Below are 52595 nucleotides of genomic sequence, written 5' to 3'. Positions count from 1 at the left end.
CCTGACCCGCTCGGCGACCGTCACGCGGGTGCGGACGCTGCCCGCCACCGGGAGCGACCACCTGCCGGTCACCGCCCGGGTCCGCTTCTGACCCAGGGCCCGGTCAGCAGGTGCGGACCGCCGCGGCCCGTTCCCGGAGGAGGCCGGCGAAGCGCCGCAGCCCGCTTCCGTCGCGGTCCGCTCAGGCCGGGCGGCCGGCCGCTGCGGGCGGGACCAGGCCGTCGGCGACCAGGCCGGCGAGGACCGCCACGCCCAGGGCCTGGACGGCCGACTGCGGCCGGACCATGACGGTGAACTCCTTGATGAGCCCCTTCTCGTCGAAGTGCAGCAGGTCGATGCCGTGGATCTGCTTCCCCTCCACGGTCGCCCGGAACAGCAGCACCTCCGAGGGCGCATCGGAGCCGTCGGTGCTCGTCTCGGCGGTGCCGGAGTACCGGCCGACATAGCGGAAGTCCTCGAAGGTGCGCAGCAGGACCCCGAAGAGTCCCAGCACCTGGTCCCTTCCCTCGAACGGGGTGAACTTCACCGGGCTGTAGAGGCGCACGTCCTCGGTGAACAGGGCGGCCAGGCCGGTGAGGTCGCGCTCGTCGACGGCGGCGCGGAAACGGTCTGCGGTGGTCACGGATGCTCCTTCATGGGGCCGGCTGCGGCCGGGGCCTGCTGCCCGCCGCTTAGTCATCGATGTGACTAGTCAGATTCATGAGTATGCTGTGGGGGCGGTCCCGGGACAAGGGGCGGGAAGGAGTCGGCCATGGCTTTGCGCCACGCCGTACTGGCGGCGCTGCTGGGCGAGGAACTGAGCGGCTATCAGCTGGCCAAGGCGTTCGACCTGGGTGTGGCCAACTTCTGGCACGCCCTGCCCCAGCAGGTCTACGCCGAACTGACCCGGCTGGAGAAGGACGGTCTGATCACCGGCCGGGAAGTCGTCCAGGACACCCGCCCCAACAAGCGCCTGTTCACCGTCACCGACTCCGGTCTGGCCGAACTGGAACGGTTCACGGCCGCCGAGGCCAAGCCCTCCTCGCTCCGCGACGACCTGGTCGTCATGGTCCAGGCGGCCGACCACGTCGACACCGCCGCACTGATCGCGCAGCTCACGGAGCGCGCGGCCTTCGCCCGGGCCAAGGTCCGGCTGTTCCGCAAGCTGTTGCGCGCCATGCGGGGGGAGCGCACCGAGGAGGAATTCCTGCGCGAGGGCGGGCCGGTCGGCCCTTACCTCACCTGCCTGCGCGGACTCGCCTTCGAGCAGGGCAACCAGGACTGGTGCGAGCGCGTAGCCGCCGTCCTGAGGGAGAGGGGAGAAGCCCGTGACCGACCGTGACCTGCGCTACGTCGCCCTGGGCGACAGCCAGACCGAGGGGCTCGGCGACGGGGACGACACCGCGGGCCTGCGCGGCTGGGCCGACCGGCTCGCCGAGCACCTCGCCCGGCACCACCCCGGGACCACGTACGCCAACCTGGCCGTACGGGGGCGCCTGGCCGGCCAGGTGCGGGCCGAACAGCTCGCCCCCGCCCTGGCCCTGCGCCCGGACCTCGCCACCGTGGTCGCGGGCGTCAACGACATGCTGCGGCCCCGGTTCGACGCCGACGAGGTGGCCGGCCACCTGGAGGCGGTGTTCGCCGCCCTCACCGCCCAGGGCGCCCGCGTCGCCACCCTCACCTTTCCCGACCTCTCACGGATCACCCCGCTCGCCCGCCCGCTCGCCCCTCGGGTCACCGCCCTCAACGAGGGCATCCGCCGGGCGGCCGCCCGCCACGGCGTCCTCGTCGCCGAGACGGCACACCACCCGGTGGTCACCGACCCGCGCCTGTGGAGCCCGGACCGGCTGCACGCCGGCCCGATCGGCCACCAGCGGATCGCCGAGGCCGTCGCCGAAGCCCTCGGCCTGCCCGGCAGCGACGACTCCTGGACCCGGCCCCTGCCGGCCGCGCCCGCACAGCGCCGTCCCGGCCTGCACACGGCCGCCGCCGAACTGCGCTGGGCCGCCGCCTTCCTCGGCCCGTGGCTGGCCCGGCGCCTGCGCGGCCGCTCCTCGGGAGACCGGCGCACGGCCAAACGCCCGCACCTGCTCCCCGTACGGCCATCCGCCGAGCGCTTCACGCCGTAGGGCCGCCCCGAGGGGATCCGCCGCCCGCGCCCGCGGCCGCGGCGGTGCGGCGGCGGAGGACCTTGCGGGCGTAGAGCAGGTGGACGACGGCCTCGGCGGCCAGGAGCAGGACGACCAGCCACGGGGCCAGGTACCCGGCGAACAGGACGACGAGCAGGGGGACGCCGATACCGGGCACCGCCCAGACGGCAACGGAGGCCGGGCTGCGGCGGTAGCGCAGGGCGATGCATGCGTGCGCCGCGTGGTAGAGCGCCAGACCGCCCGCCAGCGCCCACACGGCCCCGGAGGGCAGGTGGGCGTGGCCGGCGTCCTCGACGGCGGTGGCCAGGCCCGCCGCCATGCACAGCACGGCCGCGGTCACGAAGAAGTGCAGGAAGCCGCCCACGTCCCGGGCGAGGAGGTACGCCTCGCGACCCCGGAGGGCGGCGAACATCAGCTCGGCCGATGCCGCGCCGAAGTCGAAGTACGACCACCACAGCGCGGCGAGCAGGAGGAAGCCGAGGACACCGACGACTCCCGCCCGCACGGTCCAGGCGAGGTCGGCGGAGGTCACCAGAGCGATCACGGACTCCCCGAGCACGATGATCACGAACAGTCCGACCCGCTCGACGAAGTGCCCCGTGTCCAGGCGCCCCGGGATGCCGCGGCCGCGCGCGGTGAGCAGCAGCGCCATCTCGGCGGCGATCAGCACCGCCCAGACGACGTACTGCCACGGCGCGGGCACGGCCGCGGAGGCGGCCCACAGCAGGCCCGAGGCCAGGCAGTAGGACAGCGGCCGCCAGCGCGGGACGCGCAGCGGTTCGGGGAAGCGGGTGGACGGCCACCACAGCCCGAGGAGGACGAGCCTGGTTCCCGCGTAGCCGAGGGCGTAGACGGACCCCCGGCCGGCGTCGGCGCCGGGCACCGCGGCGGCCATGGCGGCCAGGCAGAGCATGGCGAACAGCATCAGCAGCCGGCGGCGGGGGCGGTGGTCGACGAACAGGTTCGCCGACACCGTGAGGTTGATCCACATCCACCAGGGCGGGAAGTAGAGCCCCAGGAACACGGCGAAGTCCCGCAGGCCCGGGTCGCCGTGCAGCCGGTGGGAGAGCTGGGCGGCGAGCGCGACGAAGACGAGGTCGAGGAAGAGTTCGAGCCAGTCGGCGTGGCGGCTCTCCTGCTGCACGCTTTCCCGGTGCTGTGCGCCCGGCCCCGCCTGAGGTGTGCCCATGCGTCCCGCCCGGTCCGTACCGCCGCGCCCCGCGGCCTGCTGCGAATGACACAGGTATGACACCACGCGGTCCGCGTCCCCGCCTCCGGGCCGCGGGCGGGCTGCGGGGCCCGGCCTCAGTGCCTCCGCGAGGACGCGAGGAACCTGCCCCGGCCCTCCAGGTCGGCGGCCGCGGCCTCCAGGAGAGCCCGGCGCCGGGCCGTGCAGGACAGCAGTACGACGGTGGAGGCGAGACAGACGGCGAGAGCGGACAGCGAGAGGGACAGGAACACCTCCACCTGGTTGGCCGGGGCGGCGGAGGTCGCGAGCAGGGCCGCGAGCACGCTCACCGCGTAGATCACGTTGAGCCGGCGGTTCGCATAAGCGTGGATCTCCTCGTGCTGGCCGGAGGCGTGCGGGCGGCGGCTCTGGATCAACGGCTCCACCAGGACGAACGCGGTGGCCAGCCCGGGGATCAGGCTGGACCACACGTCGTGGTCGACGAGGAACGGCAGGCCCACCGCGAGCAGGCAGATGCCCAGGCAGAGCAGGTTCGCCCGGAAGACCCGGCGGATGTCCTTGCGGCGGGGCACGTAGAGCAGCTGCATCGTCGTCCGGGCGAGCCGGTGGGAGGGCGGCGCCGAGGGCCCGTCGTCCTCGCCCTCCGGGTCGCGGAAGCGGACGAGGAACTGGTCCGGCAGCCCCTCCTGAGCCTCCTCGTGCCGATCGGAGCGGGTGGTGACCGGCTCCAGCATCCAGTTCCCGTCGCTGAATCCGATACCGGCGAGTTCGACGCCCTCGGGCGCCGGCACGGTCAGGTGGTTGGGGGCTTCCGTCGGCAGGACGAGGTCCAGGTCGGCCGAGACGCCGATCAGCCCGTGGCGCTGCAGGGTGCTGCCCCCGTCGTAGCCGTACCGCAGCCGCTGGGAGGTGCCGTAGCCGGTGTCCAGCTGCGCGACCAGCGGCAGGTAGCGGGTGGCCGCCCGGATCCGGTGGCCGAGGTCGCCCTCGGTGGCCTCGGTCGCCGTCCGCAGCAGCGCCTCGACGGTCTCGTGCTGGCGGCTGCGCAGGGCCGCACTGAGGGAGTGGGAGATCTCCGTGCTCGCGCTCTCGTCCGAGAGCCAGTAGGAGACGGCGTTGGCGATGTACGCCTGGACCTCGATCCGCTTGAGCGAGGGCACCACCCCGCCGTTCGCGTCCCGGACGTCGAGCCGGTCGAGGTCGTCCCCCGCGTCCCAGGGGAAGATGTCCACCACGGCGTGGCTGGTCGGCTCGCCGGTGGCCTGCATGTAGAGGGTCGAGGTGATCGCGTGGTGCGCCTTGTGCCGGCCGACCAGCTCCACCACGTGGTCGCGGCGCATGACGGTGTGCGGGAAGTGGGCGAACTCCTCCGCGATGGAGAGGCTGGTGGAGATCTCCGGCGTGCCCCGCCGCTCGACACCCCGCACGGCGCCCGGGACCAGCGCCGCGCTCAGCGTCGGGGCGGGCGCCAGGCGCTCGCTGTAGTACGTGACCAGGTCTCGGGCGAGCCGGTGGATCCGGGCGGCGGCCAGGTCCCGGGGAGGCCGGGTCCCGGCCAGCAGACCGTCCAGGTCGACGATCGTGCGGTCCTCCACCCCCGAGGCGGCCAGGATCAGCGCGACCGCCCGTACGACCTGCGCCAGGGAGGACAGTTCGCGCCACCCTGCGTCCATAGCGCCACGGCCTTGCGGCGCGGCCTTGAGGGCTTCGGTCGCCGCCCGACTCGCGGCCTCCGGATGTCCCGCGAGCAGGGCCGTGTGGGAGAAGGCGGCCAGCCGGTTCAGGGCGCTGCCCGGGCCGGCCCAGGCCATGTGCCGGATCTGGGCCACGTACCAGCCGACCCTGTCGCTGTGGAAGGGGTCCAGGGGCTGGTGGTAGTACGCGGCGGCCAGCCGGTGCGCGCGTCTGAGCGTCGGGGTCCCCTCCTCGCCGAGCCGGTCGACCAGGTCCTTGCGCAGCAGGGGCCGGACCCGGAACTCCTCGGTGGCTGCTAGCGGTCGGGCTTCGACCATCGCCAGCCCGAGCAGGACGGCGGTGTCGTCCGGGAGCCCCAGCGCCTCCGCCGTGTAGGCCACGATGGCCGGATCGAACCAGTCGTACACGCAGAGGTGTTCGAGCAGGGACCGCCGGGACGACGGGAGGGCGGCATAGGTCTCACGGATGCGGCGCAGCACGAGGTCCGGGTCCATGGGTCAGTTCTCCCGCTTGAAGTGCAACAGGAACTCCGCGATGGCGGACGGCAGTCCGCCCGAGCGGGCGTGCAGTTCCCCGGCCGCGTCCTTGAGCTCGTCGACACCGGCCAGCTCGATCCACTCGCGGACCGTCGCGGTGTCGAACGGAGGCAGGATCACGTTCTGCACGACCCCGGAGTACGGGTGGGAGAGGCCGGGGACGCTCCGCCCGGCGAGGAGCACGGTGATGCGGCGGGTCGCCAGCAGGTCCGGTACGAATCCGCCGCTGAGCCAGCCCTGCATCGGGGGCTCGCAGCGGTCGAAGGCGTCGAGCACCACGACGGGGCCGGAACCGCCGCCGGATGCCGACTCGGCCAGGCGTGCGACGATCTCGTCGCTCAGTGCGGAGGTCTGGGTCTCCCGGTCCGCGTTCACGCTGAGGGCGAGGTCGAGGTGCGACCGGTTCATCGACAGGTTCTGGAAGTTGAGGGGCGGCAGGTCCCCGTAGCGCTGTTTGAGCGCCCGGAAGGCGTCCATGGGTATGCCCTGCTCGTCCGCCTGGCGGGCGATGGAGTTGAGCACGTCCAGCATGGTCCAGGTGGTGCCCAGGTCGACGTAGCAGACGGTGCTGTCGGAGTGGCGGCGGTGCACCTCGATGAGCAGGGCGGTCTTGCCGATGCCCTCCTCGCCCTCGAAGAAGAGGGCGCGGTGGGCTGCGTCGGCGGTGATCAGGCGGTTCGCATGGGCCAGTTGCTCGGCCCGGTCCACGTGCACGTGCTCTTCCCCCCGAGGTCGGCTTCCCCTGCGTGCTGCTGAAGACCGCTCAGCCGGTGCCGGGCTCGGGGTCGTCGTCCTTGCGGACGACGATCGCGCTCTTCTTGACCTTCGAGTCGACGAGGCCGATCTTGCCGTCCTTCACGGTGCTGATCAGGGACTTCACGATCCTGGAGCGCCGGGAGTGCACGACCTGTTCGCTCGGGTTCGGCTCGTCCGCCGCCTCCACGGCGACGCTCCACAGCCGCACCCTGATCTTCTTGATCCGGTGGCGGAGGGCCCACAGGACGAAGGCCGCCGCCAGGACGACGATTCCGGCCACGGCGGCCTGCTGCCAGTTCTCGATGACCATGGTTACCCCCTGTGCCCATGTGAATGCGCCGAATGATGGCACGCCGGGGGACGGGCCGATTCCGGGCACCGGCTGTTTCAGGCCATGGAGGGCAGGGCTGCAGCCACGGCGGCTTCCGCGTGGATGCGGGCCGTGGGGAAGACGGGGACCGGGCTGTCGTCGGCCCCGATGAGCAGCTCGATCTCGGTGCAGCCGAGGATGACGCCCTCGGCCCCGTCGGCCACCAGCTGTCCGATCACCTCCCGGTAGGCGGCGCGGGACGCCTCGCGGACGAGGCCCCGGCACAACTCCTCGTAGATCACGCGGTGTACGAGCGAGCGCCCGGCCGCGCCCGGGACGCGTACGTCGAGCCCGCCCGCCGCGAGGCGCCCGCGGTAGAAGTCCTGCTCCATGGTGAAGGCGGTGCCGAGCAGGCCGACCCGGCGCAGACCCGCCGCCCGTACGGCGTCCGCGGTGGCATCGGCCAGGTGCAGCAGCGGCACCGCGATGCCGTCCTGGATGCGGTCGGCGACCTTGTGCATGGTGTTGGTGCACAACAGCACCAGTTCGGCCCCCGCCGCCTCCAGGCGCCGGCCGGCCTCCGTCAGGAGGTCACCGGCTTCCGCCCACCGGCCCTCGGCCTGGAGGTGCTCGATCTCGGCGAAGTCGACGGAATAGACCACGCAGCGGGCCGAGTGCAGGCCGCCGAGCCGTTCCCGGGTGAATTCGTTCAACAGTCGGTAGTACGCGGCGGTCGATTCCCAACTCATCCCGCCGAGCAGTCCGATGGTCTTCATGGCGTCTCCCACCCTGTCTCAGAGTCGACCCTCAGATAAGCCGTTACTTTAGCAGGATGGGTTTTTATAAGGATCTCTTTGAGGGGCTGGAGGCGGCGTGCACGGCGTCCCGGTGGGTAGGCGCCCGCCTGGAAGCACACCCACCGCCGAGCTGCAGAAGGAGAGAGCGCGCATGGACGGCATAGTGCTGCTGAAAGAGGACCACAAGACGGTGGAGAAGCTGTTCAAGCGCTTCGAGAAGGCCGACGAAGACGCGCTGGAGGAGCGGAAGGAGATCGCCGACGAGGTGATCGGCGAACTCACCACGCACGCCTGGATCGAGGAACGCATCTTCTACCCGGCAGCACGGGAGGCGGTCCCGGAGACCAAGGACCACGTCCTGGAGAGCGTCGAGGAGCACCACGTGGTGATGTGGATGCTCTCCGAGCTGAAGGGCATGGATCCGTCGGACGAGCGGCACGAAGCCAAGATGTCGGTCCTCATGGAGAACGTCCGCCACCACGTGGAGGAAGAGGAGCAGGATTGGTTCCCCCAGGTGCGCAAGGCCATGGGGCGCAACCGGCTCAAGGAGCTGGGCGAGCAGATGGAGGAAGCCAAGAAGACGGCGCCGCGGGACCCGCTGCAGGTGCCGAGCGCCGAGGAGTAGCGAAGGGGCGGAGGCGGGGAAGCCGGGGGACAGGGGGACCGGTGGACGGAAGGCGGGACGACGTGACCGGCAGCGCACTCATCGTCATCGACATGCTCAACACCTACGAGCACAAGGACGCCGAGCTGCTCCTGCCGTCCGTACGCGAGGCCCTGCCCGGCGTCGTGGCGGTCCTGGAGACGGCCCGCGAGCGCAAGATCCCCGTCATCTTCGTGAACGACAACTTCGGCCAATGGCGCTCCCACCACGGGGAGATCCTCGAAGCCGCCCTCTCGGGGTCCCACGGCGACCTGGTCAAGCCGGTCCAGCCGGACGAGGATTCCCTCTTCGTCGTCAAGGCCCGGCATTCGATCTTCTACGAGACCCCGCTGGGCTACCTCCTCGGCCAGTTGGAGGTCGGTCACCTGGTGTTGTGCGGCCAGGTGACCGAGCAGTGCGTGCTGTACTCGGCCCTGGACGCCCACATCCGGCACCTGAAGGTGACCGTCGTCGAGGACGCGGTCGCGCACATCCACGACGAGCTGGCGCAAGCCGCCCTGCGGATGATGGAAGTCAACATGGACGTGGAGATCCGCACCGCGCGCGACGCCTTCGCACCCCGGCAGGGTCAGGCGGGGTGACCGGGCTCCATATGCCTGACGTCGCGGAACCGGAGCAACTCCGGCCGGTCCGGGAGGGGCTCTGACTCCTCGATGGGCACCAGCAGGAAGCCCACGTGGTCGCCGCCTTCCAGACAGGACTCCACGCGGCCCGTGAACCAGACGCAGGCCTCGGTCAGCACCGGGCTGCCGTCCGTTCCCGGTCGCCAGGCGACCCGCTCGAACTTGTCCACGCGGTCGCCGGTCTCCCCGCCGAACAGCTCCGCCAGCGGCAGCTGGTCGCGGCGCAGCAGATGCACCGTGAGGTACGAGGCCCTGCGGGCGACGCCGAAGGTGTGGTTGGCCTTGGAGAGCCACACCATGAAACGCGGAGGATGGATCGAGCACTGCGAGGCGAAGCCCACCAGACAGCCCGACTGCTCACCGCCCGCCGCGGCCGTGACCACGTACATCGGGCCGTCGAGCACATCGGTGAAGGCATCCAGATCATGTTCCGTCACGTCAGGGCGGCTACCCCGGCCCGACGGTGTCGAACCCCGGCCGGTTGAGCCGGGCCGGCCCGGGCAGATGCGGGGCGTACGTGAGAAGCGAGGAGTCGAGGTGAGCCGTATGGAACGCACCGCCGTGAGGGCGCGCAGCACCGAGCCGGAACCGGAGGGCCCCGGACCCACCCCCGCGTCACCCGATCCGGTTCCCCGGGACCCGCAGCCTGCCGACCCCGCGCGGCGCCCGGCCGAGCCTGCGCCCGAGGCGCCCGAGCCCGAGCCGGGAACGGCGCCGGAGCCCCCGGACTGAAGCGCGGGCGGCGCCTGCGCGGTTCAGTCCTCGGAGGTGTGGCGGCTGCGGACCCACAGCGGGAGGGCGAACCAGCACAGCAGGTACCAGAGCAGCACCCCGCCCACCAGCCACGGCGCCAGGGCGTCGTGGGTGGTCACCCGCAGGATGAGGAAGAGGGCGGCGGTCAGGGTTGCCAGCAGCAGGACGATGCCGGCGAAGGTGAGCCGTGAGGCCCATACGACCGCCTGGGGCTTGATGCGGCGGCCCGAGACGATGCGGTGGAAGGCCACCGGTCCGATCAGCGCCCCGGTGGCCAGGGACCCGAGGACCACGGTGATCAGGTAGATCGTCTTGTCGGTCTCCGCGAGGCTCTGGAACTGCGTGGTGAAGGCCACGGTCAAGAGGAAGCCGAAGAGGATCTGCACCCCGGTCTGGGCCACGCGGATCTCCTGCACCAGCTCCTGCCACTGCCGGTCCGCACGCTGCTCCGCGGACTCGTTCCTGCCGTCGTCCGTCCGGACCTCGGCCCTGCCCCGCATGACGGCTCCCTTCCGCCGTGAACCAGAGGTATGCGATGCCGGTCCGGGGCGGCCCCGATGCGGGCCGCCCCGGACGGCAGTGTGCGCGTGCGCGCGTGCGCGAAGAGCGTGTGGGACCGACGTCAGTCCTTGAGCGTGTCCTTGATCTTCTCCTTGGCCTGACGGGCGTCTCCCTTGGCCTGGTCCGCTCGTCCCTCGGCGGTCATTTCCTCGTCCTTCATGGTGCGGCCGGCAGCTTCCTTCAGCTTGCCCTTGGCCTGCTCGGCCTTGGCCTTGGCCTTCTGGTCTCCAGACATCATCACTCCGCAGATGGGGAACTTCGGACGTGCAGCGTCTGACCCGTGAGCGCGGAGGTAAACGCCCCGAGCCCCGAATTCGTGCGCCACCGCGTAGCGCCGGGCGGAGCGGGTAGCCGCCCCAGCGGTGGGACCGACCCCGAGGAGGCGCGATGACGGACGAGGCGGACGAGGCCCGCGTGCACCCACCGTGCCGCGTGAGGATGGACCGGGGCGGCGAGCCGGGTCCCGTACTGGTCGACGGGCCCGTCGAGGTGGTGCTCGGCGACGGTTCGACGGCCCGCTCCGACCGCTGTGTGGTCGCGCTGTGCATGTGTGGCCGCAGCCGGATCTATCCGTGGTGCGACACCAGCCACCGCTCCCGCGGGCCGGCGAACCGGCAACAGAAGCAGCAGGTCCAGGTCACGGAGTGAGCAGCGTCTTGATCATGCCGTCTTCCTTCTGCTGGAACATCGCATAGGCCTTGGGGGCGTCCTCCAGCGGCATGGTGTGCGTGGCGAAACCGTGCACACCCAGCGGATCGGAATCACCCAGCAGCGGCAGGATGTCGTCCACCCACGCCCGTACGTTGGCCTGGCCCATCCTCAGCTGGATCTGCTTGTCGAACATCGTCAGCATCGGCATCGGGTCCGCGGCTCCGCCGTAGACGCCCGACACGGACACGGTGCCACCGCGCCGCACGACCTCGATCGCGGTGTGCAGGGCCTCCAACCGGTCGATCCCGGCCCGTTCCATCAGAGGACGGGCGAGGGCGTCCGGCAGCAGAGTGGTGAAACGCTGCGCCGCCGACGCCAACGGAGCGCCGTGCGCCTCCATCCCCACCGCGTCGATCACGGAGTCGGTGCCCCGGCCCTCGGTGAGGTCGCGGACGGCCTCGGCCAGCCCGGCTCCGTACTGCCGCAGGTCCATCGTGTGCACCCCGAACGAGGCGGCCCGCTCCAGCCGCGCCGGGACCAAGTCGACGCCCACCACCAGCTTCGCTCCCTGGTGCAGTGCGATCCTGGCCGCCATCTGGCCGATCGGCCCGAGGCCGAGCACCGTGAGCGATCCCTCCGGCGGGACGGCGGCGTACGCGACGGCCTGCCACGCCGTCGGAAGCACGTCCGACAGGTACACGAAGCGCTCGTCCGGCGGTCCCTGAGGCACCTTCACCGGAAGGGTGTCCCCGAAGGGCACGCGCAGGTACTGCGCCTGGCCGCCCGGCACCTGCCCGTACAGCTTGGTGTAGCCGAACAGCGCCGCCCCCTTCGCGTACTCCTTCACCTGGGTGGTCTCGCACTGCGACTGGAGGCCCTGGTCGCACATGAAGCACCGGCCGCAGGAGACGTTGAACGGTATGACGACCCGGTCGCCGTGGTGCAGCGTGGTGACCTCGGGACCGACCTCCTCGACGGTGCCCATGGCCTCGTGCCCGAGGATGTCACCGGGCTCCAGATAGGGCCCCATCAGGTTGTACAGGTGCAGATCGGAGCCGCAGATCCCGGTCGAGGTCACCTTCACGACGATGTCGCCCGGCTTCTCCAGCCGCGGATCCGGAACGCTCTCCACGCTCACCTTGCGTGTGCCCTGCCACGTCAACGCGCGCATCGCTATCGCCTCCAGAGGGACGGACTGCTCGGCGCCTGCCCGGACGGGCCCGCGACCATACGCGGCACTCCCGGGCAGATGTCCGGAGCGGTCGGGCCCGTCCCGTCAGCGGCCGGGCCACGCACCGTCGCCGTCGGGGCCGCCCGCCGCCGCGGCGGCCGCCCCGTCGGTGGACAGGTGGTAGACCGCGAACGCACGGTCGATGACGGGCATGGCGACGTTGCGCACCCGGATCCCGCCCGCCGTCATGCCGTGTTCGGTGCCGCGGTGGGCGTGGCCGTGGACGGCGAGGTCCGCGCCCGCTTCGTCCATCGCCTCCGCCAGGAGGTAACTGCCCAGGAAGGGGTAGATCTCCAGCGGCTCGCCCGCCAGCGTGTCCGGCACGGGCGCGAAGTGGGTCAGCGCGATGCGCACGCTGCTGCCCGCGGCGTGCAGATCGCGCAGCGACCGGCTCAGGCCCTCGGCGCAGCGCCGGGTGTAGCGGATGAAGGACTTCATCTCCGGCTCGCCGAACTCGCTGCCGCTGCGTCCGGCGAAGCCCCCGCCGAAGCCCTTCGTGCCCGCGACGCCCACCCGGGTACCGCCGATGTCGAGCATGACCCCGTCGCCTTCGAGCACATGGACCCCTGCCGCGGCCAGCTCCCGGACGACTTCCTTGTCCTGGTCGCTCTGGTAGTCGTGGTTGCCGAGCACCGCGACCACGGGCACCGGCAGCCCCGCCACCTCCCCGGCCACCACGCGGGCCTCCTGTGCCGTGCCGTGCCGGGTCAGGTCGCCGGCCAGCAGAAGCAGGTCCGCGCACTCACCGAGGGTGGCGAAGGCGGGTCGCAGCCGGCCCTCGCTGCCCGGGCCCAGGTGGATGTCGCCGACGGCCGCGACCCTGATCATGACAACTCCTCGGCCCGGCCGGGCGGATCGGCCCGGTTGACGGTCAGGTCCTCGTGCCACGCCAGCCCGGCGAGCTCCTCCCGGGCGATCCGCAGGATCTCCGCCCGGGTGTCGTCGCTGCTCACGCATCCCGAGATCAGCGTGTGCGTGCCCCTGGCCTCGATCCGCAGCCCGAGTTCGGCGACGTCCTCGCGAGCGAGGCGCTCCAGGAGATGGGCGATGCGGTACTCGATGATGTCGTCCGCCGTCATGGCGTCGCCTCCGGGCGATCGATGACCCCGAGCCGCTCCAGAAGGTAGAAGAACGCGTCCGCCAGCGGGGCCGAGCGGTGGACCCGGCCCAGCCGGTCCCAGTCGATCTGCTCGCGCAGCATCCGGGCCATCGGCAGCAGGTCCCCGAAGTCGCAATAGTGCTCGCACAGCGCGGCGAGACGGCTGTCCATGAGGTCGGTGGGCGAGAGGACGGGCATCCACACCGAGTCCACCGGCCGCAGTACGGCCCGCTCCAGCAGCTCCGTACTGACGGGCCGCCGGGCGAGCTCGAAGATGAGGTCGATCTCCTCGCCGCCGGAGCGCCCCTTGACCAGCCAGTCCTCCGGTGCCCGGCGCATCGCGATGCCGCCGTCCTCCAGCGCCTTGACGGCCGTGTCCGCGTCCTCGGGCCGGACACAGAAGTCCGTGTCGTGCTGGAAGCCGGCGGGCAGCCCGTGGGCGAAGGCGGCGACGCTGCCGGCCAGTGCGAACGGCTGCCCGGACGCCTTCAGGAGGGCGGCCACCCGCTTGGTCGTCTCCAGGATCGCCTGCGTGTGGTCCTGGGGCAGCCGACGCGTGTCATCGACCGGAAGGTCCCGCTCCGTCGGAAGTGCTGCCTTCTGCGTCATGCGGCTCGCCTTACCACTGAGACGCCCCCGAAACCTGGCGGCCGCCAAGACGCCCCGAATGCCGACGCGCGTGCGGAGCTTCCCGGCGGGTAGGCGCCCGGCATGTCCTACCCCGTGATCGACAGCACTTTTTCCCTGCTGGCCCACGGCTACGCCTGGCTGCCCGACCTGCGGCGGCGCAACGACACCCGCGGGCCGGTACGCACCCGCCTGATGGGCCGGCGCGCCGTCGTCCTGCACGGCCGGGAGGCCGTGGAGTTCTTCTACGACGAGCACCACGTGCTGCGTCAGGGCGCCCTGCCGGGGCCCGTGCTGGACACGCTCTTCGGCCGCGGCGCCGTCCACACCCTCGACGGAGCGGCCCACCGGGCCCGCAAGGCCGTGTTCGTCTCCCTGTTGATGTCCGCCGAGGGCGTCGCCGCCCTGGTGGACCGCGTGGAGAGGCACTGGCGCAGCACCATAGAGGAGAGCCGGGGCCGCGAGGCGGTGCTGTTCGACGAGGCGGCCACCGTGCTCGCCGAGGCGGTGTGCGACTGGGTCGGCCTGCCCGTCCCCGAGGACGCGGCCAGGGAGATCGCCGAGGACTGCGTGGCCATGGTCGACGGCTTCGCGACCGCCGGCCCCCGCCACTGGAAGGCCCGGCGCGCACGCGAGCGCCAGGAGCAGGCGCTGGCACGGACGATCGCGGACGTACGGGCGGGGGTACCGCACCTGGGAGGCCGTGACGCAGCCTTCGCCGTGCCCGGCCCGCACCGCACCGTACTGGAAGCGGTGGCGCACCACCGTGAGGCGGACGGCGGCCTGCCCGGGCCGCGGACCGCCGCCGTCGAACTGCTCAACATCATCCGGCCCACGGTCGCGGTCGCCTGGTTCGCCGCCTTCGCCGCACACGCCCTGCACCGCAATCCGACGCTGCGCGAGCGGCTGCGCGCGGACGACGGCGCGTACGCCCGGGCCTTCGCCCACGAGGTCCGCCGCTTCTACCCCTTCGTGCCCTTCGTGGTCGGCCTCGCCGCCGGCGACCTGGCCTTTTCGGGCCGTCGGATCCCCGAGGGCACCCTCGTCCTGCTCGACGTCTACGGCCACCACCACGATCCCGTCCTCTTCGAGCGGCCCTACCGCTTCGAGCCGGAGCGCTTCCTCGGCCGCGAGCCCGGCGCTGCCGAACTGATCGCGCAGGGCGGCGGCGACCCGCGCACCGGCCACCGCTGTCCCGGCGAGGACGTCGCCGTCGCCGTGCTGGCGGCCCTGGCCGCGGAACTCGCCCGCCTCGACCGGAGCCCGGTGCCGGGACAGGACCTCACGATCCCGCTGAACCGGATCCCCACCCGCCCCCGCAGCGGCTTCGTCCTCGGCCGCGGCCCCGCCGTCTGAGCCCGCCCGATGCCCCGCCCACCGGGACCCCGCCCACCGGCACCCCGCCCCGCCGTCCGAGAGGACCGGGGCGGGGCGCCGGTGTCTCAGGCAGCCACCGCGAGGGGCAGCCGCAGGGCGGAGTCCCCGCGCCGCCACGCGTCGAGGAGCGCGCCGCCGAGGCGGTCCTCCAGCATCGTCGTCGCCTGCGCGCCGAAGGCGACGTCGGCCGCGAGGTGCGGCTCGCACTCCAGGAGCCCGGCGATGACCTCGCGGCGTACGAGCTGCTCGTGCACGGCGTCCGCCTCCACGTGCTCGGCGTAGAAGTGCTCGGCGGCGGGCCCGGCCTCCAGGCGCCGCATGGCCGCGGCCAGTCGCCGCGATCCGGGCGAAGAGGTCACCTCCACGCAGGCGAAGTGGCCCACCAGTGCCCCGCGCAGGGCGCGGTGCAAGCCGAACAGCGACATCACGTTCGTCGTCGCCAGCGCCTGCGCAGGTGCCGCATCGAGGTAGTGGCCGTACGCGGTGTCCAGCCGGAGGTCCGCCATCAGCTCGGCGAACAGCTGCGCGTGCACCCGCTCGGCCCGGCCGGCCCCGAACTCGTCGTACTCGACGGCCATCATCGCCGCCTTCGCCCGCCCGGTCAGCCGGGGGATGACCCAGGCGTGCGGATCGGCCTCCTTCAGGTGGTACAGCGACCGCAGCGCGGCGTACTCGCGCATCTGCCACAGCTCGCCGTCGCGCTGCAGGAACCCGGAGACGCTGTCCGTGTGGTCCACCGGCTCGACCAGCAGCGCGTCGAAGACCTCCTCGACCCCGCCGTCCCGGGGCGTGTCGACGCGCAGCGCCTCCAGGAAGGGCTCCTCCAGCGTCCGGCGCAGCCGCAGCAGATCCGGATCCCACTCCCGGGTCTCGTCCACACCGGCGAAACCGCGGTAGTGCAGCTCGTAGAGCACGTACAGCGCCAGTTGCAGGTCATCGCCGTAAGGATCGGCATCCGCCGTCCGCCCGGCCGGGACCGCCGTCGCGGAGCGGCCCTCCAGGGCCGCCACGACGGCCTCGGACAGCGGGCCGCGGGGCTGCGGCAGGCGGGGCGGGGCGGGCGGACTCATCGGGTCTCCTCCGGTGTGCGCGACGTACGGGTTTCGCGGTCAGGACGGCGGCGCTCGGCGCGGATGACGACCAGTTCCTCCGTCTCCTGGCGCGGGTCGACCAGCCCCTGGCTCCTGAGCCAGGGCAACCGGGAGCGGAGCACCGGGCCGAAGGGGATGTGGTCGCGGTCCACCACCTCGGCGCCCAGGCCGGCCCGGTCGAGGGCCTCCAGGGTGGCGCCGGTGCCGCACAGCGCCGACTGCACGATCAGCAGGACGCCCTGCGGCTTCAGCAGGGCGGGCGCGGCCGCACAGATCCCGTCCACGATGCGCCGCCCGTCGTGTCCGCCGTCCCAGGAACGGGCCGGGCCGCGCCGCGGCAGCCGGTGGTCGGGGGCCGGCACGTACGGCGGGTTGCTGACCACCAGGTCGAACGGCCCCGCCGCCTCGGCCCGGTCGATGCCGCCGCGCCGCACGGTGATCGACTGCCCGGCCCGCGCCGCGTTGAGCCGGGTGGTCAGCGTGGCCCGCCAGGAGACGTCCACCGCGGTCACCCGGGCACCGCCCCGCGCCGCTCGGAGCGCGAGCGCCCCGCTCCCCGTGCCGATGTCCAGTACGTCCATGCCCGGAGCGAGTTCCGCGTCCAGGGCGCGGGCCAGCAGGTACGTGTCCTCCTGGGGTGCGTAGACCCCGGGCAGGCGCCAGAGCCGGGCGAGGTCCGGGAACCGGCTGTGGCGGTCGACTACCGTCGTCATGCGCCCACTCACCCCTTGCTCCGGCCGGGAAGGAAGTCCTGGTTTTTCGCCTTGACGCCCTGCCGGACCATGGCGCCCCGGTCGCCGTCGCCGTGGAGCACCGCCCCGGCGGTCGCCTTGACCTGGTCGGAGGTGGCGTGCGGCGGAATCGGCGGCACCGCCGGGTCGGTGCGGAAGTCGAGCACGAAGGGCCGGTTCGCGGCCAGGGCGCGGCGCCAAGCGGGCTCCACGTCCTCGGGACGTTCGATCCGGGCGCCTCCCCGGATGAACCGCGGGTGGTCCTCCGCCCGTCCCCAGGCCGCGAGCAGTCCGCTGATGCCGCCGCCCGGGTAGCCGAAGACGTGCTCCACGCCCCGCTCCCGCAGTCGGCCCAGCAGATGGTCCGAGACCCTCATGGGCACTCCCTTCGCAACCGTCCCACCCGCCCGACCAGGTGGGTTTCCTGTAGCGCGGCTAACCCGTAACAGGCGTCACAAACGCGCGGGGCCCGACCGGGCGATGGTCACCGGAAAGATGACGCAGACATTGTCATCGTTTCGATGACGTGGTACAACGGGAGTACCTGGAAGCGCATGGCAGGTACTGCCTGAACGACCGGAGGTGTTTCACGATGCTGATGCGCACCGATCCGTTCCGCGAGCTCGACCGGCTCACCCAGCAGTTGACGGGATCGCCCGGCACCTGGTCGAAGCCGTCGATCATGCCGATGGACGCCTACCGCGAGGGCGATGTGTACGTGATCGCGTTCGACCTCCCCGGTGTGTCGACCGACGCCATCGACATCGACGTCGAGCGGAACATGCTGACCGTCAAGGCCGAGCGCCGGCCGACGGCGAAGGCCGGGGACGTCCAGATGGAGCTCTCCGAGCGGCCGCTGGGTGTCTTCTCGCGCCAGCTCATGCTGGCCGACACCCTCGACACGGAGCACATCCAGGCCGACTACGACGCGGGTGTCCTGACCCTGCGCATCCCCATCGCCGAGCGCGCGAAGCCTCGGAAGATCGAAATCGGCAACACCGGCGGACGCAAGGAGATCCGCGGCTGATCTGCCGCCGCCGATCGCCCGGCGATCGCCGCGACCAGCCCGGCCGGCCCACCCGGACGGCGTCGGCCGGCCACCCGGACGGCGCAGGGCGAGGGGCCACTTCCCTCCGGCATTCCCGCCCTGCGCCCGAACCCCACCGAGGGCGGCACCATGGCCATGCACCGCGAAGCGTTCCTGGACCGCGTGCGGGAACGCGGCGCCTACGACACCCCGTACGAAGCCGACCGCGCGGCCCGAGTGGTCCTCGCGCTGCTCGGCGCCCACTTGGTGGGCACGGACCGCACCGAACTGGCGGCCTGCCTGCCGGAGACCTATGCCCTGATCCTGCTGAACCCGCTGCAGGCGGCGGAGCCGCTGTCCCCCGAGCGGTTCGTCCGCGCTACGGCGGCCTGGATCGAGGGCGCCACGGAGGAGACCGCCAAATGGGACGTGGGCGCGGTCCTCAGCGTGGCGGCCGACGCCGCCGGCGCGGACCTCACCCGGCGGCTGCTGCTCCAGCTGCCGCCGGGCTATGAGCTCCTCTTCGGACAGGTCCGGGCCGGCTGACCCGGCCGGTCCCCTCACCCGTGCCCGCGGCCCGCGTGCCGTGGGCACGGTCACGAGTCGGCCGGGGCCTGCTGCATGGACTCCTGGAAGGCCGCCATGCAGGGCACGCAGTGGCGGTCCGTCTCGGCGTTGCCGCCGGGGCGGAGAGGCTGGCCGCACAGGGTGGCGGAGTGGTCGCGGGCGACGACGTGCCACACCAGGCCACTTCCCGTGACGGCCTCACCGACGTGCATTTCGTACATGTGAGTCTCCGTGGGGGTGGACAGCACTTCCTCCCACGAAACCAGCGCCCGTCCGCCCCGGCCCGGCGGGTGGTCCACCCGGGTGAGCCGCCGACGGTCGAGCGGGCCCCGTATCCCGACACAAAAAAGCCCCGGTGCGATGGACGCCCGGGGTATTTCTCTGGGTATATTTGTTGTTTCAGGTCGCCTCGAAGTGCGGCATGAAAAAGCTTTACGGGGACAGTATATCGGGTCGGGAGTGGAATTGTCAAACGAGGAATTCCGTGGCGAGCAGAAATTCATCGACGAGCTCTATGCACGTCTCGACGACCTGCGCGACCAGGCCGAACGCGCCGTACGAGGAGCCTTGAGGGAGCAGGGGACCGGGGGTCAGGCGCGGTTGGAACGAGATGTGCTGGTCGCCGAGCAGTCGGGTCTTCTTTCCGCACTGAACTCGGGGGAGGCCGGTCTCTGTTTCGGCCGGCTTGAGTTCTCCGACGGTCAGGACCACCACATCGGCCGCATCGGAATCAGGCAGGACGACACCGAACGCACCCCGCTCGTACTCGACTGGCGTGCCGACGTCGCCCGCCCGTTCTACCTCGCCACGGGTCATTTCCCCATGGGACTGCGCCGACGCCGGCACATCACCACCCGCGAGCGGCAGGTCACCGCTCTGCACGACGAGATCCTCGACCTCACCGACACCGAACGCACCGGTTTCGAGGGGGCTGCCGCGGACGCCGTCCTGCTGGCCGCGCTCGACTCCGCCCGCACAGGCCGCATGCACGACATCGTGCAGACCATCCAGGCGGAGCAGGACCACATCATCCGCTCGACCCACCGCGGCGTGCTGGTCGTCGAGGGCGGTCCGGGGACGGGGAAGACCGCCGTCGCCCTGCACCGGGCCGCCTACCTCCTCTACGCGCACCGCGAACTGCTCGCCAAGCGTGGTGTGCTCATCGTCGGGCCGAACCCCGCCTTCCTCGGCTACATCGCCGAGGTGCTCCCCGCCCTCGGCGAGACCGGGGTGCTGCTGGCCACCGTCGGTGAGCTGTTCCCCGGCATCCGGGCGACCGGCACCGACCGTCCGGGCGCCGCCGCCGTCAAGGGCCGCGCCGAGATGGCCGAGGTGCTCGCACGGGTGGTGCGCGACCGGCAGGCCCTGCCGGAGACCGTGCCCGCGGGCAGCGGCGAGGAGAGTGCGACGGTGCCCGAACCGGCCCTGGAGATCGACCACGACGACTACGGGACCCTGCTGCTGGACCGCACCATGGCCTACGAGGCCCGCGACCGGGCCCGCGCGACGGGGCTGCCGCACAACCTGGCCCGCCCCTACTTCGCCTTCCGCGTCATCGACGCCCTCACCGAGCAGCTCGCCGACCGGCTCGGCGCGGACCCGTACGGCGGTCCCAACCTGCTGGGCCCCGACGACCTCGCCCAGCTCGGCAAGGAGATCGCGACCAGTGCCGAGGTGCACGCCGCGATCGACAGCCTCTGGCCGCCCCTGACTCCCCGTCAGCTGATCTCGGACTTCCTTTCCGAGCCCACCCATCTCGCCCCGCACGACGCCGAGCTGATCCGCCGCGATCCCGGCGGCGCCGACGGGTGGACGCCCGCCGACATCCCGCTGCTCGACGAGGCCGCCGAACTGCTCGGCATCGACGACAGCGCCCAGCGCGCCGCCGAGGAACGCGAGCGGCTGGAGCGCATCGCCTACGCGCAGGGGGTCCTGGACCTCTCGCAGGGCTCGGAATCGTACGAGTTCGAGGACGCGGAGAACGAGTACCTCGCCGCGCACGACATCATCGACGCGGAGCGGATGGCGGAGCGGCACGAGGAGGCCGACCACCGCAGCACCGCCGAGCGGGCCGCCGCCGACCGCACCTGGGCCTTCGGGCACGTCATCGTGGACGAGGCGCAGGAACTGTCCGCGATGGCCTGGCGGCTGCTGATGCGCCGCTGCCCGACCCGCTCCATGACCCTGGTGGGGGACCCGGCGCAGACCGGCGACGAGGCCGGCTGCGGCTCGTGGCAGCGGATCCTGGAACCGTACGTCGGCAACCGCTGGCAGCTGGTGCGGCTCGGGGTCAACTACCGCACGCCCGCTGAGATCATGGATCTTGCCGCTGCCGTGCTGCGCGCCCGCCACCCCGGGTTCGAGCCGCCGCGTTCCGTACGGTCCACGGGCCGGCGCCCCTGGCTGCGGGCCACCGCCTCCACGGGGGAACTCGTCACCGCGGTCGCCGAAGCGGTCCGCGAGGGCACCCCGGCCGAGGGGCGGCTCGCGGTGATCGCGCCCCGCCCCCTGCACGCGGCGCTGGCACAGGCGCTGCCGGACGTACGGGCGGGGGAGGAGCCCGACCTCACCCACGCGGTCGTCCTGCTGGAGCCGCGCCAGGCCAAGGGCCTGGAGTTCGACTCCGTGATCGTCGTGGAACCCGCCGACCACCAGCCGAGCGACCTCTACGTGGCGCTGACCCGGGCGACCCAGACCCTCGGGGTGGTGCACACCGGCAACCTGCCCGAGGGGCTCGCGGTCTGAGGCCGCGGCGGCGGCCCCGGGCTCAGACGGTGGCGGGCGCCGGGGTCCGCTGGGCTTGCAGGACCTCCAACCGCCGCCGGCTCTCCTCGTCCAGCGGCACGTAGGTCACCAGGCGAGGGCCGGCCGCCGGGCCCAGCCACAGGTTGGTGTGCTCCAGGTGCAGCATGCCGACCTGCGCGTTGTGGATGGTCTTCGCCTTCGCGGACTGGGCGACCACCTCGTGGCGGGCCCACACCTCCCGGAACTCCGCCGAGGCGGTCGCCAGCCGCTTCAGCAGGGCCTTCCAGGCGGGCTCGGCCAGGTGCTCCGCCATCGAGGCCCGGAACTTGGCCGCCATCGTCCGGCCCACCTCGGCCGGGTCGACGAGGGCCGCCCGCCACTGCGCGTGGGTGAACATCAGCCACAGGCAGTTGCGGTCCTCGGGCGGCAGTGCGTCCAGGTCGCACAGCAGCCGCCCGTACGTCGTGTTGTACGCGAGGATGTCGTACCGGTTGTTCTGGATGCAGGCCGGGATCGGCGACAACTGGTCGAGCATCGCCTGCAGGGCGGGGGTGACGCTCGGGCAGGGCGCGTACGGCGTGGGGTCGGTGCTGCCGGCCAGGGCGAACAGGTGGGCCCGCTCGCTGGAGTCCAGCAGCAGCGCGCGGGCCACGGCGTCCAGGACCTGCGGGGAGACCTGGATCTCCCGGGCCTGTTCCAGCCAGGTGTACCAGGTGACCCCCACGGCGGAGAGCTGGGCGACCTCCTCGCGCCGCAGCCCCGGGGTGCGGCGGCGGGGGCCGCGCGGCAGCCCGACCTGTTCCGGGGTTATCCGCTCGCGGCGGCTGCGCAGGAACTCGGCCAGCTCGTGCCGGCGGACGTCGGTGGCCGGTGCGACAGTGGTCATGGATCAAGGGTGCCGTACCCGTGATCCCGTTGCCAGGTAGTCCTGGTACCAGGACAAGGAGACTCTGGTACCAGGCTCGGGGCGGCGGCATCGTCCGGGGTGTGACCGAAACGACCGTACGCACCGCCCGTCCGTCCCCGCCCCCCGCCGCCGCCCGAGAGGAAGCGGTCATCGGCCCGCTCGGGCTGTTCACCGTCCTGCTGGGCGCGGCGCTCCCTCTGATCGACTTCTTCATCGTCAACGTGGCGCTCCCGGCCATCGACAGCGACCTCGCGGCAGGGCCCGCCCTGCTGGAACTGGTCGTGGCGGGCTACGGCGTCGCCTACGCCGTGCTCCTCGTCCTCGGCGGCCGGCTCGGCGACACGGCCGGGCGCCGGAGGCTGTTCGTGATCGGCATGGCCGCCTTCGGGGCCACCTCGCTGGCCTGCGGCCTCGCGCCCACCGCCTGGACCCTGGTCGCGGCGCGCGTCGCCCAGGGAGCCGCGGCCGCGCTGATGCTGCCGCAGGTGCTCGCCACCATCCAGGCCACCACCCGCGGACCGCGCCGGGCCCGGGCGATGAGCCTGTACGGGGCGACCGCCGGGCTGTCCATGGTCGCCGGGCAGATCCTGGGCGGCGTCCTGGTCGCCGCCGACGTGGCCGGCTCCGGCTGGCGCTCGGCGTTCCTCGTCAACGTGCCGGTGGCCCTGCTCGGCCTGGTGCTCGCCGTCCGGGCCGTCCCGGAGACGCGTTCGGACCGGCCGGCCTCGGTCGACGTGCCCGGCACGCTCCTGCTCGCCCTGTCGCTCCTGTGCCTGCTGCTGCCGCTGACCGAGGGACGGGCCGCCGGATGGCCCCTGTGGACGTGGGTCTCGCTGGCGCTGTTCCCGTTCGCCGGTGCCGCGTTCTACCTGGCCGAGCGCCGCGCCGACCGGCTGGGCCGCACCCCGCTGGTTCCGCCGAGCCTGCTGCGCCTGCAGTCGCTGCGCCGGGGGCTGGTGATGCTGGTGCCGTTCTCGATCGGCTTCAGCGGATTCATGTTCGTGGTCGCCGTGGTCCTCCAGCAGGGCCTGCGCATGGGGCCGGTGTCGGCGGGGCTCGCGCTCGTACCGATGGCGCTCGCCTTCTTCGCCGCCTCGCTCGCCGGGCCCCGGCTGGTCGGCCGGTTCGGCAGCCGCGTCGTCACCGCCGGCGGCGTGATCCAGGCGGTCGGCATCGGCCTGCTGCTGCTCGCGCTACGCGGCGACTGGGCGGGCCTGGGCCTGGCCGAGCTGGCCCCGGGCGTCGCCGTCGCCGGCCTGGGGCAGGGCCTGCAGCTGCCGGTGCTGATGCGGTTGATGCTCTCCGACGTGCCGCCCGGCCGGGCCGGGGTGGGCAGCGGGATCATGATCACGGGCCAGCAGTCGGCGCTCGCCCTGGGCGTCGCGACGCTGGGCACCCTCTTCCTCTCCCTGACCCCGGTCCATGGGATGCGCGACGCCTTCACCGTGACCCTGCTGGTGCAGCTGGCCATGGTCGGCGCGACGGTGCTGCTGAGCCTGCGTCTGCCGCGCCTGGTGCGCTGAGCCGCTCGGCCCGCTCGGCTCGACCCGCTCCCGCGACCTCATGCGAGGTGCGGGCGGCCCCCTTGCAGCGCTGCCTCCAGCCGGGCGATGTCCTCGGCGTCCTTCACCCGGCGGGGCCGGCCCGGTACCCACACCGGCATCATGCGCTTGATCTCGATCTGCGCGGGCGGGCTCACGATCCGGCACCGCACGCCGCCCAGAGCGGCGGCCGCCCCGTCGAGCATGCCCTCCGGCCAGGGCTCGCCGGCCCAGGGGCCGCCGGCGACCACGACGCGGCCGTCGCCGTCGCGCGCCAGGAGGGCGAAACTGCTCTCCACGCCCTGCTTGCCGAAGTCGAGCTGCTGGTCCGGCGGGGGGCCGGGCAGTGGCTCGTAGCCGCGGCTCGGCAACCCCTCGTTCAGCCGGTCGACGTCGTGGGCCCAGGCGAACCAGTCGACGTCCTCGTGATCGCGGGTGACCTCGCCGAGGAAGAAGTCCATGGCCCAGCCCCCGCGGAGCCACACCTCGGCTCCGACGCCCTCGGCGATCTCCACGGTCTCGGCGATGAGCCGGAGCTGCAGGGCAGCGCGTTGCATGTCCACGGCAGAGCAGACTACGGCTGCGGCCTCCTTGCCGCCGCCGGATTCTCCGCCGCGCGGGCGGCTCCCGCAACGCGGCCCAGGAACAACAGGGTTGCGCGCGAACCGGGGCCGGGGAGGCGGCAGGCGGCCGAACGGCATCGCGGGCCTGGTTTGCAGGGTGGGGCGGGGGGCAGGCGCCGGGCGAATGCGGGGGTGAGGGCACGACTGGAGGTCCTGATGACCACGAGCATGCTCATTACGATCATCGTTATCGTCGTGGTGGTACTGATCGCCCTGGGGGTGGGGCTGCGGCTGATGTCGCGCCGGCGGCATCTGAGGGAGCAGTTCGGGCCGGAGTACGACCGCACGGTCGAGTCCGAGGGCGGCCGGAGGGCCGCCGAGCGCGAACTGCGGGCGCGTGAGCAGCGCCACGAGAAGCTGGACATCAAGGAGCTGCCCCCGGCGCGCCGCGAGCAGTACGCCAACGACTGGCGGGACGTCCAGGAGCGTTTCGTGGACCGCCCGGCCGACTCCGTGGGCGAGGCCGACGAGCTGGTGACCCGGCTCATGCGCGAGCGGGGCTACCCGACCGACGGCTACCAGCACCAGCTGCGGGACCTGTCCGTCGATCACGGCCGGACCCTGGAGCACTACCGCGCCGCCCACGAGGTGAACGTACGCAGCAGCGGGGGACAGGCGACGACGGAGGAGCTGCGCGGCGCCATGGTGCACTACCGCGCCCTCTTCCAGGAACTCCTCAGCGAGGAAGGAGGGCGATGACATGCACGTGAACGACGACGCGGCCGACCGGCCCGGTGAGAGCGGTCTGAGCACCGAGAACCTGGCCCACCCCGACAAGGAGCGGGACACGGCCGTCTACCCCGGCGAGGCCACGGCAGGCTGGGGTACCGGCGCGGGCGACGAGGCGGGTGCGGGCGCCGACGAAGGGGACGCACGCGCGGAGACCGACGCAACGGAAGCGGCCGAGGAGACGGGCGCCGGCGGAACCACCGCCGGGGACGCGGACGCGGGGCAGGACGAACCGCTGCTGTCCCGGGAGGAGGCGGAGAGGTTCCAGACCGAATGGAGCGAGATCCAGGGGCGCTTCGTCGACGAGCCCAAGGAGGCCGTGAGGGCCGCGGACACCCTCGTCGCCGAGGTGATGCAGACCCTCGCCCAGACGTTCAACTCGCACAAGCAGGACTTGGAAGGCCAGTGGACCCGCGGCGAGGAGGTCGCCACCGAGGAGCTGCGGCTCGCCCTGCAGCGCTACCGCTCGTTCTTCACGCGCCTGCTCAAGACCTGAAACGCCAGGCAGCGCGCCGAGATCTGCGCGCCCGGTCGGGACACGGAAGCCTCCGGTCTCCCGGGCGCGCATCCATACCCCCGGCCGTCCGGGGTAGGCGCCGGACATGAACACACGACGGATGGTTTCCTCACTCGGCGCCACGGCCCGCACCAGCGCGACGGGCCCCGGCCCGGTCCTGACGGCCGTGGAACGGCTGGAACAGGCGCCGCAAGCCGACGCGTTGATCGGCGCGATCCGCCGGGCGGTACGGGCCCTGCCCCTGGGGGAGGCGCGCGACGTGCTGCACGGCCGCCCCCTCGGCCACCCGGTCCACCCCCTCCTCGTCCAGGTTCCGATCGGCACCTGGCTCTCGGCCGCGGTCCTCGACCTGCTCCCCGGCCAGCGGCGCGCGGCGCACGCCCTCGTCGGAGCAGGGTTGGCCGCCGCGGCTCCCGCCGCGGTCGCCGGCTGGACCGACTGGGCCGAGCTGCCGCCCGAACAGGCCCGGGTCGGCCTGGTCCACGCACTCGCCAACTCCGCGGGGGTCTTCCTCTACGCAGGCTCCTTCCTGGCCAGGACCCGCGGGCGCGTCTGGCGCGGCAAGGCGCTGGCCATGGCAGGCCTCGCCGCGGTCGGGGTGGGCGGGGCACTCGGCGGGCACCTGGCCTACCGGCAGGCCGCGGGCGCGAACCACGCCGAAGAGGTCGCACACCTGGTGGGGGAGGGCTGGCACCGCCTCGGGCCCGTTCCCGACTTCGCCGTGGGGCGGGCGGTGCGCACCTCCGTCGACGGCGTGGACGTGCTCGCCGTGCGCGAGGCGGGGGGCGGGGTCCGCGTGCTGGCCGACCGCTGCTCCCACATGGGTGGCCCGCTGTCCGAAGGGGAGCTCGTCGACGGCTGCGTCCGCTGCCCCTGGCACGGCAGCCGCTTCCGCCTCTCGGACGGCTGGAACGTCGAGGGGCCGGCCACCGCCCCCCAGCCGGCCTTCGAGACGCGCATCGTGGACGGCCACGTCGAGGCCCGGCTGCGCCGCTCCCACGAGTCGCGCCCGCGGAGCTGAGGAGCCGGGGCCGAGGAGCCGGGGCGCCCGCCCTACAGGTGGCTTCGGCTGCGGCCAGGCTCGGCCATCCGCCGGTGCAGGGCCGCTTTCGCGCGCCGGGGTAGCGCGTGCGTCGCCAGCTCCTGGCCGCGAGTGCGCAGGGAACCCGCCACGACCTGGGCCCGCCCGGCCATCAGCGCCTCGTACGCCTGCCGGGCCACCAGGCCCGGGTCGTCCTTCCGGGACCGGCCGATCCGCGTGTTGAGCAGGCCCGCCCGGACGAAGAAAGGCGTGTCCGTCGGCCCCGGGAGGAGCACCGTCACCGTGACGCCGGTGCCCTCCAGCTCGGTGCGCAGGGCGAGTCCGAAGGAGTGCAGGAACGCCTTGGACGCGTTGTAGACCGCGTGGAAGGGCCCCGGCATCTCGGCCGCGACCGAGGAGGTGATCAGCAGCCGGCCCTCGCCCCGGTCCCGCATGTCCTCCAGCAGCCGGCGCGCCAGGTGGACCGTGGAGACGATGTTGAGGTCGATCACCCGGGCCAGATCCGCGAGGTCGGTGTCCAGGAAGGCGCCGCCCCGTCCGATCCCGGCGTTCAGGACCACGGCACCGATCGGCCGCTTCCCGGCCCGGACCTCCTGCACGAGCGTCTCGGCGCCGTCGAAGGTGGCGAGGTCCGCCCGTACGGCCCGGACCTGCTCCGCATGGAGCTCCAGCCGCTCCGCCGCTGCGTCGAGCGCGCCGTCCTCCGCGCTGATGACGAGGTCGTGTCCGTGCAGGGCGAACTCCCGGGCCAGCTCGAAACCGATCCCGCTGGAGGCGCCGGTGACCACGGCCAGTGGACGCGAGGTGTTCATGCGCGGCGCCTACCCCCGGCCGGTTGCGGCTACGCCCGCCCCGGGGGCTGCCACGCCCGGCCGCCCGCGGCCGCGCAAGCCCGCTCAGAGCTGCGGGAGCCGCTCAGAGCTGCGGGCGTACGCCCGGCTCGACGGCGACGCCTCCCGGGCCGCGCGGCCCCACCGGGAGCCGGCCGCCCGCCCGGCCGAGGGGGAGCACCGCCCGGCCGTGCGCGTCCTCCACCGCGAAGGCGAGCGCCGCGTAGAACGCCGAGGCCGCCGATACGAGCCCGGTGACGCCGGCCGCCACCTCCCAGCCGTGCGCCCCGGACAGCTCGTACACGCCGGTCAGCAGGAAGCGCAGCGCGGCGAGCCCCAGTACGGCGGAGACCACGACCCGGGAGCGGCCGCCGGCTCCGACCGGGATCAGCAGCGCCACGCCCGAGACCAGCAGGAGCAGGCCCAGTGCCTTGCTGACGCCGCCCGGGGGCCCCGCACCCAGGATCGAGCCGGTGGCCAGCCACGTGGCGGCGAGCACGGCCGAAGGGGAAGCGGCGTGCCCAGGGCCCGCAGCTGGACCGTCGCGACGACGTCGTCCCGGTCCGGCGCCCGGTGCACCTGATCCGACATGTCGACCTCCTCGGTGGAGCGTCAGGGGAGAGGGGTCCCCCCGGTCGCGTTGAGGATCTCGGCGGTCACGTAACTCGCCCGGGAGGACGCGAGGAACACGTACGCCGGAGCCATTTCCGCAGGCTGCGCGGGGCGGCCGAGCGGGCTCTGCTTACCGAACTCGGCGGTGTCCGGCATGGTCGAGGCGATCAGGGGCGTCCACACGGGGCCCGGGGCCACGGCGTTGACCCGGATGCCGTCCGCGGCCACCATCTGGGCGAGGCCCTGGGTGAAGGTGACGATGGCGCCCTTGGTCATGGCGTAGTCCAGGAGGGGCGGGCTCGGCTTGTAGGCCTGCACGGACGTGGTGTTGATGATGCTGCCTCCGGCCGGCATGTGGGCGAGGGCGAGTTTCGACAGCCAGAACATGCCGTACAGATTGGTGCGCACGACGCGGTCGAACTGCTCCGTGGTGATGGCCTGGATGCCGTCGGGCTGCGCCATCTGGTACGCGGCGTTGTTGACCAGGACGTCGATCCGGCCGAACTCGGCCACCGCCCGCTCCACCAGCGCCCCGCACTGCTCCTCCTCGCGGATGTCACAGGCCACGGGCACGGCCTTGCGGCCTGCCTCCTCCACCAGGCGGGTGGTCTGCTCCGCGTCGGCCTCCTCCTCCGGCAGGTACGAGAAGAGGACGTCGGCCCCTTCGCGGGCGAAGGCCAGGGCAACGGCCCGGCCGATGCCGGAGTCGCCGCCGGTGATCACCGCCTTGCGGTCCAGGAGCAGCCCGCTGCCGCGGTACGAGCCCTCACCGTGGTCGGGCACCGGGTCCATCGGCGCCGTGTGCCCCGGTGGCTCCTGCTCCTGGCGGGGGAAGTCCGGACGCGGGTACATGGTGGTCGGGTCGGGCGCCCCGCCCCCGCGCTCCGCTGCGCTGCCCTGTGCTGCGCTGCCCTGTGCTGCGCTGCCCTGTGTTGCACTGCTCTGTGCTGCACTGCCTTCCACTGCGTTGCCGTCCACAGCGGTTCCTTCCTTCCGACGGCTCATGGCAGCGGGCGCCTGCCCTTCCTCCCGGTGCCCATGCCTGCGGCACAGCGCACCCGCCCCTACCGGAGGGTCTGATTCCGGTTTGAGGCGGGAGGAGCGGGCAGACGCTCGCCGCAAGACTTCCTTCGAGAAGGGCGGACCGGTCATGTCCAAGCAGCCCACGTCACACCCCTCACACGGCGAGGGGCCCAGCAGGCACAAGGGCACCGAGCAGCACGGCTGGTCGCCCGACGTGAACGCCACGCACCAGGAGGAGAACCCGAGCGCCCGGCGTTCGTTCCACACCGAAGAGAACACCCCTGACTCTCCGCAGCGCTCCACGCGCTCGCCCGGGGACCGGAAAGCCGACGAAGGCACCCCGGTCAAGAGCGACAGCCGCAGCGGGGAGAAGCGGTCCCGGAAGTCCGGGGACGCAAAGGGCCACCACGACCTCGGCACCCGCGGACGCTCGCAGCGCCCCAGCGGGGGCAAGGACGCCGACGCCTTCACCGGCGTGGACCCCCAGCACCCGACCGAGCAGCACCGACGGGGCTGACGTCCTGACGAGCCCCATGACCCGGGCGAAACGGCATGCATGACGCCGCCCAGGACGGGGAGCCGCCCTGTATGAGCAAAGAATTCCCGGAAAGCAATCCGGACCCCGACCCCCGCGTGACCCCGGGACTCGAACCGGGCGGCGGCGTGCCGCCCGGGGAGACCCCGCCCGGTGAGGCCAGCACCGCCACCGGCGCAGGACCCCACCGGCCGCCCAAGCGCGGGTGGGCCGGCGGTCCGCTCACCGTGATCGTGCTGCTGGCCGTGCTGGTCGCCCTGTTCTTCCTGATCTACGGCATCGTGGTCGCCCTCTGACCCGGTGCACCTCCGGCGGCGCCCGCCCGGGGCACCGCTCCCGAGGGACCGATCGGACCGCTCAGGGCCAGGACGGCTCCCGGCGCGGTACGACGACCAGCTCCCCCACCACACTGCCCGCCGGCGCCGACAGGGCGTACAGCACCGTGTCGGCCACGATGTCCGGGCTCTGCAGCATCGACACGTCCGCGTCGGGGAACCGCTCCAGGATGAAAGCGGTCTCCATCCCGCCGGCGATGATCCCGGTGACGCCGATGCCCACGCAGTCGCGCTGCGCCTCCTTGAAGAGCGTGTGCGTGAACGCCCGCAGCCCCGACTTGCTGGCCGAGTACGGCCCGGCCTCGGTCCAGGTGCGGTTCGCCGCCGTGGACAGGATGTTGACGATGTGGCCGCCGCCCCGGGCCACCATCCGGCGGTAGCCCTCCAGGCACAGGTACATCGGCCCGAGGAGATTGGTGGTGACCACCTGGGTCACCTCCTGCGCGGTCAGGTGCTCGGCCGACTTGGACACGTCCACCGCCGCGTTGTTGACCAGGATGTCCACGGCCCGGCCGGCCTCGTCCAGGTCCCGGAACACATCGGCGACAGCGCCGGGGTCGCGGACGTCCAGTTCGACGTAACGGGCCTGGAGCCCCTGGGCCATCAGGTCCTCGCACAGCTCCTTCGCCAGGTCCCGGCGTAGATCGGCCACGAGGACCGAGGCCCCCGCCGCGGCCAGCCGCCGGCAGATGGCCGCGCCCAGTCCGCGGGCCCCGCCGGTCACCAGTGCCTGTTTTCCGTGCAGATCCACGTACGCCGCGCTGCTCATCCGCTGCCTTCCGTCGTCGGGCTCCCGTCCGCCCGGGCGCTTCGGCCGCGCACCGGACGGCGCTTCGCTTCCCCACTGTCGTCGGCGGCTCCCCGACCGGCACTCCGGATTAGGCCGCAGGGCGGCACACGGGCCGGCCGAAGGGTGAACCGCGGGTGGGCGCCGGGGCCCTGTGAGCAAACCCACGGACGGAGAACCGGCCCGGACGCCCCAAGGGAGTCCGCCGCCGACGGCGACAGGTGTGGCCCACGGCACCGGCACAGGCCCGGAAGCTTCTGCCACCATGGTCCGCCGGGACCGTTCCTGCCTCTGTCCGCCGCGCGCCCTTCGCGAAGGCGGGCCCGGAGCGCGCGTTCCCCGCCCCTTCCTCGCCAGCCGAGCTCCGCGCTCCGTCCCGGGTATCCCTGTGTCTTCCTCCTCCACCACGCCCTCGCACGCCGCCGCCCAGACCCCGCCCCCCGCCGCCGCCGACCGCTCGCCGTGGCGCTCGCTGCGCTACCGCAGCATGCGCTGGTGGGCCGTGGCCAACTTCGTGTCCAACGCGGGCACGTGGATGCAGCTGACGGTGCAGAACCTGCTCGTACTCCAGATCACGGGCTCGGCCGCCGCCACCGGACTGTCCATCTCCATCCAGGTGGCGCCGGGCCTGCTCCTCGGCCTCGCCGGAGGCGCCGCCGTCGACCGCTGGCCGCGGAAGCTGACCGCCGCCGCCGGCCAGGGCCTGCTCGGGGCGGTGGCCCTGGTGACGGCCGTCCTGGTCGCCCTGGACCAGCTGAACCTCCCGCTGCTGATGGCCCTGGCGGCGGTCACCGGCCTCATCGCCACGGTCGACGGCCCCGCCTGCGCCCTGCTCGGCAACGACCTCGTCCGCACGCAGGACGTGCCCTCCGCCATCGGCGTCGGCTCGCTCGTGCACAGCGCCGGCCGGCTGGCGGGCGCCGCGCTCGCCGGGGTGGCCGTCGGCGTGCTGGGCACGGCCGCCGCCTACGCGGCCAACGGCCTCTCCTTCCTGTTCGTGGCGTGCGTCATCCCCTTCCTCAAGGCGGCCCGGCCCGCGGAGCGGGACGAACGGGCGCCGCAGCCCGCCCGCGCCGAGGGCGGGCCCGCCGCGCAGGCCGAGCCCGAAGCCCTCAGCGCCCGGCAGGGGCTCGCCTTCTTCATGGGCCGCCCCCGGCTGGTCGCCCTGGCGGCCCTCAACGGCATCAGCGCGCTCTTCGGCCGGAACTACTCCCTCACCCTCGTGGTGCTGGTCACCGGGCCGCTCGCCGGTGACGCCTCCTCCTTCAGCAAGGTCTCCACGGTCCTCGCCGTGGGCGGCATCCTCGGCGCGGTGCTGGGGGCCCGGCTGCACCGGCCGAGCGTCCGGCTCGTCGGTGTCCTGACGGCCGCGGGCGGGCTGCTCCAGATCCTGGCGGGGCTCTCCCCTTCCCTGGCCGTGCTGCTCGTCCTGGTCCTGCCGATGGCGGTGGCGGAGTCCGTCGCGGACACCGCCCAGTCCACGGTCCTGCAGACCGACCCGCCGGCCCGCATGCGGGGCCGGGTGCTCGGGGCCTGGTCCAGCATCCGTACGGTGTGGGGCCTCGCCGCGCCGCCGACGCTGGGCCTGATGATGGAACTGGCCGGAGTCCGCGCCGCGCTCGTGGCGGGCGGCCTCGTCGTCACGGCGGCCGTCGCCTCGGGCTACCTGCTCCGCGGCCGCCGCTCCCGCCCGGCCCCGGTCCTCATCTCCGCCGACCCCGTCCCGACCGCCATTCGCCCCGCCCTGGGCACCGCGGCCTGACCTCGCCCTCCACCGCGCCGCTCAACCCCGGCCCGGGCCGGCCCCCCGGCAGGGCCGGGGCGTACGTCCCGAACACCGGCGGACCGCGGCGGTGCGGGGCGCAGCGCCCGGACGTCTCCCGGGCGGGCGCCGCGTCACCGTGCGGGCAGCTCCCGGCCGGCCAGGGTCCGTACGGCCGCCAGCACCTCGTCCACCGTGATCCGCAGCAGCCGCGGGTCCGGCGCCGGCCCGTGGGCGTCGCCGGGCCGCAGCGGGTCGTCGCCGGCGCCGGGATGCCACAGCACCCGGTGCGGGCCGACCGGCGGCGGACCCCACAGCCGCGGCGCCACCGGACCGAAGAGGACCACCGACGGCGTACCGAGCGCCGAAGCGAGGTGGGCCAGGCCCGTGTCGCCCACCACCACGCACCGGGCCTGCGCCACCAGCGCGGCCAGTTCCCCGAACGGCACGTCCGCGGCCCCTCCCACCACGGCCCCCGGCGGCAGCTGCGCCAGCGCCGCAACCTCCCGCGCGAGCGGGCCCTCGCCCTGCCCCGCGGTGACCAGCACCCGGTGGCCCTGCGCGGCCAGCGCACGGGCCACCGTCGCGAACCGGGCCGCCGGCCACCGCCGGGCCGCCGCATCCGCGCCCGGATGCACCAGGACCGCCCCCGGCGCCGGCGAGGCCTGCACGGGCCGCGGGATCCGCAGCGCGTCGGGGTCCGCGGGGATGCCGTACCAGCGCAGCAGCCGGCACCAGCGCACCCGCTCGTGCTCGTCCGCACGCCAATGCGGCCCGGTGATCTCCGGCAGCTCGGCATGCCGGAAGCCGAACAGCCGGCGCGGTCGCAGCCGCTGGAGCAGCAGCCGGCTCGGCGGCCCGTTGCCGTGCAGGTCGACCCCGATGTCCGGGGGCGGCCCGGACCAGCCCAGCGCTCCCGGGACGGCACGCCCCGGCGCGTACGCGGGCAGCAGGCGGTCCACCAGCCCGGTGGCGCGGGCCGCCTCGGCCAGCCGGTCGGGGGCGGCCAGGACGAGCTCGTGGTGGGGCAGCGCCCTGCGCAGGGCGCGCAGCGCGGGCACGGCGGTGAGCAGGTCCCCCAGCCCCAGCGCGCGCAGCACCAGAACACTGGGCCTCGGGTGCGGCCCGGCCGGGGAGGCCCCTCGGCCCGGCTCACCGGCCCGTGTCATCGCCGGTCCCCGCCGGCTCCGGGCCTCACCCGCTCTCACCGCTGCTGCCGACCGCGGCGGCATGCGCTGCGCGGCGGGCGAGGCGGCTCGTGGACCGGCCGTCCAGGTACGGCAGGACCACCGCCTGGCCGCCCCAGGCCCGCAGCACCGAAGCCTCCGGCAGGTCCTCCGCCGAGTAGTCGCCGCCCTTGACCCACACGTCGGGCCGCAGGGAGTGCAGCAGCACCGCCGGGGTGTCCTCCTCGAAGGCGACCACGGCGTCCACGCTGCCCAGGGCCGCCAGGACGCGCATCCGGTCCTCCAGCGGGGTCAGCGGACGCCCCGGCCCCTTGAGCCGCCTGAGCGAATCGTCCGAGTTCACGCACACGATGAGGCAGTCCCCGATCCGCCGGGCACTGTCCAGCAGGCCCACGTGCCCGGCGTGCAGCAGGTCGAAGCAGCCGCCGGTCGCCACGACCGTCCCGCCGCGCGCCCGTACGGCCTCGGCGAGCGCGAAGACGTCGTCGTCCGCGCGGGGGTCGGCGCCGGCGGTCGGGCCCCGCCACAGCGCGGGGTCGCCGGCGCCGCCGGCCGCCACGAACGCGGCCGCCCCCGCCACGGCCTGCTGGACCGCCTCCTCCGGCAGGGCGCCGTCGGCGAGCGCGGCCGCCGCGAGAGCGGCGAAGCAGTCACCGGCCCCGCACGGATCACCCGCGGCCCGGTAGGGCGCGGGGACCAGCATCGGTGCGGTGGAGCGCGCCCGGGCCAGCAGCACCCCCCGGTCGCCGAGGGTGACGGCGACCGAGGCCGCGGCCCAGCGTTCGGCCAGCTCGGCGCCCCGCCGGGCGTGCGCCCCCAGCGAGTCGCCCTCGTCCGGGCTGAGCGCCGCCGCCTCGGCCGCGTTCGGCGTGACCAGACGGGCCCCCGGCACGGGAGCTCCGCCCCGCGGGTGCGGATCCCAGACGAGGGGTACGCGGTGCGCCGCCTCGGCGAGCATCGGGCGTACGGCCTCGGCGGTCCCCCGGCCGTAGTCGGCGACCAGGACGGCGCGCGCCCCGGCGAGCGCCTCCCGTACGGCCTCGGTCGCAGGACCCACCTCGCCGCCGCCGCGGTCGATCCGCACCAGCGGGCGGCCGCCGGCCAGCACCCGGGTCTTGACGGGCAGGGTCCCGTCCAGCGGGAGTTCCACAAGCCGTACCCGCCCGCGCAGGCCGTCGCGGACGGTCTCGCTGGCGGCGTCCTCGCCGAGCGCGGTGACCAGCACCACCTCGCGGCCCGACCGGGCGGCGAGGACGGCGGCCAGCCCGGCGCCGCCGGGATGGCAGAGGTCGGTGGTGACGTCGACGACCGGTGCGGGCCCGTCCGGGGTGAGCCGGCCGGCGGTTCCTGCGATGTCGTGGTCGAGCAGGACGTCGCCGACGACGACGAGCGGCTGGGGTGAGGTCACGGCGTCCTCCTGACCGGGGTCGCGGCGGGGCGTGCAGTACGGGTGCGCGGGCGGGGGCCGTCCCCGCCGAGGGCCGTGTCGAAGGCCTCGCACAGCAGGTGCACGGCCACGAGGTGGGCCTCCTGCACCGTGGCGGTGGCGGACGCGTCGATGCACAGCGCTTCGTCGGCGGCCTCCGCCAGCGGGTTGGGAGCCGCACCGGTGAGGGCCCACACCTCCATGCCGGCCGAGCGGGCCGTCATCGCCGCCGCCAGCAGGTTGGTGCTGCGGCCGGAGGTCGACAGCAGGACCAGCACGTCGCCGTCCCGGCCGTGGGCCGCCACCTGGCGGGCGTAGACGTGCTCGAAGCCGTAGTCGTTGCCGATGGCGGTCACGCTGGAGGTCTCCGCATGCAGGGCGATGGCCGAGTAGGCGGGCCGTTCCCGGCGATACCGGCCGACCAGTTCCGCGGTCAGGTGCTGGGCCTGGGCTGCGCTGCCGCCGTTGCCGGCCGCGAGGAGCCGGCCCCCGGAGGGCAGGACGGCGGCGAGCCGGCCGCCCCAGCGGGTGAGCTGGTCGAGGCCGTCGCGGCGCAGGCGCTCCAGCGCGTCCTGGAGCGACCGGCAGTGCTGGTGGGCATCCGCATCGGGCAGGGGTGATCGGTTCATGGCGTCGGGGCGGCTGCTCCGCGGAGCGGCCGCGCCCCACCTCCTTCACGCATCGGTCCTGTGGGGCGGGTCGGTGGGGACGACCGTGGGCCTGCGGCCGTCGGGGGACGGGAGGTGCAGCCGCACCTCACCCGGGACCGGCGACGGCGAGCCGCGCACCCAGCGCCGAGTGGTACGCCGACTCGGTCGCCGCCGCCACCCGGTCCCAGCCGTAGCGGCTCAGCACCCGGCGGCGGCCCGCCGCCCCGTACGCCCGGCGCAGGGCGGGATCGGCCAGCAGGGCGGCGACGGCGTCCGCCAGCGCCCGGGGATCACCGGGGGGCACCAACCGCCCGGTCTCGCCGTCGGCGACGGTGTCCAACTGCCCGCCGACGGCGCTGGCCACGACCGGCCTCCCGCACGCCATCGCCTCCAACGGCACGATGCCGAACGGCTCGTAGTCGGCCGGGCAGAGCACCACGTCGGCGCTGCGCATCAGCGCGGGCACCTCGTCGCACGGGACCCCGCCGAGGAACCGGACCCGGTCGGCCACCCCGGCGTCCTGCGCGAGGGCCCGCAGCCGGCGCACCTCGGGGTCGGTCCCGAGCCGGGCGGGCGGCGGGCCGCCCGCCACCAGCAGCTCCGCCTCCGGCAGCCGGGCGAGCGCGGCGATGGACACGGCGGCCCCCTTGCGGGGGACGATCCGGCCCAGCTGGAGCAGCCGGTACGGGTACGCGGCGGCGCGGTTCGCGACCGGCCCGTCGGGCCGGAACCGCTCGGCGTCGACCCCGCAGGGCACGAGGTCGGCCTTGTCGGCGGGGATCCCCATCAGGGCGAGCTCGGCGATCTCGTCCCGGCAGGTGGCCACCACGCGGTCGCAGCCCAGCCCCACCTCCCGCTCGCAGGCGATGCGGTCCGGCGGACTGGTGTCGGCGCCGCCCTGGTGGCGTCTCTTGACGGTGCCGAGCGCGTGGTAGGTGTGCAGCATCGGCAGCCCCAGGCGCCGGGCGGCCGGCAGCGAGGCGAGGCCGGACATCCAGAAGTGCGAGTGCACCAGGTCGGGGGTGCGGGTCCGCCACAGGTCCATCAGGTGGTGGCCGAATTCCCGCATGTGGGGGAGGAGTTCGTCCTTGGGCAGCGGCTCGGGGGGCCCGGCCGGGATGTGGTGGACCTCCACGCCGGGCCGTAGCCGATGTCGGACGGCCAGCTTCCGGTCGTCCCGCCGGGTGTAGACGGTGACCTGGTGGCCGCGGTCGGCCAGCGCCCCGGCCAGGCAGGCCACGTGCACGTTCTGCCCGCCCGCGTCGACTCCCCCCAGCGTGGCGAGGGGGCTCGCGTGCTCGGAGACCAGGGCGACCGACAGCGGGCCGCTCCCGGAGCGGGGAGTGGTGGGCTGAGTCATGACCGTACCTCCGTCATCAGGCGTTCCCAGTCGTCCAGGAAGCGTTTGAGGCCGTACCGCCCCAGGGCCGCCTGCCGGGCGCGGGCCCCGTCCTCGGCCGCGGCCCGCGGGTCCTCCAGGTAGTGCCGGGCGGCCCGGGCCAGGACCTCGGGACGGGTGGACAGGACGCCGGTGCCCGGCGGCACGGCCTCGACGGCCTCGGTGGTCGCCAGTGCCACCACGGGCATGCCCAGGTGCATGGCCTCCAGCAGGGACAGCCCCAGCGAGGTCCAGCGGACCGGGTGCAGGTACAGGCGGCGCTGCGCCATCGCCGCGTGGAGCTGCCGCTGCGGCAGCTCGTGGGAGGTGCAGCGGTCGGCGGCCAGGCCCAGGTGGGCGGCCAGGCCCTCGGTGCGCATGCCGAAGACGTCCAGCGGCGCGGCCCGCGCCAGATCGGGCAGCAGGTCGGTGCCCGTGTACCGGTCGCGCCGGACGGGCTCGTTGACGACGACGGCGGCCCGGGGGAGCCGCCCGGTGTAGAGGTGGCCGGGGTCGACGATGCCGTGCTCGATCACCTCGGTGCGGGTGCGTCCGCCGTCCCAGAACAGCCGGTTGAAGTGGGTGACGTGCACCAGCACCAGGTCGTCGCGGTCGGCGCACGGGTGCCGGGTGGCGGGCACGTCGCCGTCCGGTGCGTTGTGCTCCAGGTAGACCGCCGGTACGTCCCGTCCCGGCCGCCGCCCCAGCCAGCGCCGGGCCAGCTCCTCCTCGTGCGGCCGTTGCAGGACGACGAGGTCCACCGGGGTCCGGGCCAGCTCCTCGGGGCTCACCTCGCGGACCGAGTCCGGCCAGCTGAAGGTCTGGGCGCGCCCGAGCCCGTCGGGGCCCCGGTCGGGGGTGACGGGCACGAGATAGGTGTGCGGGCCCTGGACGAACGCGGTGGTCCAGGATCCGTGCACGTGCCAGAGCAGGATGTTCATGCGATCGCTCCTCGATCGGTCGGGCGCACGCCCGCGGCCCGGGCGGGACGCCCGGCCTCGGGACCTGAGGGACCGGGCTCCAGCAGCGCGGCCACCGCCGCGAGCACCTCGGCATCACCCACCGTGTCGAGGCAGGGGTGTCCGGTGACCGGGCACTCCCGGGCCCGGCTCCCGGCACAGGCGGCCTGCTGGTCCCCGAGCAGCACGTGCGGTACGCGGTACGGGCGCCAGCGCTCGGCCGGCACCACGGGGGCGAACAGGCAGACCACGGGCGTGCCGACCGCCGCCGACAGATGGGTGGGACCGGTGTTGCCCGCCACCACCGCCCCGGCCCCGGCCAGTACCCCCGCCAGCTCGTGCAGGTCCCGGGTGACGCCGCCGAGGTCGAGCCCGTGCCGGCCCGCAACGGCTGCGGTCAGCTCCTTCTCGGCGGCACTGCCGGTGATCACCACCCGGTGGCCGGCGCCGTGCAGCGCGGCCGCGGCGTCCGCCGCCCGCGCCGGGCTCCACGAGCGGGCGGCCACCGCGGCCCCCGGATGCAGCACCACGTACGGCTCGGGACCGGTCAGCCGGCTGGTGTCGGGAGGCGCGCACACGCGCAGCGCCCCGTCGTCGCCCTCCGGCAGCGGGAACCCGAAGTCCCGTGCCAGGTCGAGCGCGGCCTCGGCCTCGTGCCGGCCGGGCCGTCGGTGGTGCCGCAGAGCGAGCAGCGATCCGGGGTAGTCCTCGCAGTCGGCCGCCACCTGCTCCACCCCGGCGAGGGCGAGCAGCAGGGCGGCCGGAAGGGGGCTCTGGTGGTGGGAGACGAGGATCAGGGCGCGGTCGAAGCGGCCGGCCGCCAGGGCGTCCACCAGCAGCCCGCACTCCTCGCGCGAGGTCCGGCCCGGTGCCAGCCCGACCCACGGGGCCTCGTAGACCAGCACCTGGTCCACCCCGGGCAGCAGCCGCGCCGCCGGGGCGCCCTGCGGGCCGCACAGCAGGGCGGTGTGGGAGGACCCGGCCGCGACCGCCCGCACCGCCGGTCCGGACAGCAGCACGTCACCGGCACTGTCCAGGCGTACGACGAGGCTGCGCGGGGCGGTCACCGGGCACCGCCCCGGCCGGGCACCCCGCCGAGGGCCTGCGGGCCGCCGGGGGCTCCCGGGAGGCCGTCGGCGCCCAGGATCAGCCGGACGGCGGTCGGCAGGTCCGGCGCCGAGGCCTCGGCCGCCGCGATCTCCTCGGGCCGGGTCACCGGCGTCGGCACCAGGACGGAACGCGCCCCGGCGGCGCGGGCGGCCTGCACGTCGGCTCCGATGTCGCCCACCACGACGGTGCGCCGTGGCGCTGCGCCGAGCCGCTCGCAGGCGGCCAGGACGAGGCCGGGCGCGGGCTTGCGGCAGCCGCAGCCGGCCTCGGGGCCGTGCGGACACACCGCCCACAGGGCGAACGGGCCGAACAGGGCGTCCACGCGGCGTCGTACCGCCTGGACCTGCCGGCGGGTCAGCAGCCCGCGCGCCACCCCCGACTGGTTGCTCACCACGCCGACCGGCACGCCGAGCCCGCGCAGGCGGGCGACGGCGGCGCGGGCACCGGGCATGGGCCGCACCCGCTCCGGGTCGCCGTTGTAGGGCACGTCCACGACGAGGGTGCCGTCGCGGTCGAAGAGGACGGCGTCCGGGAGCGGGCCTGCGGTCGCTCCGCCCCGCCGGGTCCCTGCGCTGCTGCGCCCGTCCCACAGCCAGGGCCCGCCGCCGGCCGCGCCCCGGCCGCCCGGCAGCCGCCGCCCGCGGGCCCGCCCGCTCATGGCGCCACCTGCTCCCGTACGGGTTCCCCGGGCGCGGTGGGCCGGGCCGCGGGCGGCCGGGCCGGACCCAGCGGCCGGGCCCGGCGGTGCACGGCGTGGCCGCGCAGCCAGTGCCAGGTGGCCGCGGGCGGGATCAGCAGGCTGGTGGCCGCCATGGTGGCGACCTCGCGCCGGGTGCGGGGGCCGGGCGCGATCCGTGCGGCGGCGAATTCGGCGGTGCCCGCCAGCCAGCCGGTCGCGCACACCGCCGCGGCCGCGGGCCGGCCCAGCACGGCGCAGCACAGGGCCGCCGCGGCCGCCGTGCTCACCGCGAGGTGGCGGGGCAGCCGTCCGCGCGGGGCGGAGGCCCTGGACCACCAGCCGGGCCCGTGGAGGCGGCTCATCAGCACGTCGTCGGCATTGCCCGCCTGGAGGCGCACGGAGACCCAGCGGTCGGCGGGCCGGACCGGGTGCGTGGTGCGGCGGGTGCCGGGAGCCAGCGTCCAGCCGCCGTCCAGCAGGCGCAGCGCCAGGTCCGCGTCCTCGCGGAAGGCCCGCCGGAAGCGCTCGTCGAAACCGCCCGCGGCTTCCAGTGCCTCCCGCCGGAAGGCCATGTCCGCGGTGATCCACTGCGCGGTGGCCAGCCCTGCGGTGTTGCGCTCCCAGTCGGTGGGGCGGCGCCCGGGCGGCAGCGGCACCTCGATGCGGGCGGTGACCGCGGCGGTGTCGCGGGAGGCGGACGCCAGGTCGTGGGCGAGGTCCTCGGCCCAGGTCGGGCCGGGGACCACGTCGTCGTCCAGGAAGACGATCCACGGCGCCCGCCCCGCCGCGCGGGCCCCCGCGTTGCGGGCCGCGGCGGGACCCGCCGCCGCTCCGGCCACCACGGTGGTGAGCGGGAGCAGCGCCTCGGGGACGTCGAGGGCGCCGGGCGTGCCGTCGGCGCGGGGCCGGTCGTGGACGAGGACGACCCGCTGCGGCCTCGGCCCCGCGGACGAGGCCAGGGCCTCCAGGCAGGCGCGCAGGCTCGGCCGGCCGATCGTCGGGATGACCACGGCGTACGGGGGCGCCTGGTGCTGCGTCATCGTCCTCAATCTCCTTCCCCGGGGCGGTAGAGGCCGCCGCGCCGGATGGCGTACGGGCCGATGGCCAGCAGGTCGACCGGCGAGGAGCCGAAGCACTCCAGCGCGTCGCGGGGGTCGTCCACCATGGGCCGGCCGGCGGTGTTCAGGCTGGTGTTGACCACCACGGGCAGCCCGGTGCGCTGTTCGAAGGCGGTGAGCATGCGCGCGACGAGGGGGTCACGCACCGGATCGACGGTCTGGATGCGGGCCGTCCCGTCGACGTGGACGACCGCGGGGATGCGCTCGCGCCAACCGGGCGCGACGTCGTGGACGAAGAGCATGTACGGGCTGGGCAGCGGGCCTTCGAAGATCTCGGCCGCCCGGTCGGCGAGCACCATGGGGGCCACCGGCCGGAACTGCTCGCGGCCCTTGACGTCGTTCAGCCGCTCCAGGTTCCCGGCGTGCCCGGGGTGCGCCAGCAGGGAGCGGTGGCCGAGCGCCCGCGGGCCGTACTCCGAACGCCCCTGGAACCAGGCGACGATGGCATTGTCGGCCAGCGCCTCGGCTACGGTCGCTGCGATGTCCGCGGACCGCTCGAAGGGCACTGCGGCCGTCTTCAGCCAGGCGCCGAGCTCGGCGTCCGACCAGTCGCGGCCGAGGTCCGCCCCGGCCATTGGCTCGGGGTCCTCCCCCTCGCCCGCGGCGAGCAGCAGGGCCCCGCCGAGCGCGGTGCCCGCGTCACCGGCCGCGGGCTGGACCCACACGCGGGAGAAGGGGCCCTCGCGGGCGATGCGGGAGTTGGCCACGCAGTTGAGGGCGACGCCGCCGGCGAGCGTGAGCACGTCGTCATGGGTGCGGCCGTGGAGCCAGCGCACCAGGTCGAGCAGGGTCTCCTCCAGGACGGCCTGCGCGCTCGCGGCGACGTCCGCGTGGGCCTGCGTCCAGGGCTCCTCGGGGCCGCGCGGCGGGCAGTACTCGTGCCAGGGGACGGAGGTGGCACGGAATCCGCCGTCCCCGGTCGGGTGGACGTGGCGGCGCAGCTCGGCGAGCATCCGCGGGGTGCCGTGCGAGGCCAGGGCCATCACCTTGAACTCGTCGGAGGACCTCAGGAAGCCGAGGTGCGCGGTGAGTTCCTCGTACACCAGCCCGAGGGAGTGCGGCAGTTCCTGGGCGTGCAGCGGCTCCAGCCGGCTGCCGATGCGGCGTGCCGCCAGGTGCGAGGCGCGCTCCCCGCGCCCGTCGAGGACCAGCACGGAGCAGCGCTCGGCGTCCTCTGCGGCGAAGGCCCCGGACGCGGCGTGCGCCATGTGGTGGGGCACGAACCGGACGATCGCCGGGTCGAGCCCGGGCAGGGCGGCCGCCAGGAAACCGGGGGCCTGGCGGGCGTACGTCTGGCGCAGATGGTCCCAGGGGTCGTCCAGACCCATGGCCTCGGCGGGCAGGGCCAGGGCCGGATCGTAGGAGTACGCCACGAGGTCGAGGTCCTGGGGGCGCAGTCCGGCGCGGTGCAGGCACCAGGCGGCGGCCTGTTCCGGGAGTTCCCAGGCGGAGAAGGGCACCGGCCGCTTGCCGTGCTTGCGCCTGGAGAATCGTTCCTCCTCGGTGGCGGCGACGGTGCGGCCGTCGATGACGAGCGCGGCGGCCGGATCGTGGAAGAGAGCGTTGATTCCGAGAATGCGCATGGCTTCACTGGCCTTTCAGCAGGAGGGCGACCTGTGTCAGCTGTCGCCGTGGGCGCGGAACCAGTCGATGGTGCGGCGCAGGCCTTCCTCGGCCGCCACCTGTGGCTCCCACTGCAGCTTGTCCTTGGCCAGGGTGATGTCCGGGCAGCGCACGGCCGGGTCGTCCGTGGGCCGCTCGATGAAGGAGATCTCCGACTCGGATCCGGTGAGTGCGATGATCCGGCGGGCCAGTTCGAGCATGGTCAGCTCGTCCGGATTGCCGATGTTCACCGGCCCCCGCATGCCGTGCGCGGCCATCGCGAGGATGCCCGCGACGGTGTCGTCGACGTAGCACAGCGAGCGGGTCTGCAGGCCGTCACCCGTGACGGTCAGCGGCGCGCCCGTCAGGGCCTGCCGGATGAAGGTGGGCACGGCCCGGCCGTCGTAGCCCCGCATGCGCGGACCATAGGTGTTGAACAGGCGCACGATGGCGGCGTCGGTGCCCAGCGCCGAGGCGTGGGCCATGGTCAGGGCCTCGCCGAAGCGCTTGGCCTCGTCGTAGACGCTGCGCGGGCCGACCGGGTTGACGTTGCCCCAGTAGCGCTCGTTCTGCGGATGCTCGTGCGGATCGCCGTAGACCTCGGAGGTCGACGCGAGGACGAACCGGGCTCCTGTGCTGTGGGCGAGCTCCAGGGCGTTGCGGGTGCCGAGGCTGCCGGTCTCCAAGGTGTGGACCGGCAACCGCAGATAGTCCGCCGGGGACGCCGGGGAGGCCAGGTGCAGGACGAGGTCGGGCGGCCGGTCCACGCTGAACGGCCGAGAGACGTCCGCCTCGTACAGGGTGAAGCCGTCGCGGCCGGTCAGGTCGGCTATGTTCGCGTGCCGGCCGGTGCTGAAGTCGTCCACGCAGGTGACCGCGGTGCCCGCGGCCAGGAGGGCGGAGCACAGGTGCGAGCCGACGAAGCCCGCCCCGCCCGTGACGACGGCGTGCGACCAGCGCGGCGCAGGGGAACTGCCCATGGTGATCTCCTCGGGAGAGGGCGTGCGTACGGCGCGCCCCGAGGTGGGGCAGCGGCGCCGTCCCGCACCAGAAGCCGGAGGTGCGTGCGGCAGGAGACGCTCTCAGCGTGCCCCGTGCGCGCACTCCCGGCATTCAGGCTGCCGCATTCGGGTGACCACCCGTGGTCCGGGTACCCCGGCTCTCCCGGGGCGGCCCTGACGCGCCGGGGAGGCGCGTCGGGGCGGGTGTCCCGGGCGGGCGCCGGGCGGGCCGTCGTCCCGCCGGCGCCGGGAAGGCCGGCTCGTCCTCAGGTGTGGAGGTGGCTGTTCGTGCCGTCGTGACCGTCGGCGTGCTCGTCGTTGAACCAGTAGTCCCCGGCCGCCAGATAGCGGAAGGAGTGCGTCTTGCGCTCGGGGAGTTCAACGGTGACGGCCCGGTGGCCGTCCTTGCGGGGGGTCAGCACATGGACGCCCGGCTGCCATCCGTTGAAGTCGCCGACCACGCTGACCGGCCCGGGCGGCGTGTCCGCCGGAAGGACGAAGGTGATCTCGGTGCCGTTCTTGCGACGCTTGCGTTCGAGCACGTGAAGCCCCTTTGAAATGGCGGCCGATGGCGGCCGGAATGAGCCCGTCCACTGTGGCACCGGGGGTGGGGCTGCCACGGCGGGGCGCGGGGTCGCCACACGGTTTCACCCATACGCCCAACCCGTGCGGAAGAACACCTGCCTGACCGCCGCGCTCGGGGGCAGGCGGGGGAAGGACCCTTCGGGGAGGCCCGCACACCTCCAGGTGGCCGACCCGGCGTGCGGAAGCCGGCGGTTGCTCGCAGCATGGCGGTGCACCCTCCCCCCGAACAAGGAGACCCTGATGCCCCGAGGTTCCAGCGGCAAGCGCGAACGGCAGTACGAACACATCAAGGAGTCCGGCGAGAAGCGCGGCATGTCCGAGGACCGGGCGAAAGAGATGGCGGGCCGCACCGTCAACAAGGAGCGGGCACGCTCCGGCGAGGCCTCGTCGTCCAGCCGCAGCTCCACCCAGGGCAAGTCGGCCTCCCAGCGCGGAGGCCAGCGGTCCGGCGGCGGCTCCTCGGAACGCACCCGCGACGAGCTGTACGAGGAGGCGAAGAAGCGCGGCATCGAAGGCCGTTCCACGATGAACAAGCAGCAGCTCATGAAGGCCCTGGGGAACTGATCGGGCGGGTCCCGGCGGTCGTGCCGGGGCACCGGAGAGGAAAGGCGGGAAGCCCATGACGGGTGAAACGGGCCAGCCGGCCGGAGAAGTGGTGGTCACCGCCACCGAGTGCGCTCAAGAGGCCGGCCGCGCCGTCATCGACATGCTCGAACGCGCCTTTCCCCTGGATCCGGCCGCCCCGGCGGGCGGTGTCGCCACCGAGGCCGGCCCGACCGGGAGCGCCACCGTGTGGAGCGCGACCGTGGACGCCTCGCAACCGCCCCGCCCGATCGGTCCGGTGCCGCTGGACGGCACCGTACGGGTCGGGCTGCAGGGCGGTCCGAGGGCCGTGGACCACGTCCTGGCCTTCCTGGCGGATTCCTTCACGGTCGTCGGGAAGGGAACGGTCGCGGGCGACCAGGAGAAGGAGGTCGACGTACTGGTCCGCTCGGCGTGAACCGCACGTGCACCGCGTGGTCGTCAGCCGCGCCGGCACGGCGCGCACGGATCGCACCGCGGGCACGGCCCGTTTTCGGCGGCCGACGCCATTCCGGTGCGGTCGGGCGGGGATCGCACGCCGTGACGCCTCACTCCAGTGCGGTCGCGGCCACGGACAGGTCAGCGACCAGCCCGCGGTACGCCCCCTCCCGGTCGTCCGCCCGCAGGACCGCCGAGGGGTGCACCGTTGCCAGCAGCTGCCCGTGCCCCGTGCCCGGCTCCTCGCCGTCCAGCGCGGGCATCGGCAGCAGGACGCCGCGCCGCTCGCCCACGCGGAACGAAGAGCCGAACAACGCCTTGCCCGCCGTACCGCCCAGTACGACCACCACGTCCGGGGCGATCACGCGCAGCTCCGCCGCCAGCCACGGCCGGCACGCGGTCATCTCGCGCAGGCTCGGCGCCTTGTGGATCCGGCGCTTGCCGCGCGCGTCCAGCGTGAACTTGAAGTGCTTGACCGCATTGGTGACGTACGCGTCTTCCTCGCCCAGCCCGGCCTCCGCGAGCGCCTTGTGCAGCAGCCGTCCGGCCGGCCCCACGAAGGGCTCGCCCTGCCGGTCCTCCTGGTCGCCGGGCTGTTCACCGACCAGGACCAGCCGGGCACGCGCCGGTCCGGCGCCGAACACCGTCTGCGTCGCGTTCTCGAACAGCGGGCAGCCCCGGCAGTCGGCGGCAGCCCGCCGCAGGGCGTCGAGGCCGCCGCGCCGCGGCAGATAGGGGCTCGCGTCGTAGCCCTGCCCTTCGGGCTCTGCCCGGCCCCGCTCGCTCGCCTCCATCGCTCTACCCCCCGCTCCGGACGAGGTTCCCGCCCGCCGGCGGCCGGGTGTCTGCCTGGGTGATCACGGCGAGACACCTCCTTCGTGCGTGCTCGCATGGAGCTGTCCGACCCGGATGCCCGTCAACCGGCCCGTACCCGCCGTCCGCGCGCGCATGCCCGCGGCGTGCGCCGCCCTCACGGGCGGTACCGCAGCGGGTGGTCCGCCGGCACCTCCACGACGGCGATGCGCACCCCGTCCGGGTCGGCGATCCACATTTCGACCAGTCCCCAGGGCTCGCGCAGGGGCGGCCGCAGCACCTCCGCCTCCCGCTCCCGCAGCGTCTCGTACGCCGCCTGTACGTCGGCGACTTGGAGCCACAGCCGCAGCCCGGGGGCGGGCGGCTCGTCGCCGCGGCCCGACACCTCCAGGAACCCGCCGCCGAGGAAGTAGACCGTGCCCCGCTCGGGTCCGGTACCGAACTCCCGGTAGACGGCGAGCCCCAGGGTGTCGCCGTAGAAGGCGCGCGACCGCTCCGGGTCCGTCGGGCGCAGCAGGATCCGGCTGCCCAGGACGTGGATCCCGCTCCCACCGCTCTCACTCCCGCCCCCGCTGCTCATACTGCCGCTTCCCGCCGCTGCGGCGGCCGGGGGCGGCTCCCGGGAACCGACGCAGTGCCTTCGCCGCGCACCGCCGCGATGACGGCGTCGTGCAGACGACGGCTCGCGTAACCGGTCGGACACGGCGTGGGACTACCCGCCACGGTGAACCAGCGCGGGCCGCCGTGGGGGCGGACCGTCACGGCTGCCAGGCCGTCAGACCAGCTGGTGTGGATGTCCAGTTCCCCCCGGAGCACGCCCGCCTCCAGGGTGTCCACCCCTCCTCGGCCGGCGGCCACCGAATGCGTCGTCCACGATGCCCAGCCCATGGCACTCGCCTTCTTTCGTGGCCGCGGCGGAGGTACGCGCCCTCCGCCGCGGCGGATGTTCCGAGGAGCGGCTACCCGCACGCGGCGCAGGCATGCCGAGCGCTACAGAAATGACATCATCCCTGATATTTCAGTGATATTTAGGCTTGAACGAGCTGAATCCAGGATGAACCGTGTAGGAAGCGCTTCGATGGGTAGCCGCGCATCGTGCACACCATCTCCCGGGGGCACCGCACCCGCAGGGCCGCTGTCACGCGGGCGCCGCGGCGGCCGACTCTCGCCGTCGTGGCCGCGGCTCTCTCCGCCGCCGCCCTCCTGGCCGCATGCGGCACGGCGGACGAGCGCGGCGCCGACGCCAGGTCGGCGGCAGCGGCCTTCGAAGCCGCCGTGAAGGCCCGCGACTTCTCCGCGGCCTGCGCGGCACTGGCCCCGCAGACCCGCGCCGAGGTGGAGAGCTCGCAGGAGAAGGCGTGCGCGGCGGCGCTGGCCGGGATGGACCTGCCACCGGCGGGAGAGCCGGAGCAGGTGAACGTCCACGGCCGCCAGGCCCAGGTCGTCACCCCCGGCGACACGCTGTTCCTGTCGCAGTTCGGTGCCGCGTGGAAAGTGGTCGCCGCGGGCTGTGAGCCACAGGCCGGGCGGCCCTACGAGTGCACGGTGAAGGGCGGATGAGGAGCCATGCGTGCGCTGTTCGTGCTGTGCCTGCTCGTCGTGGTGGGCGGGGTGGTCTACTTCAGCGCCATCGGACTGATGCAGCGCTGAGTGCCCCGTGCGCTGAGCCCCGCGCCCCGGGGCGCCCTGAGGAAGGAGTGCGCATGCGCCGGTTTCTGCGGGACAACTCCCTCACCCTGGCCTTCGGGGTGGCCTTCCTGCTCGCGCTGGCCGGTCAGGCGATCGCGGGCTGCGCCGACTTCAACAACCACCTGGCGACCGACGGTCTCCAGCGGGTGAGCTTCCTCGCCTACCTGACCTCCTCGGACTTCGCGGTCGATGTGGCGGAGAACTGGCAGTCGGAGTACCTGCAGTTCTTCCTCTTCATCTTCGCCACCGTGTGGCTGCTGCAGCGCGGTTCCCCCGAGTCCAAGCCGCTCGACCGGGCCGGACCCGAATCGGACCGGAAGCAGAAGATCGGCAGGCACGCCGAGGACGACTCGCCGCGCTGGGCGGCGACCAGGGGCTGGCGCACCAGCCTGTTCTCCCGGTCCCTCGGCATCGTCATGGCCGTGCTGTTCCTGCTGTCCTGGACGGCCCAGTCCATCGCGGGCACCGCCGCCTACGACGAGCAGCAACTGCGCGACCTCCAGGACCCCGTCGGCTGGGGGCAGTACGTCACCTCCGCGGACTTCTGGTCGCGGACCCTGCAGAACTGGCAGTCCGAGTTCCTGGCCGTGGCCTCGATGGCGATCCTCTCCGTCTATCTGCGCCAGCGCGGTTCCCCCGAATCGAAGCCGGTCGGATCCCCTCACGACGCCACGGGAGTGGAGGGCTGAACCGCCACGGCCGGCTGGCTCATGGCCCACCGGATCCCGCCCGTGAGCAGCTTGCCGGCCGGTCGTACGCAGGCCCGCTCCAGGACGGGCGGGCAGGGGAACCCCAGCAGCTCGCGGGCCCACGGCGGCAGCACGGCCAGCGCGTTCGCCGCCAGCACCGCGTACGGGGGGCGTACCGCCCAGGGCAGCGGCGGATGCAACAGCAGGAACCTCGCCGCCTCGCGGGCCTCCCGGCTCGCGCGCAGCTCCGGCCGGTAGGCCGCCAGCCGCCGGTCGAGCGCGGCCCGGTCGCGCGGCGGGTCGCACACCCCCAGGGCCTCCGCCACCCGGGCGGTGTCGGCGACGTAGGCGTCGCAGCCCGCAGCATCCAGGGGACGGACCCCGTACAGCTGGTGAGCCCGCAGGAAGGAGTCGACCTCGGCCACGTGCACCCAGCCCAGCAGGTGCGGATCGGCCGCCCGGTAGGCCTGCCCGTCGGCGGTCACCCCGCGCACCCCCTCGTGGACGGCACGCACCCGGGCGACGGCCGCCTCGGCGTCCGCCGCCGTACCGAACGTGGTCACGGCCAGGAAGGTGCTCGTGCGCTGGAGCCGGCCCCAGGGATCCCCGCGGTAGCCGGAATGCGCCGCCACCGCGGCCATGGCCAGCGGGTGCAGCGACTGCAGCAGCAGGGCGCTCAGCCCGCCGATGAACATCGAGGCATCCCCGTGGACCCGGCGGACGGGGCGCTCCGGACCGAACCACCGCGGGCCCGGGGTGCCGTGGATCCGCGCGCGGTTCCTCGGCCCGGCAGGTCCCGCGACACGGGCGAACAGACCGCGGCCGAGCTGCTCCCGCAGCCGCTCCAGGGCGGGCGCCGACGCGTCCACCCCTCCATTGTCCCCGTCCCGCCCCCCCGGCCGCTCATGGGCAGCCGCAGCCGCAGCCGCAGCCGCCGGGTGGCCCCTCCGCGGCCCCGGCGGGCGGGAGGGCCCGGCGGCGGGCCCGTCACACGAGGCGGTCGTCCCGGCGGCCGGTCGGGTCCCGGCGCCCGCCGGCACCCCGTCGGGCGCGGCGTCACCGGTACCGGCCGGGGGGCCCGGGCCGTCGGTCAGGACTTGCCGCGGCCCGTCATCATGTCGCGCAGCCGGTCGACCATACCGACCCCCGGGGCGAGGAGCTTGTTGGCGGGCGGCTTGTCCGGGGCGGACGGGTGCGGGCGGGTCGGCGCGGTCTTCTTGGCGGTGCGCACCTTGTCACCCAGCTCGCCCAGCATCTCGGGCGTACAGGCGGTACGCAGCCGGGGGAAGAGGTTGTTCTCCTCGTCGGCGATGTGCTCCCGGATCTCGGTCATCAGCTTGACCATCAGCGTGTCGAAGCGGGGGTCGTCCGCTTCGCAGCCCTCCAGCTCCTTCATGGTGCGCTCGGCCGCCGCGTGGTCCTCAAGCTCTTTGTCCGCCATCATGTCGCCGTCCGGCAGCTGCTCGCGTACGGCCGGGTACAGGTACGACTCCTCCGCGACCGAGTGCCGCACCAGTTCGATGATGGCCTGCTCCGCGAGGGTCTTCCGGCGGGAGTCGCCGGAGGGCATCCCCTCGATCTTGCCGAAGATCTCTTCCACTTCCCGGTGGTCGGTGGTCAGCTCTGCGATGACGTCGCCGCCATGTCCCATCGCGTTCTCCTCGATCGGTGATCCGTGGTCCTGTCGGCTTCCCAATGAAATCGACGCCGGGGGACACGCCGGGGATTTGCCCCCTCCCGCGTGTCGGGGCTGTGGCCCAGGCCACCACGGGAAAGGGCCCTGCTCCATTCCAATTCGGGTGATACCGCCGTTATGGTGATGTACCACTCGTCAGACCGGCCTGGAGGCCCGCCGTGCCCACGGACTTCTCCCTGTCGCCCCTCATAGCGGCGACGGCACAGTGGCTCACCCGCGCCTACCCTTCCGGCCGGGGCGCCCTCGAACGCAGCCTCGCGGAGGTCCAGTCTCGCCAGGCCGTCACGCTCGCCGCGTGGCTGCGGTACCCGACGGAGCTCGACGTCCAGCTGGTCGCCCTGACCGGCCCGGGCGGTTCGGACCGGCTCGACTGGATCACCGGAGCGGACGCCCATACCACAGGGCCCGGCGAGCCGCAGGAGCACGCCTGGCGTTCCTGGGTCGACGAAGTGGTCGCCAGCTGGGCCGCCTGCCTGCTGAGCGTGCCGTCCCTGGCCGCGGCCGCGGCGCAGGCCGTGAGCGCGACGGACCACGTGGGGGCGCTCCCCGTCGCCTTCCGCCGGCTCACGGAGCCCGCGCCGGGCGACCGGCAGGCGGCGGCGCTCCTGCGCCATCCGGACCTGCTCGCGCCGATAGCCGAGCTGCACCGCGAGCCCCTCCTGACCCGGCTCGGCGCCTGAGCCTCCGTCCTCGCGCCGGCGCCGGTGCGCCAACCAGATGGTGGTAGTCCCTTCGGGTGAGCCCGCGCGGAGCGTCGCCTTTGTTCTCGGAGGCGGTCGGGTCGCGGTGTACCGTCCGCTCGGTCGCCCTGATCCGCCATCTGCCGGTGGGCCGGGGCGGCGCGTTGTGCCGTCCGCGCGGTGCGGATGGTGGACGTCGTAAAGGAGGACATCGGACATGGCTACGGGAACGGTGAAGTGGTTCAGCGCGGAGAAGGGTTTCGGGTTCATCGCGCAGGACGGTGGCGGCCCTGATGTCTTCGCCCACTACTCGGCGATCAACGCAGCGGGCTTCCGGGAGCTGCGCGAGGGGCAGGCGGTGACCTTCGACGTCACCCAGGGCCACAAGGGGCCGCAGGCGGAGAACATCACCCCCGCCTGACCGCCGGGGAGAGCGCGGCGGACGGCCGGGCGGCGGTCCCCCGGGCCTCGGGGGCCCGGGGGAGTGCCGAGCCGCCTCCCGGACACGGACACCGCGGGCACGCCGGGCGCCGTGATCGGCGTCGGCGGGCAGCTCGTGCCGTCGTCGAGGCGGTCCGGCGTGGTCCCGGCCTCCGAGTCGCCGGGGCTGCACGCAGGGCGGTTCCGCTTCCGGGCAGGCGTCGCCCCGCTCGTCCCGCCGCCCTGCGCACACGGCCGGCCGGTCTGCGCCAAGCCCGGACGCGCCGGCCCGGCGTGTGGCGCTCCGGGCTGGGCGGGGGTTCGCTAGAAAGGGCGGGGGGACGCGGAGCCCGCAATGTCTCGGCAGGAGAGGTGCGCATGACGGATGTCTTCGGAGCTCCGTGCTGGGTGAGTCTGACCGCCCGCGACCTCGAAGCGGCCCAGCGGTTCTACGGAGCCGTACTCGGCTGGACCTTCCGGCCCGGCCGTCCCGGCGAGGGGCTGGCCGTCGCCGAACTCGAAGGGGCGCCCGTCGCGGGCATCGGCGCCCTCGCCGGAGACCTGGCGGTTCCGGCGGCCTGGACCTCCTACTTCGCCGTCGGCAGCGCCGACGCCACCGCGGCCCGGATCCGGGAGCGCGGAGGAACGGTCGCCGTCGGCCCGGTCTCCTTCGAGACCGGCGGCCGCGGGGCCCTTGCAGCCGACCGGGAGGGCGCGGTCTTCGGCATCTGGGAGGGCTTCGTGTTCTCCGGCTGGCGGGTGGGCCACGGGCACGCGCCGGCCTGGCTGGAACTGCGCACGCGCAACGCCTTCGACGCCGCGATCTTCTACGGCGAGGTCCTGGAGTGGGCCAGCAGCCGACCCGGCGCGTGCCAGGTGTCCTACGAGGAGGACCAGGTCGTCCTGCGCCACGACGGCGAGGCGGTGGCCCGCCTGAACAGCGGGCCGGTCGAGGTCGCGGCGCTGCGCCCCCAGGCGCGGCCGCGCTGGCACGTGCACTTCCGGGTGAACCGGCTCGAAGGCGCGGTGCAGGCCGCCACCTCGCTCGGCGGGAAGACGGTCTCCGATCCCGAGCCCCGGGGCAGCCGGCACCAGGTCACGCTGCGGGACCCGGACGGCGCCCTCTTCACCCTCACGGAGAACGCCGACGAGGACGCCGCCTCCGGGGGCGCAGCACTCGACTGAAGGCCGGGCCGGCGGCTCAGGTCCCGAGGGCCGGCTCCGAGGCCCTGCCCGCCACCGCCGGTCCCGCGCCCGCCCCGCGGCCGTGCACCACGGCTCCGAAGGCTTCCATGCAGGCCGCGCAGTAGCGTTCCCCGGCACCGGCCGGGGCGGTCTTCGAGGCGGAGACGAGGGGGAGTCCGCACAACGTGCCCGCGGCCGCTTCTTTGGCCAGGACGTGCCAGACCGCCTCGCGTCGGTCTGCTGATGCGTAGCGCATCTCGTACATGGCCGCACCTTTCTGCGCTGGATCGGTGGGGGTCCGCTTTC

Annotated in this window: 62 protein-coding genes and 1 pseudogene (1 of these 63 running past the window's edge); 24 read left to right on the top strand and 39 right to left on the bottom strand. The window is 74.0% G+C overall.

What is annotated here, in order from left to right; translation table 11 throughout:
* Positions 1-91 carry the 3' end of an endonuclease/exonuclease/phosphatase family protein gene (locus AC0666_RS20015; RefSeq protein ID WP_468964792.1) on the top strand. The gene continues 875 nt to the left of window position 1, outside the view, so only the last 91 of its 966 coding nucleotides appear in the window; its start codon lies off the left edge, out of view; its stop codon occupies positions 89-91.
* 90 nt (positions 92-181) lie between these two features.
* Here AC0666_RS20015 and AC0666_RS20010 read toward each other — a convergent pair whose 3' ends face one another.
* The gene (locus AC0666_RS20010; protein WP_478708045.1) at positions 182-679 is read right to left on the bottom strand and encodes a nuclear transport factor 2 family protein; all 498 of its coding nucleotides are present in this window, start codon (positions 677-679) and stop codon (positions 182-184) included.
* A 72-nt stretch (positions 680-751) separates the two neighbouring features.
* On the opposite strand from AC0666_RS20010, the gene AC0666_RS20005 reads away from it, so the two are divergent.
* Both AC0666_RS20005 and AC0666_RS20000 read left to right on the top strand, forming a co-directional pair.
* Positions 752-1321 carry a PadR family transcriptional regulator gene (locus AC0666_RS20005; RefSeq protein WP_468964796.1) on the top strand — a complete coding sequence of 190 codons (570 nt, stop codon included), beginning with the start codon at positions 752-754 and terminating at the stop codon, positions 1319-1321.
* Entirely contained in the window at positions 1308-2108 is an 801-nt protein-coding gene (locus AC0666_RS20000; RefSeq protein WP_468579944.1) for an SGNH/GDSL hydrolase family protein, read from the top strand. The genes AC0666_RS20005 and AC0666_RS20000 overlap by 14 nt, the downstream gene beginning before the upstream one ends.
* Here the strand turns inward: AC0666_RS20000 and AC0666_RS19995 are convergent.
* The 5 genes from AC0666_RS19995 to AC0666_RS19975 form a co-directional block, all read right to left on the bottom strand.
* The gene (locus AC0666_RS19995) at positions 2098-3318 is read right to left on the bottom strand and encodes a low temperature requirement protein A (protein WP_478708044.1); all 1221 of its coding nucleotides are present in this window, start codon (positions 3316-3318) and stop codon (positions 2098-2100) included. The genes AC0666_RS20000 and AC0666_RS19995 overlap by 11 nt on opposite strands.
* A 116-nt stretch (positions 3319-3434) precedes the next feature.
* Positions 3435-5507: a hypothetical protein gene (locus AC0666_RS19990; RefSeq protein ID WP_478708043.1), complete on the bottom strand. Its 2073-nt coding sequence runs from the start codon at positions 5505-5507 to the stop codon at positions 3435-3437.
* 3 nt (positions 5508-5510) lie between these two features.
* Positions 5511-6263: a hypothetical protein gene (locus tag AC0666_RS19985; RefSeq protein ID WP_468964801.1), complete on the bottom strand. Its 753-nt coding sequence runs from the start codon at positions 6261-6263 to the stop codon at positions 5511-5513.
* A 49-nt stretch (positions 6264-6312) separates the two neighbouring features.
* Positions 6313-6615: a hypothetical protein gene (locus tag AC0666_RS19980; RefSeq protein ID WP_468579949.1), complete on the bottom strand. Its 303-nt coding sequence runs from the start codon at positions 6613-6615 to the stop codon at positions 6313-6315.
* A 77-nt stretch (positions 6616-6692) separates the two neighbouring features.
* A complete protein-coding gene (locus AC0666_RS19975) occupies positions 6693-7391 on the bottom strand; it encodes an aspartate/glutamate racemase family protein (protein ID WP_468964803.1) in 699 nt (232 codons plus the stop codon).
* Between the two features lie 172 nt (positions 7392-7563).
* Here AC0666_RS19975 and AC0666_RS19970 point away from each other — a divergent pair, with 172 nt between their 5' ends.
* Both AC0666_RS19970 and AC0666_RS19965 read left to right on the top strand, forming a co-directional pair.
* Positions 7564-8037 (top strand): hemerythrin domain-containing protein, encoded by a 474-nt coding sequence (locus tag AC0666_RS19970; RefSeq protein WP_468964805.1) that lies wholly within the window; start codon positions 7564-7566, stop codon positions 8035-8037.
* Positions 8038-8099: 62 nt separating this feature from the next.
* Complete coding sequence (locus tag AC0666_RS19965; protein WP_468964807.1) at positions 8100-8657, top strand: cysteine hydrolase family protein; 558 nt, start codon at positions 8100-8102, stop codon at positions 8655-8657.
* Here AC0666_RS19965 and AC0666_RS19960 read toward each other — a convergent pair.
* The 3 genes from AC0666_RS19960 to AC0666_RS19950 all read right to left on the bottom strand — a co-directional run bounded on the left by AC0666_RS19960 (position 8645) and on the right by AC0666_RS19950 (position 10248).
* A complete protein-coding gene (locus AC0666_RS19960) occupies positions 8645-9088 on the bottom strand; it encodes a flavin reductase family protein (RefSeq protein WP_468580430.1) in 444 nt (147 codons plus the stop codon). The genes AC0666_RS19965 and AC0666_RS19960 overlap by 13 nt on opposite strands.
* A gap of 366 nt (positions 9089-9454) precedes the next feature.
* The gene (locus tag AC0666_RS19955; RefSeq protein ID WP_468964809.1) at positions 9455-9952 is read right to left on the bottom strand and encodes a DUF6328 family protein; all 498 of its coding nucleotides are present in this window, start codon (positions 9950-9952) and stop codon (positions 9455-9457) included.
* 122 nt (positions 9953-10074) lie between these two features.
* Positions 10075-10248, bottom strand: a complete 174-nt coding sequence (locus tag AC0666_RS19950; RefSeq protein WP_356851217.1) for a CsbD family protein — start codon at positions 10246-10248, stop codon at positions 10075-10077.
* Between the two features lie 152 nt (positions 10249-10400).
* Here AC0666_RS19950 and AC0666_RS19945 point away from each other — a divergent pair, with 152 nt between their 5' ends.
* The gene (locus tag AC0666_RS19945) at positions 10401-10661 is read left to right on the top strand and encodes a CDGSH iron-sulfur domain-containing protein (RefSeq protein WP_478708042.1); all 261 of its coding nucleotides are present in this window, start codon (positions 10401-10403) and stop codon (positions 10659-10661) included.
* Here the strand turns inward: AC0666_RS19945 and AC0666_RS19940 are convergent.
* From AC0666_RS19940 to AC0666_RS19925, 4 genes are all read right to left on the bottom strand, one after another.
* The gene (locus tag AC0666_RS19940; RefSeq protein WP_468964814.1) at positions 10651-11835 is read right to left on the bottom strand and encodes an alcohol dehydrogenase catalytic domain-containing protein; all 1185 of its coding nucleotides are present in this window, start codon (positions 11833-11835) and stop codon (positions 10651-10653) included. The two genes, AC0666_RS19945 and AC0666_RS19940, sit on opposite strands and share 11 nt — an antisense overlap.
* Positions 11836-11940: 105 nt before the next feature.
* On the bottom strand, positions 11941-12723 hold the full coding sequence (locus AC0666_RS19935) for a metallophosphoesterase family protein (RefSeq protein ID WP_468579959.1): 783 nt from the start codon (positions 12721-12723) through the stop codon (positions 11941-11943).
* Entirely contained in the window at positions 12720-12974 is a 255-nt protein-coding gene (locus tag AC0666_RS19930) for a hypothetical protein (RefSeq protein WP_468579960.1), read from the bottom strand. The genes AC0666_RS19935 and AC0666_RS19930 overlap by 4 nt, the downstream gene beginning before the upstream one ends.
* A complete protein-coding gene (locus tag AC0666_RS19925; RefSeq protein WP_468965425.1) occupies positions 12971-13663 on the bottom strand; it encodes a nucleotidyltransferase family protein in 693 nt (230 codons plus the stop codon). Before AC0666_RS19925 ends, AC0666_RS19930 begins: the two co-directional genes overlap by 4 nt.
* A 42-nt stretch (positions 13664-13705) precedes the next feature.
* On the opposite strand from AC0666_RS19925, the gene AC0666_RS19920 reads away from it, so the two are divergent.
* The gene (locus tag AC0666_RS19920) at positions 13706-14977 is read left to right on the top strand and encodes a cytochrome P450 (protein WP_478708041.1); all 1272 of its coding nucleotides are present in this window, start codon (positions 13706-13708) and stop codon (positions 14975-14977) included.
* 86 nt (positions 14978-15063) lie between these two features.
* Here AC0666_RS19920 and AC0666_RS19915 read toward each other — a convergent pair whose 3' ends face one another.
* The 3 genes and pseudogenes from AC0666_RS19915 to AC0666_RS19905 all read right to left on the bottom strand — a co-directional run.
* Positions 15064-16068, bottom strand: a complete 1005-nt coding sequence (locus AC0666_RS19915) for an iron-containing redox enzyme family protein (protein ID WP_468964819.1) — start codon at positions 16066-16068, stop codon at positions 15064-15066.
* On the bottom strand, positions 16065-16802 hold the full coding sequence (locus AC0666_RS19910; protein ID WP_468964821.1) for a HemK2/MTQ2 family protein methyltransferase: 738 nt from the start codon (positions 16800-16802) through the stop codon (positions 16065-16067). The genes AC0666_RS19915 and AC0666_RS19910 overlap by 4 nt, the downstream gene beginning before the upstream one ends.
* Before the next feature lie 8 nt (positions 16803-16810).
* Positions 16811-17059 (bottom strand): annotated as a pseudogene (locus tag AC0666_RS19905) (thiamine pyrophosphate-requiring protein); the annotation flags it as partial.
* Positions 17060-17412: 353 nt separating this feature from the next.
* On the opposite strand from AC0666_RS19905, the gene AC0666_RS19900 reads away from it, so the two are divergent.
* Both AC0666_RS19900 and AC0666_RS19895 read left to right on the top strand, forming a co-directional pair.
* Complete coding sequence (locus AC0666_RS19900; protein ID WP_468579966.1) at positions 17413-17847, top strand: Hsp20/alpha crystallin family protein; 435 nt, start codon at positions 17413-17415, stop codon at positions 17845-17847.
* A 150-nt stretch (positions 17848-17997) separates the two neighbouring features.
* Entirely contained in the window at positions 17998-18393 is a 396-nt protein-coding gene (locus AC0666_RS19895; protein WP_468579967.1) for a DUF2267 domain-containing protein, read from the top strand.
* A gap of 50 nt (positions 18394-18443) precedes the next feature.
* On the opposite strand, the gene AC0666_RS19890 is transcribed toward AC0666_RS19895, so the two are convergent.
* On the bottom strand, positions 18444-18635 hold the full coding sequence (locus AC0666_RS19890) for a hypothetical protein (protein ID WP_468964823.1): 192 nt from the start codon (positions 18633-18635) through the stop codon (positions 18444-18446).
* 244 nt (positions 18636-18879) lie between these two features.
* Between AC0666_RS19890 and AC0666_RS19885 the strand changes: the two genes are divergently transcribed.
* Positions 18880-21159 carry a HelD family protein gene (locus AC0666_RS19885; RefSeq protein WP_478708040.1) on the top strand — a complete coding sequence of 760 codons (2280 nt, stop codon included), beginning with the start codon at positions 18880-18882 and terminating at the stop codon, positions 21157-21159.
* A gap of 22 nt (positions 21160-21181) precedes the next feature.
* On the opposite strand, the gene AC0666_RS19880 is transcribed toward AC0666_RS19885, so the two are convergent.
* Entirely contained in the window at positions 21182-22045 is an 864-nt protein-coding gene (locus tag AC0666_RS19880) for a helix-turn-helix transcriptional regulator (RefSeq protein ID WP_468964827.1), read from the bottom strand.
* 101 nt (positions 22046-22146) lie between these two features.
* On the opposite strand from AC0666_RS19880, the gene AC0666_RS19875 reads away from it, so the two are divergent.
* A complete protein-coding gene (locus AC0666_RS19875) occupies positions 22147-23589 on the top strand; it encodes an MFS transporter (protein WP_478708039.1) in 1443 nt (480 codons plus the stop codon).
* A 38-nt stretch (positions 23590-23627) separates the two neighbouring features.
* Here AC0666_RS19875 and AC0666_RS19870 read toward each other — a convergent pair whose 3' ends face one another.
* Positions 23628-24164 carry a nucleotidyltransferase domain-containing protein gene (locus AC0666_RS19870; RefSeq protein ID WP_468965427.1) on the bottom strand — a complete coding sequence of 179 codons (537 nt, stop codon included), beginning with the start codon at positions 24162-24164 and terminating at the stop codon, positions 23628-23630.
* Positions 24165-24386: 222 nt separating this feature from the next.
* Here AC0666_RS19870 and AC0666_RS19865 point away from each other — a divergent pair, with 222 nt between their 5' ends.
* The 3 genes from AC0666_RS19865 (at position 24387) to AC0666_RS19855 (ending at position 26497) form a co-directional block, all read left to right on the top strand.
* Complete coding sequence (locus tag AC0666_RS19865) at positions 24387-24929, top strand: hypothetical protein (RefSeq protein ID WP_468964831.1); 543 nt, start codon at positions 24387-24389, stop codon at positions 24927-24929.
* 1 nt (position 24930) lies between these two features.
* On the top strand, positions 24931-25455 hold the full coding sequence (locus tag AC0666_RS19860; RefSeq protein WP_468964833.1) for a hypothetical protein: 525 nt from the start codon (positions 24931-24933) through the stop codon (positions 25453-25455).
* A gap of 106 nt (positions 25456-25561) precedes the next feature.
* Positions 25562-26497: a Rieske (2Fe-2S) protein gene (locus tag AC0666_RS19855; RefSeq protein WP_478708038.1), complete on the top strand. Its 936-nt coding sequence runs from the start codon at positions 25562-25564 to the stop codon at positions 26495-26497.
* 32 nt (positions 26498-26529) lie between these two features.
* Here AC0666_RS19855 and AC0666_RS19850 read toward each other — a convergent pair whose 3' ends face one another.
* From AC0666_RS19850 to AC0666_RS19840, 3 genes are all read right to left on the bottom strand, one after another.
* The gene (locus AC0666_RS19850; protein ID WP_468964837.1) at positions 26530-27330 is read right to left on the bottom strand and encodes an SDR family NAD(P)-dependent oxidoreductase; all 801 of its coding nucleotides are present in this window, start codon (positions 27328-27330) and stop codon (positions 26530-26532) included.
* A gap of 103 nt (positions 27331-27433) precedes the next feature.
* Positions 27434-27847 carry a GPR1/FUN34/YaaH family transporter gene (locus tag AC0666_RS19845; RefSeq protein ID WP_478708037.1) on the bottom strand — a complete coding sequence of 138 codons (414 nt, stop codon included), beginning with the start codon at positions 27845-27847 and terminating at the stop codon, positions 27434-27436.
* Between the two features lie 113 nt (positions 27848-27960).
* Positions 27961-28812: an SDR family oxidoreductase gene (locus tag AC0666_RS19840; RefSeq protein WP_468965428.1), complete on the bottom strand. Its 852-nt coding sequence runs from the start codon at positions 28810-28812 to the stop codon at positions 27961-27963.
* A gap of 298 nt (positions 28813-29110) precedes the next feature.
* Here AC0666_RS19840 and AC0666_RS19835 point away from each other — a divergent pair, with 298 nt between their 5' ends.
* Positions 29111-29500: a hypothetical protein gene (locus tag AC0666_RS19835; protein ID WP_468579980.1), complete on the top strand. Its 390-nt coding sequence runs from the start codon at positions 29111-29113 to the stop codon at positions 29498-29500.
* Positions 29501-29571: 71 nt separating this feature from the next.
* Entirely contained in the window at positions 29572-29814 is a 243-nt protein-coding gene (locus tag AC0666_RS19830) for a DUF6480 family protein (RefSeq protein ID WP_468579982.1), read from the top strand.
* A 61-nt stretch (positions 29815-29875) separates the two neighbouring features.
* Here AC0666_RS19830 and AC0666_RS19825 read toward each other — a convergent pair whose 3' ends face one another.
* Positions 29876-30622, bottom strand: a complete 747-nt coding sequence (locus tag AC0666_RS19825; protein ID WP_468964842.1) for an SDR family oxidoreductase — start codon at positions 30620-30622, stop codon at positions 29876-29878.
* Positions 30623-31127: 505 nt separating this feature from the next.
* Here AC0666_RS19825 and AC0666_RS19820 point away from each other — a divergent pair.
* Complete coding sequence (locus AC0666_RS19820; protein ID WP_468965430.1) at positions 31128-32402, top strand: MFS transporter; 1275 nt, start codon at positions 31128-31130, stop codon at positions 32400-32402.
* A gap of 134 nt (positions 32403-32536) precedes the next feature.
* On the opposite strand, the gene AC0666_RS19815 is transcribed toward AC0666_RS19820, so the two are convergent.
* The 11 genes from AC0666_RS19815 to AC0666_RS19765 all read right to left on the bottom strand — a co-directional run bounded on the left by AC0666_RS19815 (position 32537) and on the right by AC0666_RS19765 (position 44054).
* The gene (locus AC0666_RS19815; protein ID WP_478708036.1) at positions 32537-33502 is read right to left on the bottom strand and encodes a glycosyltransferase family 9 protein; all 966 of its coding nucleotides are present in this window, start codon (positions 33500-33502) and stop codon (positions 32537-32539) included.
* A 94-nt stretch (positions 33503-33596) separates the two neighbouring features.
* Entirely contained in the window at positions 33597-34997 is a 1401-nt protein-coding gene (gene rfaE2, locus AC0666_RS19810; RefSeq protein ID WP_468964846.1) for a D-glycero-beta-D-manno-heptose 1-phosphate adenylyltransferase, read from the bottom strand.
* The gene (locus AC0666_RS19805) at positions 34994-35644 is read right to left on the bottom strand and encodes a D-sedoheptulose-7-phosphate isomerase (RefSeq protein ID WP_478708035.1); all 651 of its coding nucleotides are present in this window, start codon (positions 35642-35644) and stop codon (positions 34994-34996) included. Before AC0666_RS19805 ends, rfaE2 begins: the two co-directional genes overlap by 4 nt.
* A gap of 127 nt (positions 35645-35771) precedes the next feature.
* Positions 35772-37025, bottom strand: a complete 1254-nt coding sequence (locus AC0666_RS19800; RefSeq protein ID WP_478708034.1) for a glycosyltransferase — start codon at positions 37023-37025, stop codon at positions 35772-35774.
* Positions 37022-37984 (bottom strand): glycosyltransferase, encoded by a 963-nt coding sequence (locus tag AC0666_RS19795; protein ID WP_478708033.1) that lies wholly within the window; start codon positions 37982-37984, stop codon positions 37022-37024. The genes AC0666_RS19800 and AC0666_RS19795 overlap by 4 nt, the downstream gene beginning before the upstream one ends.
* A complete protein-coding gene (locus AC0666_RS19790; protein ID WP_478708032.1) occupies positions 37981-39069 on the bottom strand; it encodes a glycosyltransferase family 9 protein in 1089 nt (362 codons plus the stop codon). The genes AC0666_RS19795 and AC0666_RS19790 overlap by 4 nt, the downstream gene beginning before the upstream one ends.
* A complete protein-coding gene (locus tag AC0666_RS19785) occupies positions 39066-39770 on the bottom strand; it encodes a D-glycero-alpha-D-manno-heptose-1,7-bisphosphate 7-phosphatase (RefSeq protein ID WP_468579993.1) in 705 nt (234 codons plus the stop codon). The genes AC0666_RS19790 and AC0666_RS19785 overlap by 4 nt, the downstream gene beginning before the upstream one ends.
* Positions 39767-40831 (bottom strand): glycosyltransferase, encoded by a 1065-nt coding sequence (locus AC0666_RS19780; RefSeq protein ID WP_469156339.1) that lies wholly within the window; start codon positions 40829-40831, stop codon positions 39767-39769. Before AC0666_RS19780 ends, AC0666_RS19785 begins: the two co-directional genes overlap by 4 nt.
* 5 nt (positions 40832-40836) lie before the next feature.
* Positions 40837-42492 (bottom strand): carbamoyltransferase family protein, encoded by a 1656-nt coding sequence (locus tag AC0666_RS19775; RefSeq protein WP_478708031.1) that lies wholly within the window; start codon positions 42490-42492, stop codon positions 40837-40839.
* A 36-nt stretch (positions 42493-42528) separates the two neighbouring features.
* Positions 42529-43491, bottom strand: coding sequence for an NAD-dependent epimerase/dehydratase family protein (locus tag AC0666_RS19770; protein ID WP_478708030.1), 963 nt, complete (start codon positions 43489-43491; stop codon positions 42529-42531).
* 287 nt (positions 43492-43778) lie between these two features.
* Entirely contained in the window at positions 43779-44054 is a 276-nt protein-coding gene (locus AC0666_RS19765) for an isoamylase early set domain-containing protein (protein WP_356851185.1), read from the bottom strand.
* A gap of 283 nt (positions 44055-44337) precedes the next feature.
* On the opposite strand from AC0666_RS19765, the gene AC0666_RS19760 reads away from it, so the two are divergent.
* On the top strand, positions 44338-44661 hold the full coding sequence (locus AC0666_RS19760) for a Rho termination factor N-terminal domain-containing protein (RefSeq protein ID WP_468964864.1): 324 nt from the start codon (positions 44338-44340) through the stop codon (positions 44659-44661).
* Positions 44662-44716: 55 nt separating this feature from the next.
* Positions 44717-45097: a hypothetical protein gene (locus AC0666_RS19755; protein WP_468580000.1), complete on the top strand. Its 381-nt coding sequence runs from the start codon at positions 44717-44719 to the stop codon at positions 45095-45097.
* A 130-nt stretch (positions 45098-45227) separates the two neighbouring features.
* Here AC0666_RS19755 and AC0666_RS19750 read toward each other — a convergent pair whose 3' ends face one another.
* Both AC0666_RS19750 and AC0666_RS19745 read right to left on the bottom strand, forming a co-directional pair.
* Positions 45228-45911 carry a UdgX family uracil-DNA binding protein gene (locus AC0666_RS19750; protein WP_478708029.1) on the bottom strand — a complete coding sequence of 228 codons (684 nt, stop codon included), beginning with the start codon at positions 45909-45911 and terminating at the stop codon, positions 45228-45230.
* 176 nt (positions 45912-46087) lie between these two features.
* Positions 46088-46510 carry a VOC family protein gene (locus tag AC0666_RS19745; RefSeq protein WP_468964867.1) on the bottom strand — a complete coding sequence of 141 codons (423 nt, stop codon included), beginning with the start codon at positions 46508-46510 and terminating at the stop codon, positions 46088-46090.
* A gap of 593 nt (positions 46511-47103) precedes the next feature.
* On the opposite strand from AC0666_RS19745, the gene AC0666_RS19740 reads away from it, so the two are divergent.
* Both AC0666_RS19740 and AC0666_RS19735 read left to right on the top strand, forming a co-directional pair.
* Positions 47104-47490: a hypothetical protein gene (locus tag AC0666_RS19740; protein WP_468964869.1), complete on the top strand. Its 387-nt coding sequence runs from the start codon at positions 47104-47106 to the stop codon at positions 47488-47490.
* 143 nt (positions 47491-47633) lie between these two features.
* Positions 47634-48308 (top strand): DUF6766 family protein, encoded by a 675-nt coding sequence (locus AC0666_RS19735; RefSeq protein ID WP_468580007.1) that lies wholly within the window; start codon positions 47634-47636, stop codon positions 48306-48308.
* Here the strand turns inward: AC0666_RS19735 and AC0666_RS19730 are convergent.
* Positions 48281-49177 (bottom strand): oxygenase MpaB family protein, encoded by an 897-nt coding sequence (locus tag AC0666_RS19730; protein ID WP_478708028.1) that lies wholly within the window; start codon positions 49175-49177, stop codon positions 48281-48283. The genes AC0666_RS19735 and AC0666_RS19730 overlap by 28 nt on opposite strands.
* A 221-nt stretch (positions 49178-49398) precedes the next feature.
* Positions 49399-49959 (bottom strand): hemerythrin domain-containing protein, encoded by a 561-nt coding sequence (locus tag AC0666_RS19725; RefSeq protein ID WP_468964873.1) that lies wholly within the window; start codon positions 49957-49959, stop codon positions 49399-49401.
* Between the two features lie 203 nt (positions 49960-50162).
* Between AC0666_RS19725 and AC0666_RS19720 the strand changes: the two genes are divergently transcribed.
* From AC0666_RS19720 to AC0666_RS19710, 3 genes are all read left to right on the top strand, one after another.
* Positions 50163-50684 carry a hypothetical protein gene (locus tag AC0666_RS19720; protein WP_468964875.1) on the top strand — a complete coding sequence of 174 codons (522 nt, stop codon included), beginning with the start codon at positions 50163-50165 and terminating at the stop codon, positions 50682-50684.
* 217 nt (positions 50685-50901) lie between these two features.
* A complete protein-coding gene (locus AC0666_RS19715) occupies positions 50902-51105 on the top strand; it encodes a cold-shock protein (RefSeq protein ID WP_356853102.1) in 204 nt (67 codons plus the stop codon).
* Between the two features lie 377 nt (positions 51106-51482).
* The gene (locus AC0666_RS19710) at positions 51483-52289 is read left to right on the top strand and encodes a VOC family protein (RefSeq protein ID WP_468580011.1); all 807 of its coding nucleotides are present in this window, start codon (positions 51483-51485) and stop codon (positions 52287-52289) included.
* Between the two features lie 16 nt (positions 52290-52305).
* Here the strand turns inward: AC0666_RS19710 and AC0666_RS19705 are convergent, their stop codons facing one another.
* Positions 52306-52554, bottom strand: a complete 249-nt coding sequence (locus AC0666_RS19705; protein ID WP_468964877.1) for a hypothetical protein — start codon at positions 52552-52554, stop codon at positions 52306-52308.
* Positions 52555-52595 lie beyond the last annotated feature (41 nt).

This window comes from Streptomyces sp. NPDC043680 (assembly GCF_056436685.1).
Note: the sequence above shows the minus strand (reverse complement) of the source record. Positions and strands in the feature narration are given on the sequence as shown.

What these genes read in the sequence shown, in the direction of transcription:
- AC0666_RS20010 (WP_478708045.1), bottom strand. Translation starts at nt 679, where the DNA reads ATGACTAAGCGGCGGGCAGCAGGCCCCGGCCGCAGCCGGCCCCATGAA.
- AC0666_RS20005 (WP_468964796.1), top strand. Translation starts at nt 752, where the DNA reads ATGGCTTTGCGCCACGCCGTACTGGCGGCGCTGCTGGGCGAGGAACTG.
- AC0666_RS19995 (WP_478708044.1), bottom strand. Translation starts at nt 3,318, where the DNA reads ATGGGCACACCTCAGGCGGGGCCGGGCGCACAGCACCGGGAAAGCGTG.
- AC0666_RS19990 (WP_478708043.1), bottom strand. Translation starts at nt 5,507, where the DNA reads ATGGACCCGGACCTCGTGCTGCGCCGCATCCGTGAGACCTATGCCGCC.
- AC0666_RS19980 (WP_468579949.1), bottom strand. Translation starts at nt 6,615, where the DNA reads ATGGTCATCGAGAACTGGCAGCAGGCCGCCGTGGCCGGAATCGTCGTC.
- AC0666_RS19975 (WP_468964803.1), bottom strand. Translation starts at nt 7,391, where the DNA reads ATGAAGACCATCGGACTGCTCGGCGGGATGAGTTGGGAATCGACCGCC.
- AC0666_RS19970 (WP_468964805.1), top strand. Translation starts at nt 7,564, where the DNA reads ATGGACGGCATAGTGCTGCTGAAAGAGGACCACAAGACGGTGGAGAAG.
- AC0666_RS19960 (WP_468580430.1), bottom strand. Translation starts at nt 9,088, where the DNA reads ATGTACGTGGTCACGGCCGCGGCGGGCGGTGAGCAGTCGGGCTGTCTG.
- AC0666_RS19955 (WP_468964809.1), bottom strand. Translation starts at nt 9,952, where the DNA reads ATGCGGGGCAGGGCCGAGGTCCGGACGGACGACGGCAGGAACGAGTCC.
- AC0666_RS19950 (WP_356851217.1), bottom strand. Translation starts at nt 10,248, where the DNA reads ATGTCTGGAGACCAGAAGGCCAAGGCCAAGGCCGAGCAGGCCAAGGGC.
- AC0666_RS19945 (WP_478708042.1), top strand. Translation starts at nt 10,401, where the DNA reads ATGACGGACGAGGCGGACGAGGCCCGCGTGCACCCACCGTGCCGCGTG.
- AC0666_RS19940 (WP_468964814.1), bottom strand. Translation starts at nt 11,835, where the DNA reads ATGCGCGCGTTGACGTGGCAGGGCACACGCAAGGTGAGCGTGGAGAGC.
- AC0666_RS19935 (WP_468579959.1), bottom strand. Translation starts at nt 12,723, where the DNA reads ATGATCAGGGTCGCGGCCGTCGGCGACATCCACCTGGGCCCGGGCAGC.
- AC0666_RS19930 (WP_468579960.1), bottom strand. Translation starts at nt 12,974, where the DNA reads ATGACGGCGGACGACATCATCGAGTACCGCATCGCCCATCTCCTGGAG.
- AC0666_RS19920 (WP_478708041.1), top strand. Translation starts at nt 13,706, where the DNA reads ATGTCCTACCCCGTGATCGACAGCACTTTTTCCCTGCTGGCCCACGGC.
- AC0666_RS19915 (WP_468964819.1), bottom strand. Translation starts at nt 16,068, where the DNA reads ATGAGTCCGCCCGCCCCGCCCCGCCTGCCGCAGCCCCGCGGCCCGCTG.
- AC0666_RS19910 (WP_468964821.1), bottom strand. Translation starts at nt 16,802, where the DNA reads ATGACGACGGTAGTCGACCGCCACAGCCGGTTCCCGGACCTCGCCCGG.
- AC0666_RS19900 (WP_468579966.1), top strand. Translation starts at nt 17,413, where the DNA reads ATGCTGATGCGCACCGATCCGTTCCGCGAGCTCGACCGGCTCACCCAG.
- AC0666_RS19895 (WP_468579967.1), top strand. Translation starts at nt 17,998, where the DNA reads ATGGCCATGCACCGCGAAGCGTTCCTGGACCGCGTGCGGGAACGCGGC.
- AC0666_RS19890 (WP_468964823.1), bottom strand. Translation starts at nt 18,635, where the DNA reads ATGTACGAAATGCACGTCGGTGAGGCCGTCACGGGAAGTGGCCTGGTG.
- AC0666_RS19880 (WP_468964827.1), bottom strand. Translation starts at nt 22,045, where the DNA reads ATGACCACTGTCGCACCGGCCACCGACGTCCGCCGGCACGAGCTGGCC.
- AC0666_RS19870 (WP_468965427.1), bottom strand. Translation starts at nt 24,164, where the DNA reads ATGCAACGCGCTGCCCTGCAGCTCCGGCTCATCGCCGAGACCGTGGAG.
- AC0666_RS19865 (WP_468964831.1), top strand. Translation starts at nt 24,387, where the DNA reads ATGACCACGAGCATGCTCATTACGATCATCGTTATCGTCGTGGTGGTA.
- AC0666_RS19860 (WP_468964833.1), top strand. Translation starts at nt 24,931, where the DNA reads ATGCACGTGAACGACGACGCGGCCGACCGGCCCGGTGAGAGCGGTCTG.
- AC0666_RS19855 (WP_478708038.1), top strand. Translation starts at nt 25,562, where the DNA reads ATGAACACACGACGGATGGTTTCCTCACTCGGCGCCACGGCCCGCACC.
- AC0666_RS19850 (WP_468964837.1), bottom strand. Translation starts at nt 27,330, where the DNA reads ATGAACACCTCGCGTCCACTGGCCGTGGTCACCGGCGCCTCCAGCGGG.
- AC0666_RS19840 (WP_468965428.1), bottom strand. Translation starts at nt 28,812, where the DNA reads ATGTACCCGCGTCCGGACTTCCCCCGCCAGGAGCAGGAGCCACCGGGG.
- AC0666_RS19835 (WP_468579980.1), top strand. Translation starts at nt 29,111, where the DNA reads ATGTCCAAGCAGCCCACGTCACACCCCTCACACGGCGAGGGGCCCAGC.
- AC0666_RS19830 (WP_468579982.1), top strand. Translation starts at nt 29,572, where the DNA reads ATGAGCAAAGAATTCCCGGAAAGCAATCCGGACCCCGACCCCCGCGTG.
- AC0666_RS19825 (WP_468964842.1), bottom strand. Translation starts at nt 30,622, where the DNA reads ATGAGCAGCGCGGCGTACGTGGATCTGCACGGAAAACAGGCACTGGTG.
- AC0666_RS19820 (WP_468965430.1), top strand. Translation starts at nt 31,128, where the DNA reads ATGCGCTGGTGGGCCGTGGCCAACTTCGTGTCCAACGCGGGCACGTGG.
- AC0666_RS19805 (WP_478708035.1), bottom strand. Translation starts at nt 35,644, where the DNA reads ATGAACCGATCACCCCTGCCCGATGCGGATGCCCACCAGCACTGCCGG.
- AC0666_RS19800 (WP_478708034.1), bottom strand. Translation starts at nt 37,025, where the DNA reads ATGACTCAGCCCACCACTCCCCGCTCCGGGAGCGGCCCGCTGTCGGTC.
- AC0666_RS19795 (WP_478708033.1), bottom strand. Translation starts at nt 37,984, where the DNA reads ATGAACATCCTGCTCTGGCACGTGCACGGATCCTGGACCACCGCGTTC.
- AC0666_RS19785 (WP_468579993.1), bottom strand. Translation starts at nt 39,770, where the DNA reads ATGAGCGGGCGGGCCCGCGGGCGGCGGCTGCCGGGCGGCCGGGGCGCG.
- AC0666_RS19780 (WP_469156339.1), bottom strand. Translation starts at nt 40,831, where the DNA reads ATGACGCAGCACCAGGCGCCCCCGTACGCCGTGGTCATCCCGACGATC.
- AC0666_RS19775 (WP_478708031.1), bottom strand. Translation starts at nt 42,492, where the DNA reads ATGCGCATTCTCGGAATCAACGCTCTCTTCCACGATCCGGCCGCCGCG.
- AC0666_RS19770 (WP_478708030.1), bottom strand. Translation starts at nt 43,491, where the DNA reads ATGGGCAGTTCCCCTGCGCCGCGCTGGTCGCACGCCGTCGTCACGGGC.
- AC0666_RS19760 (WP_468964864.1), top strand. Translation starts at nt 44,338, where the DNA reads ATGCCCCGAGGTTCCAGCGGCAAGCGCGAACGGCAGTACGAACACATC.
- AC0666_RS19755 (WP_468580000.1), top strand. Translation starts at nt 44,717, where the DNA reads ATGACGGGTGAAACGGGCCAGCCGGCCGGAGAAGTGGTGGTCACCGCC.
- AC0666_RS19750 (WP_478708029.1), bottom strand. Translation starts at nt 45,911, where the DNA reads ATGGAGGCGAGCGAGCGGGGCCGGGCAGAGCCCGAAGGGCAGGGCTAC.
- AC0666_RS19745 (WP_468964867.1), bottom strand. Translation starts at nt 46,510, where the DNA reads ATGAGCAGCGGGGGCGGGAGTGAGAGCGGTGGGAGCGGGATCCACGTC.
- AC0666_RS19735 (WP_468580007.1), top strand. Translation starts at nt 47,634, where the DNA reads ATGCGCCGGTTTCTGCGGGACAACTCCCTCACCCTGGCCTTCGGGGTG.
- AC0666_RS19725 (WP_468964873.1), bottom strand. Translation starts at nt 49,959, where the DNA reads ATGGGACATGGCGGCGACGTCATCGCAGAGCTGACCACCGACCACCGG.
- AC0666_RS19715 (WP_356853102.1), top strand. Translation starts at nt 50,902, where the DNA reads ATGGCTACGGGAACGGTGAAGTGGTTCAGCGCGGAGAAGGGTTTCGGG.
- AC0666_RS19710 (WP_468580011.1), top strand. Translation starts at nt 51,483, where the DNA reads ATGACGGATGTCTTCGGAGCTCCGTGCTGGGTGAGTCTGACCGCCCGC.
- AC0666_RS19705 (WP_468964877.1), bottom strand. Translation starts at nt 52,554, where the DNA reads ATGTACGAGATGCGCTACGCATCAGCAGACCGACGCGAGGCGGTCTGG.